Origin of the sequence: Psychrobacter sp. Pi2-51, from assembly GCF_904846665.1 — a bacterium.
GTDB classification, from domain to species: domain Bacteria; phylum Pseudomonadota; class Gammaproteobacteria; order Pseudomonadales; family Moraxellaceae; genus Psychrobacter; species Psychrobacter glaciei.
In genome coordinates this window covers 1-57,671 of the sequence record NZ_CAJHBP010000012.1, presented here as the reverse complement: position 1 = coordinate 57,671, position 57,671 = coordinate 1, and the positions used below count along the sequence as shown (strand labels likewise).

Below are 57,671 nucleotides of genomic sequence, written 5' to 3'. Positions count from 1 at the left end.
CTCTAGACGTAAAGCATATGAAGTTTTCGTGGAAAAAAGGAGGCTATATCCAGAGCATCAAATTTTTCACGTAAGATAGCGTTATCTCTATCTGATCAGATCTTACTATGTGGTTCTTTATCATTTTCACTCAGTTGCTAGCTGTTATGACCAGCGTTCTTCTCTGCTGGTCTGTAAAGCCAAAAACTACGTCTGCTAAAATCGCGCTGATAGCTGCTGTCTTTACTGTTAATAATGTGGCTCTCATTTATGGTTTGACTGAGTTTTGGGGTGAGCGCTTTCATGTCTATCTGGTCGTTAGTATTTTGCAGGGGTTTATGCTTTATGCTGGTGTGATAACCGCTACGGTGGCGCTACTCATTTATCGACTCTTTAAACGAAAATCTCGTCCAATACTCTTGCGCGCCTTTGCCGTCACGACTTATGTCGCCATTGTTAGCTTAGCGGTATTTAATGCTTACTCGCCCGTTGTACATCGTTTGATAGTTACGATTGATAAGCCGCTGGCTAAACCAATTGATATCGCGCTTGTCTCTGATACGCATCTGGGTAGATGGTTTGGCAATCGACAGATAAAGAAAATGGTAAACTTTATCGATGCGCAACATCCCGATGTCGTGGTTATCGCTGGTGATATTATGAATGATAATACCATTGCTTACGATAATACGAATATGCATGAGCAGCTATCAAAGCTAAAGGCACCGCTTGGCGTCTACGCGACTTTGGGCAATCACGATTATTTCGGTTATGACCAGCAGATCACACAGGCGGTGGAAGAGGCTGGCATCAAAGCGCTTGATAATGAGAGTGTACTATTAAATGACTCGGTATGGCTGGTGGGGCGCTCAGATGATATTGATCGTACCAGACTGTCAGCCGAGGAATTATTGACGCAAGTAGAGACAGACAAACCGGTGATATTTTTGGAACATCGTCCTAGCGCGATGGATGAGGTCAGCGCCCTGCCAGTCGATTTGCATCTGTCTGGGCATACCCATGGCGGGCAGATATTCCCGTTAACGATATTGATGGATTGGTTGACACCGCTAAACTATGGCAGCAAAAAAATAGCTGATACGCAGTTTTTGGTGACCTCTGGTTATGGCATCGGTCCCGTACCATTTAGACTGGGTACGCGTTCTGAGATTTGGATAATTACGTTGCAGTCTGGTGTATGAGCCATTTAAATAAATAGTGTTACCCCTATGATAAAGCCTCTACCATATCTAAATGGCAGAGGCTTTTATTTGCTGTTAGGCTGGCTAATAGCTACTTTCCTTGTCTAATTAGCTAAAAACATACTGCATTGACGCCATCATACTCAGGGATTCTTTATGCGCTACGCATTTTTCATTACCATTTTTGCGCTATTGCAGCTCTTTAGTGTCGGCGCAGCTCTAAGCGTGCAATGGTGGTTACAGCCTTGGCAGACAGCAGGTTTGCAAACTTCGGTATGGGTTATCATATTCATTATTACCAACGGTTTGCTGCTACTCAGTGTCAATAGAGCATTTGCCAATAGCTATCGCTGGATCAGTGGTTGGATGTTGGCCATGCACTTTATGCTATTGACGGCTTTAGTTACCAGCCTATTTTATGGTGGATATTGGTTAACCACATCGCTAACAGGTGATGTACTCGCTACACCGACTACCATCGATTTTGGGTTGCGCATATTGGCATTGGCAGTGTTTATCGGGTTGTTTGTTTATGCCCTATACAGTGCTTATGCGCCTGTGGTACGTGAGTTATCTATTGATATTGATAAGCCTTTGGCCAAGCCGCTACGTATTGCGGTCGCTAGCGATTTGCATATCGGGAGATTGTTTGGGATTGGCGCAATAGATAGGCTGCATCGTCTTATTGTGCAGCATAAAGCAGACATATTGCTGATGCCGGGCGATATCATGGATGACAATACACAGGCATTTACCAAATATAAAATGGCAGAAAACTTGGCTGAGTTATGCAAAAGCTTGCCTTATGGGGTCTATGCGACTTTAGGCAATCATGATTTATACGGGCACGAGCAGCCGATTGTCCAAGCGTTGCGTGCTGCTGGCGTGCAGTTGTTAAATGACGAAGTCATACGCCTCACGCACCAAGGGCAAGCGCTTTGGCTGATGGGACGCTTCGACAATCATAAGCGTCAGCGCGTCCCGACGACTGATCTATTGGCGCAGGTCAATAGCGCTGAGCCGCTGATATTGTTAGACCACAGACCAAGTGATATTGCTGAGCACAGTCAAATGCCGATTGATTTGCAGCTCTCTGGGCATACCCATAACGGTCAGATATTCCCCGCCAACTTCATTGTCAGTGCCATCAACCGCTTGGGCTATGGCTATGAGGTCATCAATGACAGTCACTTTGTGGTGTCATCTGGTTACGGCTTTTGGGGCATTCCGTTTCGACTGGGCTCGCGCTCAGAGATTTGGCTCATCACCCTCACTGGTCAGTAGGTTTTGCACAAAACAAGCAAACGACTTGATAATATAGCTTGTCTGATTGCCAAGACCCTGATGGACACTCATCAAGTTAATAAAACCATGCGGTGCGCCTAGTACTGTATAGGTTTCTACCTTAACGCCTTCTTTTTGCAAAAGCTCGGCATAAGCCAGTCCTTCATCTCGCAAGATATCTAATTCCGCAACGACGACATAGCTTGGACACAGGTGTGAGTTGTCACCCTGCATGACTGATATAAGAGGATGGGACTGCGTTAAACCACTGTGCTGAGTGTAGGCAGTATTAAAGACATTTGCATCGTTGTGATCGAGCAGCAAGCCTTCACCATAAAGCTCCCAGCTCGGATATTCAGCCTCATAATCAGTGACAGGGTATAGCGGCAATTGTGCTAAAGGTCGCGGCAAATCAGCCAGTGATTTTTTAAAGGTGTCATTGGCTTTTTTATCAGTCTCAGCAGTTTGATTATTATCTTGCCATAGTGCATCGATAGGCTTGATAACCTGCTGCGCCACCAGTGCTGCCAAGCAACCACCTGCACTATCCCCAGACAATACGATGCGCGATGGCAATGCACCAAGTGACTGAGAATGTTCAGCCAGCCAAGCATACGCTGCTAGACAATCTTTAAGAGCTGTTGGCGCTGGATATTCAGGAGCCATGCGATAGTCGACACTCACGACTGCCCAGCCAGTTTGGGCACAGACCGTATGACAAAACTCATGATGCGTGTCGATATCGCCAATACAAAACCCGCCGCCATGAAAAAACAGCATGGCGACTTCATCCGTACTTTTTCCCTCGTTATTCTGCTTCGACTGCTGGTAGCAGCGCACGGTCATATCACCACCATCCGCATTGGCAATGGTCTTATCTTGCCAGCTGACGGCATTCTCTGAATTTCCTGAGGCCTCCGCATTTTGTTGCCAAACGCTAGGTGCTTGCAACGACACCGCATCTGTACCAAATTTCTGCCGTAGGTTGGGTAGCTTATCCAGTGCTAACGGGCGCTTGAGCTTATTACTGACCGCAAGTATCAGGCGCAGATGGGCGTCAGCAAGGGGATATTGCTCCGCTGTAGACGCTTTTAATTGGTGATTAACTCGTTCGAGTAGTGGCGTTGGCAGATTATCCAACCCTTTTAGCGTATGGTGCAAAACATGATGCTGGTGCACATTTTTAGCGGCTGTCTTTTTTACGGTCTTAAGCGTTTTTGTCAATAAAGCATTGAGCGATGGCACTGGTAAAATAGGCATAAACCCTCTCTTGTAATCGATGTTTAAACAAAATTAGTCGGCTTTATAAGTAAACGATTAATATAGCAGCTAATCATAAGATTTATACTAGGGTCTGTTGAACATTCAAATATTAGGACTGCTGATCGCTAAAATCGCACCAAAACTTTTATCAAATCAGGAGTGAACCGACGATAATGTCGAGACCTTAGCTAGGTTTGCAACAACGTTTGGGGCGATTTTAGCATCAGCCTTTCGGGGCAGGACTATTTTTTGCCAATACATGGCGAAATTGTCTAACCTAGAGTGACTAGGCGTCAAAAATTTCACTGCGTATTGTCTAAAAAATAGCCACTGCCAGTACCACATTTGAATGTTCAACAGACCCTACATTCAAATCTATCTTAAAAGCTCGTCACCATAAAGTTAAGCATGGCTCGATGACAAAAATATAATCATGTCTCCCCGTTATTTATCGCAGCATTTATTGCGTTATTGACAATAATCCTTATGCTCTGCAATGATTTATCTGGCTAAAGCGAAAAATTCCTCATACTAGGCTTGAAATTTATGGTCATCACCTTTATCAAGCAGCTATTGAAGCGCATTTAAAAAAGAATGAACAAAAACAGTTAGGCCATTAATAAAAGCACAATGATCAGCCCTTGGTCGGTTTGTTGTGCCTTAAAACCAACCATTATATTTATATTAATAATCCTAAGGAGCTACCATGAGCGAGCAGAATACGACCCAAGAATCTCTTGAGCAAAATGTGTCACATGACAATATTGACCATGATGAGAGCATTTTAGAAGAAACCTTGAAAGAGTTTGATCCACAGAATAACTCAGGTGAAGAGATGACGATCGAAAATGACATCAATCTTGACACTTTTAAAGCCCGTATCGCTGAGCTAGAAGGCGAAGTGAAGCAAGCTAAAGAAGGCACCGCACGTGCCAATGCTGAAGCTTATAACGCGCAAAAACGTATGGAACAAGAAGCGGATAAAAGCAAAAAATTCGCCCTACAGAAATTTGCTAAAGAGCTATTGGACATCGTTGATAATTTAGAGCGTGCCATGGAAAACGCTGATGCCAATGACCCAGTCGCTGAAGGCGTTCAATTAACGCACAAAGCGCTATTAGCACTACTAACCAAAAATGGCGTAGAAGTTGTTGAACCTCAAGGTGAGAAATTCAACGCTGACTTTCATGAAGCGGTAGGCATTGATCCAGACGCCGAAGCAGATACCGTCGGTACGGTACTACAAAAAGGCTATAGCTTGAATGGTCGTCTGTTGCGCCCAGCGATGGTTCGTGTCGGTCAATAATATTTGAGCCGATATCGTCTGAAGCAGTAACGCTTTAAGTCATCGGTTTATTATATAAGTAGTGAACAATCAGTTTTTAACTGTGCTAAACCTCATTATTAGTAAGGGTTTTCACAAAAAGTCACACAAAAGACAGTTTTTGCGTGGCTTTTGACTTGAAAAAATTAATAAGCAAACCGATATATAGCAACAAGTGACCAACTATGGTCTGAACATATAAGTATTTATATTTAAAACAAATTAGGAGCATTTGATTATGGGTAAAGTAATTGGTATTGATTTAGGTACAACGAACTCATGTGTAGCAGTAATGGAAGGTGACAAAGTTAAAGTCATCGAAAATGCTGAAGGTACACGTACCACACCATCGATCGTCGCTTATAAAGACGACGAAATTTTGGTTGGTCAGTCAGCCAAGCGTCAAGCGGTAACGAACCCAAACAACACCTTGTTTGCGATTAAGCGTCTGATCGGTCGTCGTTTTGATGACAAAGTCGTGCAAAAAGACATCGGCATGGTGCCTTACAAAATCGCTAAAGCAGATAACGGCGATGCATGGGTAGAAGTCAACGGTAAAAAATTAGCACCACCACAGGTTTCTGCTGAAATCTTGAAAAAAATGAAAAAAACAGCAGAAGATTATCTTGGTGAAAGCGTGACTGAAGCAGTTGTAACCGTACCTGCTTACTTCAATGACTCACAGCGTCAAGCCACTAAAGATGCGGGTAAAATCGCTGGTCTTGATGTAAAACGTATCATCAACGAGCCAACCGCTGCTGCACTTGCCTATGGCATGGACAAAAAGCAAGGCGATAGCACTGTTGCTGTATATGACTTGGGTGGTGGTACTTTTGACGTATCAATCATCGAAATCGCTGACGTTGATGGCGAGCAGCAGTTCGAAGTACTAGCAACCAATGGCGATACATTCCTTGGTGGTGAAGACTTTGACTCAGCATTGATTGACTTCTTAGTAGACGAGTTCAAAAAAGACCAAGACGTCAACCTAAAAGGTGACTCATTGGCAATGCAGCGTCTAAAAGAAGCGGCAGAAAAAGCGAAAATTGAATTATCAAGTGCCCAAAGCACCGAAGTAAACTTGCCGTATATCACTGCCGATAGCAATGGTCCTAAGCATTTGGTTGTTACTATCAGCCGCTCAAAACTAGAGAGCTTAACGGAAGCGCTAGTACAACGTACCATGGGCCCTTGTAAGATTGCCCTTGAAGATGCTGGCATAAAAATCGGCGACATCGATGATGTTATCCTAGTTGGTGGTCAGACTCGTATGCCACTGGTACAGCAAAAAGTACAAGAATTCTTCGGTCAAGAGCCACGTAAAGATGTGAACCCTGACGAAGCAGTAGCAGCTGGTGCAGCCATTCAAGGCGCGGTATTGTCGGGTGAAAAAACGGACGTATTGCTACTGGATGTGACGCCATTGACCCTTGGTATCGAAACGATGGGCGGTGTCATGACGCCAGTTATCGAGAAAAACACCATGATTCCTACTAAGAAATCACAGGTATTCTCAACCGCTGAAGACAACCAGCCAGCTGTAACGATTCAGGTATATCAAGGTGAGCGCAAAATCGCTAACCAAAATAAACAGCTTGGTCGTTTTGATTTGACGGACATTCCACCAGCACCACGTGGTCTACCACAAATTGAAGTGTCTTTTGACATCAACGCTGACGGTATCATGAACATCTCAGCAACGGATAAAGGTACTGGTAAAGCGCAAAGTATCCAGATCAAAGCGGATTCTGGCTTGTCGGACGAAGAAGTTGAACAAATGGTTCGTGATGCAGAAGCCAATGCTGCTGAAGATGAGAAATTCGCTAACCTAGCGCAAGTACGCAACGAAGCAGATGGTCGCATCCATGCCGTACAAAAAGCGCTGAAAGAAGCCGCAGATAAAGTGACTGATGAAGAAAAATCAACAGTAGAAACGGCTATCACTGAGCTTGAAACAGCGGCTAAAGAAGATGACCATGATGACATCAAAGCCAAGCTTGAAGCATTAGACAATGCTTTCTTACCAATCAGCCAAAAAATCTACGCTGATGCAGGTGCTGGCGCTGAAGGTATGGATCCAAGCCAATTCCAAGAAGGTGCGGATGCTGCTGGTGACAACCAAGCTGATGACGACGTGGTTGATGCTGAGTTTACTGAAGTAGACGAAGATAAGAAGTAGCACCAAATCCAAAAATGCGATTAGCTGCGTCAAACTCGCTTAGTCTACTCAATGTAGTACTTACGCTTGTTTTCCTTGCTACTCAAGTTTTTGAAAATGGTAGAATCGATACAAATCGATAAGCAGTTAAATTAAAAAACGCATCCTTCGGGGTGCGTTTTTTTATGGCTATAATTTCTGTTAGTAGGGTCTGTTGAACATTCAAATATCCGCAATACCGTCGCGTTTTTAGGATATTTTGACTATAGGGCTGATTTAGGGTTTGAACGCACTCACGGTCAGTACTTCATACGTCAAATTAACGCAAGACTGGCCATCTTCGTTTTGTGCAGAAAAATGCTGCCAATAATCTGACTCAAATTGTTGTAAACGCGTTTTCGTCCATCTGAAAGGTGGCGTGTTCCTTGACGATACTTGCGTTTGACTGGTTGAGACGCCCGTCAGTTTCATATGCTTCAACACAGCATAAGGGCTGATAAATGGTAAGTCGAAACGCTCAATTGAAAGCTCGATATGCTCAAAATCAGCATCAACTAATGCTGACTGCCACTCAGTGATATCTGGGTAATCAAGGCCTTGACCAGTTAGCGCTTTAATTTGCAAAAAATTATTGGGCGTAAAGGTGCTGAAGAGTAGTTGACCTCCAGGCTGTAGACGGTGTGCTGATTGCGTGACAAAACTCAACGGATTATCAAACCACTGCACTGCATTGGCACTGACTATCAAGCTGTGTATTCCTTCCAAGTCCATGGTTTCAGCATCGCCAATCGCGATGTCAGCCGTTGGTAAAATTGATTGCAAGGTAGCCGCTTGTTCAGCGCACAATTCATTGATCAGCCAATGCTGGCTTTGTATACGCTCAGCCAGTAGTCGTGTCATTTGACCTGTGCCCGCACCGACTTCTAATACACTGCTTTGTTTGGTATGAGCAATATTTTCTAGTAAATACTGACAGACTGTCTGCTGAATACTGGCATGCTGGTCATAGTCGCTGGCACTGGCAAAATGGCGAGCGATGGTTTGTTTTCTAGCGCTAAAACTATCAGGTGTAACGAGTATTTCCATAGATCTTATTACATCCAATTGAGCCAATTATCAATCGATATAGTCATTCCACTATAAAAATATTACTGCGTTAACCTCGCTTGAAGTATTAAATATACATCTACGTTCGGTTGCCTTGTACTACTTTTAAATTGAATCGACTATAGTAGGACCATTGTCCTTGCTAGATAGTGGAATTATAACTGTTGTATTAGCCGTTCGCAGTCTTCGTTGGTTAGTTTGGCATTCATGACCAAGCGAATACGCGCGGTGTTCGCAGGAACGGTGGGTGGTCTGATGGGCAGCGCGTAAAATCCTGCGGCTTGTAACTGTTTTGCTTTAGCAAGCGCACACGCATTGTCGCCCAATATATAGGGGATAATAGGTGAATCATAGCTTATATTTTGAGCAGTTGGCGATGCGCGATGTTGTTGGTCGATGGCTCGACTAAGCTTGATAGAGATCTGCGCCAAATGTGTGCGTTGGTGGGTCAAGTTTGGCATTTTTGCTAAAATAAATCGGGTCCATGCGTGATTGATCGGTGGCAATGCAGTACTAAAAATCAGCGGACGCATGGCATTGATCAGCCATTGTTTAACGACCTCATCACACATGATATAAGCGCCAACTGACGCAAACGCTTTACCAAACGTCCCCACCAAATAATCAATATCTGCTAACGTGTGTGTTTCTTCCGCGAGCCCCAAGCCAGTGTCACCTAACACACCAATGGCATGAGCTTCGTCAACATATAGCTCAATGCGAGCATCTTTGGCTTTTAATTGTACCAATTGAAGCAAGTCAGCACGGTCACCATCCATACTAAAAACACTCTCAGTGACAATAATAATGCGCTCAACCGTTTCATCTGCTTGTTCAATAAATCTGGCTAAATGCTCGTAATCATTGTGACGGTAACGACGATAGGTGACCAGTTTGCTTTGGCTCAGCCGCATCCCATCGATAATACTGGCATGTACCAGCTTGTCAGCTAAAATAAGTGTCTTAACTGGCAAAGATGTTAATGCTGGCAATATACCAAGATTGGCATGATAGCCGCTGTTTAATACCAGCACAGATTTTGAGGTAGATAGGCCTTGTTTACCTACGGCAGTTTGATACCACTCTTGCAACTCAGACTCTAGAGCTTGCAACTGGGTATCGTTGCCAGTGAGTAACCGCGAGGAAGTAGCACTCATCTTTGGTCGTTGCGCCACTGGTAACCGATCTATTTGCTTGAGAAACTCGCCTTGTAATTCCGTATCGCTACCCAAGCCTAAATAGTCGTTACTGGCGATATTCAGCAGTGTCTTACCTTGGCTCACCACATAACGTCCTTGATGTTCTAAGCTTGGTAAACTGCGGTATTGCTGCTGAGACTTCATATGCGTCAATGATTCTTGCAGTTGCACCACGATAGAACTTGTCATATTGATGTCTTCCTTTATCTTATTTTTGACTTTTTAACATTCATTGACTGCCTGATAAGTAGGAAGTATTGCACAAATCGGCTACTTGTAACAAAAAATTTCATATCTCGACCTTTGTAACCCATAGGCTGACAAACGCTTGCAAATCTTAACTCTGATGCCATCAAACACAGACAGACTGTATGAAATACTTTGTTACTATATATTCATCGTTAGCAAGCAGGGCGATGAGGCTTAGAAAGCCATTAAGAATAACTTGCTTGCCCATATAAGTTAAAGGAGCTAATAATGAAAACTCTACAAAAAACTCTATTTGCACTAGCAGCTGGTTCTTTACTAACGGTCAGTGCACAAGCAGCCGTCTCTTATGGTAACGGTTATACCGGTCAGCCATACGTTGGTGTTAAAGTCGGTCAATTCGATCTAGACGTCGATAATGCTGATGATCCAACGGCCTATGGTGTATACGGTGGCTATAACTTCGATCCTAACTTCGGTGTTGAAGCAGAATATGTCGGTTCAGATGATGCTGATTACAGAAACGGTGATCTCGATGCCAAGACTTATGGCGCTTACGGTACTTACCGTTATGCTTTCCCAAACACGGGACTATACGCTAAAGGCAAACTTGGTGTCGCCAAAACTGAAGTAGAAGGTGACTATACTGTTGGTCCAGTTAGAGTGTCAAACTCTACTAGTGACACAGGTATCGCTGGTGGTGTCGGTCTTGGATATTCAGTAAACCCTGACTTCGGTGTTGAGGCTGAATACTCAATGATGGACAGTGATGTCGATGCTAAGTTGCTAACCGTTGGTGCACATCTTAAGTTCTAAATCTCAGATAGCTTCATGATAAAAGCAAGAAATGGTCAGTCTACTGGTCGTTTCTTACCCCAATAATTCATATAAAAGCAATTAAAAAAAGACGATATTAGGAGAACACAATGAAAATTCTACAAAAAACATTACTTGCACTAGCCGCTGGTTCTTTAGTAAGCATGGGTGCACAAGCCGCTGTTTCTTATGGCAACGGTTATACTGGACAGCCGTATATCGGTGCTAAAGTCGGTCAGTTTGACGTAGACGTAGACGGCGCTGATGATCCAACCGCTTATGGTGTATACGGTGGCTATAATTTCGATCCTAACTTCGGTGTCGAAGCAGAATATGTCGGCTCAGACGATGCGGATTATCGAGGCGGTGATATCGATGCTAAGAGCTATGGCGCATACGGTACTTACCGTTACCAGTTCCCAAATACTGGCTTATACGCTAAAGGCAAACTAGGGGTCGCTAAAACTGAGATAGAAGGTGACTTCACCCGCAATATCGGCAACACTGAAGTCAGAACTGAGACTTATTCAGAAAGTGATACGAGTCTTGCTGGTGGTGTAGGCCTTGGTTATTCAGTGAATCCTAATTTCAGCGTCGAAGCTGAATATGACAAGCTAGGTAGCGATGCTGATCTTATGACGGTTGGTGCACAGCTAAAATTCTAAATGATTGCTAGTTAATTATAGAATAAGAAACGATCGCTTCGGCGGTCGTTTTTTTTGTACGAAAAAAGCTACGGTTAAAGTCATTAAAAAAGAATGCATTAAAAATAATCTTCTGCTAGAATCTCGAATTCAACAATAGTTTAGCTAACTTATGTGCTCTGCTATGTCCATTCAGGCTACATTTTAGTTTTATTTAATAGGAAGACAGATGAATACTTTACAAAAAGCTTTGATCGCATTATCAGTTGGTTCTCTAATGAGTATTAGTGCGCAAGCAGCAGTTAACTACGCTGGGCAGCCATACGTTGGTATTAAGGCTGGTAAATTTTTAGTAGATACTGACGATTTAGACGATCCCACTGCTTATGGTATTTATGCTGGTTATAATTTTGATCCTAACTTTGGTGCTGAAGTTGAGTATGTAGGCTCTAGTGATACTGACATTGAGACAGGTACTAGTGCTATTAAAGCTGAGTATGACCTTAAAACTTATGGTGCCTATGGTACCTACCGTTATCAATTCCCTAATACGGGTCTATACGCCAAAGGCAAACTAGGTTTTGCTAAAGCTGAGATTAATGTTTCTGCTAGTACTTCAGGATATTCTGATAGCGATAGTGATAGTGACAGCGGTGTCGCTGGTGGTATTGGTTTAGGTTATAACGTCAATCCTAACATGAGTATTGAAGCTGAATATGATTATGTTGCTGAAGACACTACCTTATTAACTGTTGGTGCACATTATAAGTTCTAATATGAATTTATAACTTTAACTTTGATATTTTTAAAGTTGAATCAGTTAAATAAAAAAACGATCACGGATGTGGTCGTTTTTTTTGGTTGAGGCATTTACAAATACTCATTAGGCTTTTGCCTCCACTCGGCAAAGTCAGCAGTATATTAATGATTTTTAAGACATTATTAATCTAAAAATGTGCTACATTGAAAGCTAGAATGACAAAGACAGGGAATATATCAATGATTGAGATGCTCTGGATGATTGAACCGTGGCATTGGCTGGTATTAGGCTTTGTGCTACTGATTGTCGAGATGTTTGTTCCGACGTTTGCCAGCCTTTGGTTTGGTGCTGCTGCTATTATCGTCGCGGCACTGTCGTGGCTATTACCTATCTCGCTCGCCATCCAAATTGTTATTTGGCTGGTACTTTCTGCGGTGTTTCTATTGGCATGGTTTAAGTTTATTAAGCCTCTGTCAGTGGATCGTACCAAGGCAGGGCTAGGCGGCAGCGTCATTATCGGTGAGACTGGTATGATTATCGTACCACCGCAGCCTGAAAGAGCGGGCATGGTACGGTTTAGTGTGCCTATCGTGGGAGCGGCTGAATGGATGTGCCGCACGAAAGGGGAACAAGTGGCGGTCGGTGATCGGGTGATCGTGACCGATATCGTTGGTAATGAATTGGTCGTCAGTAGTATGAAATCGCAGGCAGCGATAAATAAAAGTGTGCAAATATAATAGGGGTGAAATATGGGAAGTTTCAATATCGTAATGGTGGTCTTGATCGCGCTGGTGGTGTTTACCGTATTTAAAGGTGTTCGGATCGTACCGCAGGGGTATAAGTGGGTCGTGCAGCGTCTTGGTAAATATAGCCAAACACTAGAACCAGGGCTAAACCTCATTATTCCTTATGTTGACGATGTGTCTTATAAAGTGACGACCAAAGACATCGTGCTCGATATTCCTTCTCAAGAAGTCATCACGAGAGATAACGTGGTTATTATAGCGAACGCTGTCGCTTATATTAATATCGTTCGTCCTGATAAGGCGGTATATGGTATCGAAGATTATGAATACGGTATTCGTAATCTGGTACAAACATCGCTACGTTCAATCATCGGTGAGATGGATCTGGATAGCGCATTATCTAGCCGCGACGAGATCAAGGCCAAACTCAAGCATGCCATCTCAGAAGATATTTCTGATTGGGGTATCACGCTAAAAACAGTAGAAATTCAAGATATCAACCCGTCAGCGACCATGCAGACAGCGATGGAAGAGCAGGCAGCTGCTGAACGTCAACGCCGTGCGACAGTGACGCGTGCTGATGGTCAAAAGCAAGCCGCTATCTTAGAGGCAGATGGGCGTTTGGAAGCCTCACGTCGCGATGCAGAGGCACAGGTGGTGCTTGCCAAAGGGTCAGAAGAGTCTATTCGCTTGATTACCAATGCCATGGGCACTGAAGAGATGCCGATTGTTTACTTGCTGGGTGAGCAGTATATCAAAGCGATTCGTGAGCTGGCTGAGTCTGATAACGCAAAAATGGTGGTATTACCTGCTGATATCCTCAGTACAGTGAAAGGTATGGTGGGTGATAAATTGAAGGTTTAAGCAATGATGCTTTGATTACATGTACTTTGATTACATGTTCTTTGATCACATAGCTACAACTTATAAAAATAGCCAGTGAGTATGCGAAGCACTGGCTATTTTTTTGACTTAAATTTGATCATACTATTTTTGCTGGTTTTTCAAGCGCGAAAAATGAAACATAAAACACCTTTTCTCAAATAATAAAAATACTGATACAAGGAAAAAAACAATGAACAAGCAAAATCCAAATATTGAAATAATCTCAATAGAGAATTTCCCTCAAGGCAGCCCATTACCTTATACCGTGCTTGATGCGACACATATTAATGCCGCCTATCCTGAGCAAAAATTAGAGATTCGTGGTGGTGGCTACGGCTCAGACGCAGCGGCACATCCAATTAATGCCAATCAGTTTTATGTACTTACTGATCGAGGTCCCAATGCTGATTTTGATGGGATTGGGGGTAAAGGTAAGCAGTTTTTAGTGCCGAGTTATACACCGTCAATCGGGCTATTTGAGTTACATGAGGACGGCAAAATTATCAAGGTAAAAGAGATAGTGCTAAAAGACAGCAATGGCAATCCTATCTCTGGGCTACCGAATCCAAAAGCATTGGGCGGGACCAATGAAGTGCCCTATGATATCGATGGTCAGCCGATGACCGTAAACCCTAACCTGCCTTTTGATAAAGTGACGAATCCTATCAAGACTGATATCAATGGTTTAGACCCCGAAGGACTCGCTGCACTTACAGACGGAAGTTTTTGGATTAGTGATGAGTATGGTCCACAGCTCGTCCACTATGACGCGGATGGGTTAGAGATTGAGCGTATCAACCCATTTGCTAGTGATGAGCGTAACAATGTGATGATTGATGGCACGCCAATTTTATTGCCGATGGAGTTTACCAAGCGCCGCGCCAATCGTGGCATGGAAGCATTAACGATTACGCCAAATCAAACCACGCTGGTAGGCATTATAGAATCGTCAATGGACAATCCTGATAAATCAGGGCGCGGTTCTAGCGTGACACGGGTTATTACGATTAACCTAAAATCTGGCCAGATCGCTCAATACGTATATCGTCTTGATGTAGCGGAGCATGTGGTGTCAGGGTTAGTCGCGCTCAGCGATCATGAATTTTATCTCATTGAACATGATCGCAAATTTCCACTCCAAGATGAGTCGGCAAAAAAATATATTTATAAAATTAACCTCTCTCAGGCAACAGACATAGAAACCATTATTACTGCCAACCACCTAAAGGCGATTAAACAAGATGAGCATGTTGGTTTAACCATCGAAGGAAAAACACTCGAGCAGCTTATTGCAGCTGATGAATATAACTGGCAGGTACTTAAAAATATCAATATTATGCCCGTTAAGAAAACCTTGGTCGTCGATGTACTTGCTACTCTAGATTATCCACATGACAAACTTGAAGGTCTGTGGCTACGCCAAGATGGCTCACTTGGGTTGCTAAACGATGATGACTTTTCTATCACAGATTCAGCGATGACAGATACGGACATAGTAGGGTGGGATAATAAAAAACCAAAAAGCACCGTTGAACACAAATATCTTGATAGAGAAAAAACCATCATAGATGCGAATAGGCTATACATCGTCATGCCTATTGAGTAGTGATAGGTGGCGGATGGTAAGTCGCCGCATTTATCATAAAAAAGACCTCAAGCGAGGTCTTTTTTATTGCTAATAATTAACTCAAAAGCCAGTCTATAGTCAGTAAAAAGTAATATCTATACATGATGCACTGCTGATATCAATTTTCCTTGCTTGCTGTGCCTGCGCAGACAGAGGCTACAAAAAACCGATATCAGCAATACCGTCGCGTCTTTAGGATATTTTGACTATAGTTAGATGACTTTAGAAAAGCGATTTTGATGCTTCTTTGCCAAGTACTCGTCAAATACCATGGCGACGTTGCGACCGAGTAGGCGACCTTTTGGTAAGACCCGAATCCCAGCGGCATCCATATCGATGAGCTTGTCATCTTGCATCTCGCCCAATTGCTGAATCTCATCAATGAAGTAAGTAATGGCGTCGACACCGAATTTCTGATTCACATCTTTAAAGTCGATATAGTCGTGACAGAGTAGCTTCATAATCACATATTCACGTAAGCGATCTTTAATCGACGTTTTAATCACTTTTACCGCTGGCATGATAGTAGGGTTGTTTTTCGACGCAGCGATATTGGCCTGATACGCTTGTAAATCAGTATCATTCTGCAAAATATAACGGGTATTGGCATTGGCAATTTGACTGATAGAGGAGACACCAAAGCCTAGCAAGTCGCAGTCACCCATAATGGTGTAACCTTGGAAATTACGATGCAGTTTGCCCTCGCGCTGCGCCACCGCTAGCTCGTCATCAGGCTTGGCAAAGTGATCAATGCCAATGTATTGATAGCCAGCTTCGGTCAGTGTGTTGATGGTATTGCCGAGCATGGCAAGCTTAGCCGCTGGGTCTGGCAGGTCTGCTTCTTTTATTTGACGCTGGGCTTTAAAGCGTTCTGGCAAATGAGCGTAGTTAAATACCGACAGACGATCTGGTGACATCTCAATGATGCGGCGTACGGTTTTATCCAAGGTTGCAGGTGTTTGATGCGGCAGACCATAAATTAGGTCAATATTGATAGAGCGGAAACCAAGCTCGCGTGCCTCAGTGAGCACATTCTCGATCATTTCTGCTGAATGCACACGATTGACAGCGATTTGCACTGTTTCGTCCAAGTCTTGCACACCTAAGCTGACGCGGTTAAAACCAAGATTGCGTAGCGTTTTTAATGTCTCGTCACCCAGCTCACGGGGATCAATCTCAATAGAGTAGTCGCCTTCACCTTCGGGTAAAAATTCAAACTGGGTCTGCAAAAAATCCCACAGTTGACCCATCTCTTCATCACTCAAAAACGTCGGCGTGCCTCCACCTAAATGGAGCTGCTTAACGAGTGGCTTGCTGCTGCCATCGGGTGCGGCCAACAAGCGCCGCTTGTGGCTAATTTCAGTGATTAAGTACTGCAAATAATCGCCTGAGTCGCTATTTTTTTTGGTGATGATTTTATTGCAGGCACAGTAATAGCAGAGATGGCGACAGAATGGAATGTGGAAATAGAGCGATAATGGCGCACGGGCTTCGCGATTTTGGAGAATTTTTGTTTCAATGCCATCAGCGATTGGTGAGAACTCTAATGCCGTTGGATAAGAGGTATAGCGTGGCCCTGAACGATTGTATTTATTGATAATCGATTCATCAAATGTAGGTAGCTGCTTGGTCATAATACTGCCGCGCGTACTGGCGTAAGGGTTGTCCGGCTGCATGACAGGGCGTACCGTGGTAGGTTGCTCTCCTGCACGATTATAAGGCTGCTGGGTGTTTGTTTCAGAGTGTTCTGTCATGTGGCATTCCTTTTTGATGCTGTTTGCGCCTATTAAAGCAACCTCATACACTAGTGATAATCGATAACGTATCAGCGTCTTTTAGCGATAGTAGTGACTTGGTTTGTAAAGGATAGTATAGCAAGTCCTTGCTTATAATAGGGTGATTGGTAAGTTCTCTTAGCCTATGGATTTACTTTGTTTTAAAAATAGAAAAACCCCCAGAGTCTATCTGAGGGCTTTTGCTTATATTAAAATAACGAAGAATTTTATTCTCTTAACTCAATTTTAGCACCAACTGCTTGTTTAGATACTTCACCAGCACTAAAAGGCAGACGTATCCAGTCTTTGTCTGCATAACGACGGGTTTGATCACGATGGAAAGGACGTGTGGTATCACCAGCTTGCGAGAAAGCTAACAGCGCTTCCACTACCGGACCTTTGCTATCAAACGTTACCGATTGCATATAAGTTGGACCATTGGTAATTGGACCATAAGTGCCATCGCTGTTTTGACTTGAGCTGGCAACGTTGAAGATGCCTTCACCACCGAAGCCACCATGCATAGGAATTTTCTCACCGTTTCTGTCCGCATCAATAACGAATTGTAAGCTACCTAACGGTGCGTCAAGCGCAATATTTTTACTATTGTAATAGCTAATAGAGTCGCCCAAAGCTTTACGTGTTTTATCATTGATGATTAAATCACGAGGTGTATTAACAGGGTCAGCCTTATCGAATGGAACACTAAATCCTGCATAACTACTAAACCCAAAATTGGTCCAGAATTTTCTAAAGACATGAGCACCTTTACTATCAAGATTATTACGACGATCCCAGTTACTCAAGACAGTACAAGCTTGAGTGGCATCGATAGTCCCACCGTCAGTCAAAGGTAATGTCGGATTAGCTTGGCAATCTGCCAAAACATCATCAAGCACTAATTCAGCACCATAACTGCGATTTCCGTAGACGACTTGTTGCATATTATCAAGATTAAAGGTATTTCCGCCTAAACCATCTTTATTGCTTAATCGATCAAATATTTGAGTAAAGGCCATACGAGTACGTGGAGATAATGGCGCGGCATCTTCAGAAAGCGGTAACAACCCACGTCTCAATAACGGTGAAAAACCTGTCAACGGCTGTTCTGCATTACTAAACCAATAAGAGTCATTCGAGTTTAGAGCGTAGTCATCACGAATTAAGAATGGTAAGTTTGAACCGCCAAAAATACCTGCTTGTGGTGAATCAGCATCATTGCCCCATTCACAGGCAGCTTTACTGCCATCTAGTGCGGGCAAGTCAGATGCAATCAGAGCATTCAGGAAAATCCCCGCATTAGTACCACAACTTTCCAGCTTTTCTCTAGTGACATTAGGCACGGTCGAGATATCAGCATAGAGCGCCTTGCCATTACGATCGGTGGCGATGGTATTAACAAAGCCTAGGCCTAAAGTAGTCTGCATTCTATCGACGAGATCCTCAACGCTAGTGGCCATGTTCATACTGCGCCACTGATTAAGTGCTCTTGGATTTTCAGAGGCAGCATCACGAATCGTATAAGCCAGATTGTTCGCACCCCACGTTGGCAAACGACCATCGAGCAAGTTAGCTGCGAGCATAGGCCCATATTGAGACAAATAGATAGGTTGAACCAACGTTTGATTGTCTGGCAATTGAACCGTCACATCGACTTTTTCGATATCACGTTCCTCAACCACACCCGCGCTATTTGTGTATTTGTATTTCAAAGGGTTGCCATCTACTAGATTAAGCTGGTAAAGCGTAAAGCGTTTGGCAGTTGATACGGTATGACTCCAAGCCACGTCTTTATTAAAGCCAATATTGATAAAAGGTTGACCTTGTTGGGCGGCGCCCATCACGTCAAGCTCACCTGGTATCGTTGTATGAAACTCATAAAAACGCTGGACACCGTTCCATGGCTCATGTGGGTTACCATATAGGACACCACTATCTGTCCCTGTCACCTCACTACCAAAGGCATAAGCGTTACTACCGCCATTCAGTACATTGATAGTCGTCATGTCAAACTCTTCATCTGACTCTACTGTAGGTTCGACGCTACTCATTCTAGAGCTACCTTGAATGCCAGTAGTTGTAGGAGGAGCTGCCGCTACGATACGGCTGACAAAGTTAGAGAGCCCACCGCGTAGATTGGCTTTACCATAAACTGTCAGTAGGTCATCAATAGTAATCTCTCGAACCCACTCAGCGTTAGCACAAGCAGGATCAATATTCGCCACACCTTTATCTCGCAGATAACGGCTAAAGCCTGCTGCATAGCCTGTGACTGCATCGATAGTTTCAGGATCTTGAGCCGCTAAGAATTCAGCTTTTCTCTCTGGAGAGTTGTACCAAGTATAAAATACATCGCTATCAACATTACCTTCATCGCCTAGATACAGCATGCTCTGACCGCTAGCGACCACAACTTCTTTGGCCAGCGAGCAGAAGTTATCTTCAGCAAAAGCATAGCCGACACCATAGCCCAGCCCTTTATAATCCTTTGCGGTAATATGAGGTATACCAAACTCGGTACGTTGAATGTCAGCTTCATACGTCGATGCAGGGGTAGGGGTATCAGTATCGTCATCGTTAAAGCTATTATCACTATCAGAACAGCCGAATAATGCTAAAGAAACAGCCATTGTGAGTAGGGTGAGCGTGGGCACTCGCCGATTTTTAATCAATATATTCATTGTATTTACCATCCATGGTTAATTTTTACGATTTAAAGCACTGATAATCCTTTTATCTGTCGTGCTCTAAATAGTCAATAAATTGCTATTGTTGCTTTCAGTGTACAAACACTCACCAATCATATACCTAAAAGAAATAACTTTACCAGTAATTTAATAAAATTATTTTTCTTATAAAAATAAAAGTTAGGAGCGCTTTTTATTCTTTGAAATCATAGCTCGGCATTCAAAAAATCAATAGATAATGGTTCGTTAAAACGTTAAGAAAGGGCGGTTTGACAGTAGCCAAACCATTTTTATTATAAAATACACGACATTTGCGCACTGATACATAATACTTTATGATCAAAAGCTCCCTTTATTAGGAAACGCTGATGTCGTTTGCTCAAGTCTATACCCGTTCAGTCGTCGGTTTGCACGCACCCAAGGTCATTATTGAGGTGCATTTATCGCAAGGCTTGCCAGCATTAACCATCGTTGGTCTACCAGAAGCTGCTGTGCGCGAGAGTAAAGATCGTGTGCGCTCAGCCATTCTGAATTCCGGCTTTCAGTTTCCCAATCGTCGCCTGACGATTAATTTAGCGCCAGCAGATTTGCCAAAAGATGGCGCGAGGCTGGATTTGCCCATTGCCATTGGCATCTTGGCAGCCAGCGATCAGTTGGATCCAGAAGTACTATCAGGGTTTGAGTTTATCGGTGAGTTAGCGCTCAATGGGAATTTACGGCAAGTAACGGGCAGCTTGGCAGTAGCACGAGCGATAAAGGCGGAAGTGTTGGCGTCCAAAGTCTTACAGACGGCAGATAATGATGAACTAGAATTGACGGAGCAGGATCAAGAGCCACAAACGCCGCAGTTAATTGTCCCGATCGATAATGGTGCGGAAGCTAGCCGTGTCGAGGGTGTAGAGATATTAGCGGCAGATAGTCTAAAAGCCGTTTGCGATCATTTGCAATCATTGACCAATCCAAATGCCACTTATGAGTGCTTAAAGATTGTACCGCCCGCTGCAATAGAAAAGCATACCGGTTATAAAGTGGACTTAGCTGATGTCAAAGGCCAACATCATGCTAGGCGTGCGCTAGAGATTGCCGCCGCTGGTGGTCATTCTCTGCTGTTTACAGGCCCTCCCGGTTCGGGTAAGACATTGATGGCCTCGAGGCTACCGACTATCTTGCCAGATTTGAGTGCTGAGGATGCGTTAGAAGTGGCCAGTACTTATTCAGTGGCAGACAGTGATTATGATTATGGGACAAGGCCATTTCGGCAAGTTCATCACACCATATCAGCGGTGGCTTTGGTCGGTGGTGGCTCACGTCCCAAACCGGGCGAGATTACCCTTGCCAATAAAGGCGTGTTATTCCTTGATGAATTGCCGGAGTTTGATCGTACCGTGTTAGAGGTACTGCGCCAACCATTAGAGGCGAAGCAAATTACCATTAGCCGTGCCAATTCACAGATGACCTTTCCAGCCAACTTTCAACTGGTGGCAGCCATGAATCCTTGTCCGTGTGGCTATGATGGTGACGGCTCGGCAAGGTGTCGTTGTCGTCCCGAGCAGATTAAGCGCTATCAAGATAAGCTGTCGGGCCCATTACTCGATCGCATTGATTTGCATATTACCGTGCCAGCACTGCCAATAGCCGACTTGCAAAATGCCCAAGCTGGTGAAACCTCCGAGCAAGTGCGGATTCGGGTCGCTGCCGCGCACAAGCATCAACTCAAGCGGCAAAAAAAGGTCAATAATGAGCTGAGCCCTAGCGAGATTGATAAATATATTCAGCTAGGAGAGGGCGAGCAGCAGTTATTGCAGCTGGCTCAGCAACGCCTGAATCTATCGGCACGCGGTTACCATCGAGTCTTGCGCGTTGCTCGTACCATTGCTGATTTGGCTGACAGTGTCGATATCACGAGTGCCCATGTGTCTGAGGCACTGAGCTATCGAAGTAAGTAGCTGGCGTGATGTTCAGTTATTTATCATTTACCCTTGTAAAAGATGATCAACCAAGGCAGCAAAGTCATCAAATGCTTTGGTAGGATTCAGTTCACGAATGTCTTGCCCGTAGTTGTAGCCATAAGACAGACCAAGGGTATCCATATTGGCGTTTTGTCCAGCTAAGATATCGTTTCTAGAATCACCAATCATGACAGCATGGGTAGGATTAATGTCTAACGCATTGCAGACATGCAGTAGCGGCGCAGGGTTTGGTTTCTTAACAGCTAGACTATCACCGCCCAGCACTTCGGCAAACAAGTCTTGCCAGCCAAATGACTGTAATATCTTCGGTACAAAGCGAATGGGCTTGTTAGTCACTAATGCCAGTATATAACCTGCATCTTTCAGCTTCTTTAGTCCGCTATCGACATCTGGGTAAGCGACGGTTTTGCTACCGCTGATATTGTTGTAAGCCTCAAAAAACACCTGCTCGGCATGATCAGCTTCCTCGGCCGTCAGCTCACCTTCTAAGACCTCTACCTGACCCACCAACGCGCGCTCGACCAGCATTCTGGAGCCATTGCCGACCCAATTACGTATGCTGTCAATAGGGTAGGTCTCTTTGCCAAGCGTGGTCAGCATCGCATTGGTCGCATCAGCCAAATCTGGCACGCTATCAATCAGTGTGCCATCAAAATCAAAAATCAAAAGTTGCTTATCCATTGTTCCTCACTATTGGAAGTCGTTATATTTATTATGTTTGGTATATCGTGCCATACCTTAGCACAGTAGTGTTTTGAGACCAGTCAATTTAGTGTTCTACTGTTCTTAATATCATAAACATCAGCAGTCACTCGATATCTTTGTAACGTTTACGATGCTCTTTCTTCATTTTTAGATAATCTTTATTCTCGCGGCAATCATCCCATTTTTGTTTAAAGATACGCGCTGACTCTGCTTTGATTGGGTCTTCCTCTTGCCGTGGTAACTCTGCGCGACCATGTGCGCCGCTTTGGCCTTTTTTATCATCGGGCACTGGCCCTTTGTACTTCTTGCCGCCTTTGTGATTGGCATAGCGACGCGCACGCGTATAGCCCATTTGAATAAATTTACGCGCCATATCGGCACCGACAAAGTCATCAGCTGCCAGATAATCTAAAAACATTTGATAAATAGCCTCGCTACTTTCAGTCGCAATATCAGGCGTGGCAAAGCGCCAGTGCGGCAGTATCTCAGACTTATAAGGCTCTACCAATAATACGCCTTGCTCACCGCGACCGACGCGATACAGCTCAGGCTGCGCCCGCAAGTCTAGGTTTTTATAATCCAAATCATAATCAAACTCTCTCATCGCTTATCCCTATTAGCATTTATCTGTCTTATTTATCATTAACATTGCTATCGAGTATACTGAGCACTGCCGTCTAAAAAACAGCACAGAAATGTTATGCAACCGTGACAGTAAGCGTTTAGCATAAGAAGCGTAGCGAACAGAATCAATCATTGGGCAGGTCTGAGTAGGTTAAGGTCATGACAGTTAATAAAAATATCCTAAATAAAATCAGCTTAGCTGGCGCGACTTTTGCGACGCCGTCAAAAAGTGCCTTTATGATATCAGCGCTGCTGCTGATAAGTGTGCTAAGCACTAATGCTGCTCATAGCGCATGGTTTGAGCGTTTGATTCCGCAAGGTGAAACCTATACGGTACGCGAGATAGATCGTGATTTGGCATTTGTCATTGATGGTTTTATCTATGATGCGCGTACGTCTTGTTTCTTAGCAGTGGGTGATCGGGTGGTGTTTTTTGAAGGCCGTCACGGTATTGATTACCGTGCGACCATTTATGACTTGGATTCACGCGAGCGTTGTAATTTATTATTACGTGGTCGGCTATACGAATAAGAGAAACGCATGAATAAAATCAATGCTAAAGAATACGATAAAAATTACAAATAAAAAAAAGCCCCAAACATTAAATGTCTGGGGCTTTTTAGAATTCTTAAACGAATGGTGGCTCGAGGCAGGTTCGAACTGCCGACACACGGATTTTCAATCCGTTGCTCTACCGACTGAGCTATCGAGCCGTCTTCGTTGAGGCGCTATTAAACTAAATATAGGCGTTACTGTCAAGTAGTTTTTGCATCATAAGCGATAAAAGATTAAAAAAATGACTTATTTATCAAAATATCGCTTTTTAACGCTAAAACTAATCTTTGACACGCAGAAGCTCATACTCGCTCATGATACGGTGAATATCCGCATCAGCAGGGACAAACTCACGCACGCCTTTTTTCACTTCGGCATCATAAACCAGTTTAATAAACTTGGCATCGATAGCACGACCACGATTTTGGGTATGAACAGTAAGATACTGTAAGCGCTTGGCATTGGTCTGCCCATCATCAAAACAGGCAACGGCAGCGATAGGCTTGTCATTGAACATACCGACATATAGGTATTGCCCACGCTTAAAGCCCTGCTCAACGATATTTAATACCTCGAGACCATCAGGCTGCGCGTCATCGCTATCGTACAATGCCTGCAAGCGCTCTGCTAGCTCATTGTCGCGAGCAGGTTTTTTGATAAGTGGGGCATCCAAGCTATTAATGGCGATCGCTTCTAAAGGCATGGCAGTTCCTATAAACAAAGGGTTTTTATAGTATAAAGTAGCAGTATGACACAGCACTATGCCATAGAGAGTAGGCTATAGAATATGATGTCTCACAGTCAGTGCGAGTCATGATTGATAATACTGAATACACTATTTTAGCAGAATGAGGTAATTTTGTGCGTGGTTTACCGCTTGACCGTGGCGGTAAATGTTAGGGTTTGCTATGATGAGGCTATATAATATTTAGTACGTATAAACCCTAATGCCTTGATATCTTTTGTATATATCATTTTCTAATACATTTTTTGCTAGTGCTGATTCAGGTACTAGCAACAATGTAATAGGCGCTTTTTCGCCCTATTTATTGACCGCTTTTCACTGATAAAAAACTGATAGAGAGTAGCCATGACCGCCAATACAACGACGACCGCTGATACACCTGAGCAAACTGCACCAAAAAACCTAAATCTACATGGTCGCCCTGAACGTATCGCGACCGTTGAACGCATCACTGCCGAAACGCAAATCACTTGTACCGTGAATCTTGATGGCACAGGTAAAGGCACTGTGGATACTGGTGTGCCATTTTTGGATCATATGATTGATCAAATCAAGCGTCATGGTTTGTTTGACTTAGATATCAAATGCAACGGTGATACCTTTATCGATGACCATCATAGCGTCGAAGACACAGGTATCACGCTTGGGCAAGCTTTTAATAAAGCGCTAGGCGACAAAAAAGGTATTCGTCGTTATGGGCACTTTTATGCGCCGCTAGACGAAGCGTTGACGCGTGCGGTTGTCGATCTATCAGGTCGTCCAGGTCTGCATATGGACATTCCGTTTACCCGCTCGCATGTGGGTCGTTTCGATGTTGATTTGTTCAGTGAGTTCTTTTACGGTTTCGTCAATCACTCATGGATGACGGTGCATTTAGACAATCTAAAAGGCAAAAACAGCCATCACCAAATCGAATCAACCTTCAAAGCCTTTGCTCGTGCGCTACGTATGGCTTGTGAATATGATGATCGTGCGTTAAATACGCTACCATCGACCAAAGAGGCATTTTAATGGCTAAAGTGACCAAAATTGCACTACTAGATTATGGTATGGGTAATTTACATTCCGCCAGTAAAGCATTGTCAGTGGTAGGAGCGGAAGTCTCTATCACCAACGATCCCAAAGTGGTGGCGGCAGCAGATAAGATTGTCTTCCCAGGTGTCGGTGCTATGCGTGACTGTATCGCTGGCATGCACGAGGCAGGGATTGATGACGTCATACGCCATGCAGTGTTTAACAAGCCCGTTATGGCCATCTGTGTGGGCATGCAGGCGTTGTTTGAGCAGTCATCTGAAAATGGCGGTACAGACTGTCTTAGTATCTTGAACGGCACGGTAGAAGCCTTTAACCCTACGTGGAAAGACAAACAAGGTGCTACGATTAAAGTACCACACATGGGCTGGAATACCATTAGTGGTATGGATTTTGAGCATCCATTGTGGACGGGTATCGAGGACAATGCGCACTTTTACTTTGTGCATAGCTACTACTGCGAGCCTGCCGATAGCTCACAAGTCGCTGCTGTCTGTGATTATGGTCAGCCGTTTTGTGCTAGCGTCATCCAAGACAATCTATTTGCCACCCAATTCCACCCAGAAAAAAGCCATACCGCTGGCTTGCAGCTGTTAAAAAACTTCGTCGAATGGGATATTTAGCAAAATATGCGTCAAATATTTGATTTAGCAGTCAGGTAGGTTCGCAATGGCGTAACCTGAGCGAGGAAGGAGTAAAGCATTGCTTTGCCCTCACGCAAGAGAGTTTGCATTATCGCAAACTCTTTTTTATTTTAAATTTATACTTAATCGGTTTTTATTTATACTCAGCTATTCTCTATCTCTTATACACGGAATAAAATCGTGGATTTTTATATCTTCAAAAATAGTGTCGTGAATGCCACAGGATTGGAAAAAGATGCTTTACATATTTATGTAGGCATCAGCGTTTATCTATTAAGCTTAATCCTGATGCGTCCAATTTTTAAGAAGTACAGCGTTAGGGCATTTATTGCTTTAATAATGGTGACAGCTATCGCCTTATTGGGTGAGTATTTGGATAATCGCCAGACGATTACCGAGCTTGGCCTCTCAGCGATAGGCAGCGCAGAGCTTAAAGCCAGCATTCATGATTTGATCAATACGTGTCTGCTCTCTTACGTACTATATGGTTTTACCGTATGGACCAAGAATTTTCAGTCAGTCAGTAAAGTTAAACCTATGATTAAACGACATCAAAAAACGGACTATTAGAGTCCGTTTTTTATTTTGCTCTTTGCGCTCATGATTGCTCATTTTCTGGCTTCATCATACAACTCGCGTACCACTTCACCAAATCACTTTGATACCATGCTTTTGCGTTTGTTCGTCAAGAACAATACTCCTATAAGAATATCCACACAAATGACTTCGAAAATAGCTTCTGCCTAAGTAGGTAGCTATTGCAGCGGTTGTAATTTGACAGATTAAACACGCTCTCTTTACAAAGCTTACGAAATATAAAAAGTCTTATCTATTTAACCCTTTCTCAGTTTGTTATCTTAAGATCAAAAGGTATCGGTATCGGCGTATATCCTAAGCATATTGTCTTTAAATATCGCCTGATTAGGTATAGTCATTCCACTATAAAAGTATTACAGCGTTAACCTCGCTTGAAGTATCACATATACATCTACACTCGGTTGCCTTGTACTACTTTTAAATTGAATCGACTATATCCATCCTCCATAATTAATAATAACTAGGAAAAACTATGAATATCCAAGATTTATTAGACAAGGCGAAAGATACTTTAGGTTTAGAGGCGCAAGAAACCGAAGCGGGGATTTTTATTCCTTCTAAATCATCACTGAAACTTGCCGCACCAAGTAAAACTAACTATGACCATACGGAGTATGACGCGCCATACACTGGTGATAAAAAAATTCTAATGGTCTGCACCGAAGAGCAGTACATGACCATGGAAAATGGTAAAAAATTCGATACCGGCAATCATCCCGTTGAAATGATGGTACCTTTACTGCATTTTAAGCAAGCAGGTTTTAAGGTAGACGTTTTCACCCCTACAGGTGAGTCTGTGAAAGTTGAACAGTGGGCAATGCCAGACAAAGATGACGACGTCAAAAAAATCTATGCTGAATATGAATCAACGCTGAATAACCCAAAAAGTATCGCTAACTTTGTTAAAAACGATATGGCTGATAGTGAAGATTATGCAGCAATCTTTATTCCGGGTGGTCATGGCGCGATGTTAGGTCTGCCCGAAGACCAAAACTTTGGTGAATTGCTACGTTGGGGTCATAATAGAGATTTATTTACTTTAGCTATTTGCCATGGCCCGGCGGCTTTATTAGCCGCTAATCTCGACAGTCCTAATGGGTCGGATAAGGCGGATGATAAGTCCGAGCGCGAGTTTATTTTTAAAGGCTATAAGATGGTAGCGTTCCCCACTGGTATGGATAAGCAAATGCCAAAAATTGGTTATCTGCCTGGTACGATGCCATGGTACTTTGGGGATAAGCTTGAAGACCTAGGCGTCACTATTAGCAATAAATTGGCAACAGGTAACACTCATCAAGACAGAAAGCTGATTTCAGGTGATGGGCCATTAGCCGCTAATGAATTTGGTAAGGTCAGTGCTAAGGCTTTGTTAAAAGAGCTTAGCTAAACTGTTCTCATACGGTCATAGCATAAAAAAACGGACTATTAATAAGTCCGTTTTTTTTCGTTTTACTATTTGAATTTATGATTTTAGCATCTAATCTTATTTTTTAGCTTCATCATACAACTCACGCACCACTTTACCAATGACTCTAATACCATCAGTGAGTGTCTGCTCATCCGCTGCGATACTCATACGAATACATTCATGCGCATGCTGATAATCGCTAACATCGACACCGGGGAAGAAATACTGACTTGGCACGATGAGCGTACCTTTTTCTTTTAAAATCTCGTACAGCTCAACCGTGCTAATCGGCAAGTCTTTAAACCACAACCACAAGAATATCGCGCCTTCAGGCTTATGAATCATTAGCGGGTAATCGCCCAATGCTTCTTTTAATAGCTTAACAGCGAGTTTCGCCTGCTTTTGATAAAACGGTTTAATCTCATTGTCTGATAACTGTTTGATACGATCATTTTCTACCAATGGCGTGGCAATCGCTGCACCAAAGCGTGTCGGCGCTAGATTCACTACTGCATTCATTGCGCTGACTGCTTCAATGACTTTCGCATCTGCAACGATAATACCCGTACGCATACCGGGTAGGCCAATTTTCGACAGGCTAAAGCAAAGAATCGTATTATTATCCCAGTTCAGATGCGCGTCAGAGTAGATGATATTTGGGAAGGGCATACCGTAGGCATTATCGATGATAAGCGGTATGTCATAACGTTTGGCAATCTCGGCCAAATGCGCCATTTCTTCATCGGTCAGCACGTTGCCAGTCGGGTTGGTCGGGCGTGAGCAGCAAATCGCGCCGATACGACCTTCTTTTAGTGCTGGCAAGTTCTCTAATGCGTCAAAATCGACACGATATTTAAAGAAGCCTTCCGCGCCGTCATGAGTCACCTCATCGATATGTGGCAATACCGCTGCGAAATGCTGACCTTCGACATGCACGTCGCTATAGCCGATATACTCAGGAGTCAATGGCAGTAGAATAGATTTGTCTACAGACTGGCTTTCTGTATCTTGGCTCTTTTCATCAGCGAAAGCGCCGCCAAACAGATTAAACAGATAGAAAAACGCATTCTGTGAGCCATTGGTCAGGGCAATGTTTTCTGAGGTGAGGTTCCAATCATAATGACGGTTAAAGAAGCCAACCAAGGCATCGATAAAGGCCGAATCGCCTTGCGGATTAGAGTAGTTCGCCATGCTAATAATCGCGCTACTATTGGGTACGCCATCATCATTGTCATTACCAAGTGCTTTATACGTCTCCAAAAACAACTCATTGACGGCATCAATTTTGGCAGGGTTACCACCGCCCAGCATGTTGACTGGCTGATCGCTTTTTAGCGCATCGCCTAGATCGTCCATTAATTGTGAGATGCCAGTGGGTTTGGTAAATTTTTGACCGAACTTTGAGAATTTCATAAGACTACCATGCTGTTTTGGAGGGTTTGATAAGAAGGAATTTGATTGATAAAAGTTAGGCTAGTATAGCAAATGAGGGCTAGGTAATCCCGCCAATAAATAAGCAAACTGCACGGCTGATATTGGTTTATATGCTGATGCATCGAATTAATCAAAAAACGCCTTTTATATGAATAGAAGGCATTTTTTTGTGCCTTAGACTCTTTATAGCTAATATTGCTATCTCCACCTCCACCTCCTCCTCAAGTGATTATTGTTAGATTGAAAGAAATCTTATGTCATACTTGGTGAAGTGGTGTCTAGGCTTGTTAAGATTCTATTGATAATTGCTTTTATAAAACTAGATTAGTTTCAAGCATTATTGTAATAAGCTGGACTTAGAAGAAAAAAATTTGTGATATTAGTAGATTACTGTACAGTAATATATCATATATTAATTACGGGCATTCCAAGAGGAAAATCAAGCGGTATGAATAATAAATTTAAGAGCTTTTATCAACTAACTAATGATGACTTATCTAAAATATGGTCTTCGGAAGAAACGATATTCGTATTCGATACGAATGTCTTGTTAAATTTATACCAGTATTCGAGTGAAACACAAAAGGGTTTTTTCAAAACTTTAGTGGCTATTCAAAATAGAGTTTGGATTCCTTTCCATGTTGCCCTTGAGTATCAAAGAAGAAGGTTAGATGTTATTAGAAACGAAAAATCTATACCTAGAGACATGCTAAAGAAAATTACTGAAATAGAAGAGATGATAGAAAAACACTTCTCATTTTCAGATTTTAAACTTAAAACTAGGAATCCTTTATTATTTGATAAAGAACAGAAATTACAAAAAAATATTAGTTCTTTAGTTAATAATTTTAAGAAAGAAGTTGAAAAAGTAGATAGAAAACAACCATGTGTCAGAAGTCTAGATGTTATCAGAAATAAATTGGATGAGATTTTAGAGACAAGAATCGGTGATGAGCCAGAGCAGTTATGGCTAGATAATCTATATATCGAAGGTCAAGAAAGGTACGATAAAAATATACCTCCTGGATATGCAGATGAAAGCAAAGGAAAAGATATAGATTATGCTAGTTTTACTTTTGATGGAGTTTTTTACGAAAGAAAATTTGGAGATTTAATTATATGGAAGCAAACTATAGATTATGTTAAAGATAAAGAGAATATAAAAAATGTTATTTTTATAACTGATGATTCAAAAGAAGACTGGTGGGAAATAGTCAATTCTAGCGGTAAAAAGAATATTGGAGCACGTCAGGAGCTAAAAGCTGAAGTATATAAAGAAGGAAAAATAGAAGACTTTAAAATGTATAGAACAAATGATTTTTTAAGTGATGCCAGAAGTTACTTAAGTGTAGAAATAGATGATAAAGCTATTGAAGAAGCAAAAGGTTTAATGGAGTATTCAAATGATGGAATTTGGCCTTCTCAAAACAGATTTCAAATCAGAGATGAAGAGTCTGAGCAGACTACAATTGGAGAGTTGTTAGCTCAGATCAAGGAGTCTGACTCGAGAAAGAAAAACTGGCCTTCTCAAAGTAGGTTTCAAACGAGAGATGAAGAGTCTGAGCAGACTACAATTGGAGAGTTGCTAGCTCAGATCAAGGAATCTGACTCGAGAAAGAAAAACTGGCCTTCTCAAAGTAGATTTCAAACGAGAGATAAAGAGTCTGAGCAGACTACAATTGGAGAGTTGTTAGCTCAGATCAAGGAGTCTGACTCGAGAAAGAAAAACTGGCCTTCTCAAAGCAAATTTCAAACGAGAGATGAAGAGTCTGAGCAGACTACAATTGAAGAGAAGTTGGCTCAGCTCAAAGCATTCAAGAAAAAATAGTAACTCATTATTTCAAAATTAAAAAGATGCTAGAAAAATATTAGTTTCTGAAATTTTAGCAAGATTTAAAAAAATAACTATGTCTTGATAACATGTTATTTTAAGTTATTTTTCAAGCCATCGCCAACGCCTCCCTTAAATAATCAGATAATACAGAATTAGAAAAACCCCTATGAAGGGGTTTTTCTATATAAAACTAAAACCGAATACGCTTAAACCATAGCTCTTACCCGCGCCATAATCCCGCGTCCAATCACCAGTTTCACATAAATAATGGCAATAGCAAACAGCAAGACGACTAACGCTGCACCGCCAATAGCCAAGCTTGTCCACGGCACACTAAACTGTAGATTAAACCATTGCGTGATGGCTGCCCATGCGCCAACGCTAGCGATAACGACAGCAAAGGTCGCCGCGCTAATACCAAGCACACCCAGCTCTAAGATATTGAGCATATACAAGTCACGCTTTTGCATGCCGAGTAGCCTAAATGAGGCGCTGTCCTTCATACGATCTTGCGAAGTAGACAGTAGCGAGCTGATCAGCACCATGACCCCAGTGAGTAGGGCAAGCAAGGTGAACACATAGACCAAGCGGCTCATTTGTACCACCAGCTCTTGGATTTGCTTGGCAATGGCAGTACCATCGATCGTGGTGACAGCAGGGAACTCGCGTACCAGTTTGCCTTGTAGCTCTGGAATGGCACTTTCTGACACGTGTGCAGTAGCAAACTGAATCTGCGGGGCAGCGGACAGCACAGACGGCTCAAACAAGAAATAGAAATACGGGCTTGGGCCACGCTCATAGCGCGTGCGAATACTGGTAATCTGCCCGACGATTTCGATACCTTGAATGTTAAAGCGAACCTGATCGCCCATACCGACATTGAGCATACTGGCGGCAGTGTCCAAAATAGACAAGGGTTTGACTTGTTCATTTGTCGCATCGATAGGGGTGTATAACGTGTCATCTGTGAGTGACTCAGTGATATATTCGGTCTCCATGACCGTATCTGCGTAGCTCAAGTTAAAGACACGCGTGGGATCATCAAACCCATCTGCAGGCACGATATCTTTTGCCACCACCTCATTGGCCGTCTCCACACGCGCACGAATGACGGGATAATAAGTGACGGGCGCCTCAATGATCGCATCAATATCGTCATGTTGTTCGCTTTGCACATCGAGCAAAAACAGATTAGGCGCGTCTTCAGGATAGGCATTGATAAACTGCGCATTGATACTGTGATTGAGCGTGGTGATAAGCGTCAGTACCGCCACCGATAGCGATAAGGTGACAAAGAACAACGCAGATTGGTTGCCTTTACGCGCAAGGTTATGAATGGCAATACGCTGCATCCAACTGATCTTGGTTTTCGTCGCCAACTTGTTAAGCAGCCAGAGCCACCCACGAGCCAGTAGCCAAAATATCGCCACCAGAGCAATCAAGCCGCCCAATAGCTGTGCGCCTAATGACAGTGAGCCAACCTCATAAGCAAAGAAGGCATACAGCCCTGCCAGCATCAGCCCATACCATAGTAATGGCACGCGTCGATACCAAGGCAAGTTTTGTGTTTGCGTACTCGCACCTTGACTAAGTAGGGTCGCGGGCTTGGTGGTGCTCAGCGTACTCAAACCACGCTGAGCGATCAGTAGTGTCAGGACTAAGGCAATCACAATGGTCTTGATGGCGCTGATTGGATTGATGGCTAGGCCAACATCAGCAGGCAAGATAGCCACCATATAGGGCTGACCGATTTTGAGTAAGCCCAGACTAAGCGCAATCGCTGTGATACAAGCGATGGCGGTCGTGATGATGAGCAATTGATAGTAGCTACGTTTGAGTGAGCCAAGTGGTTCGCCGAGCGCTAAGCGAATGGCGTTATTGGACTGCTGCTTACTGACAAAGGCGCTAATGACACCGTACATGGCGACCGCAGATAGTAGCAATACCGCGATGACTAGCAGTTTTAAGAACATCAGCACATTATCAGAGATACGCGAGACCGAAGTGTCTGCGGACTCTGCGTCAGAGAGCTCGATATCAGGATAATTGGTCAGGATATCTGTAAGCTGCTCACGCTGCGTGGTTATTAGCTCTGGGTCGCCTGCCATCTCGATACGATAGTTTATTCGGCTACGTTGACCCAATAGGTTGGTCGCCGGGAGTGCATCTTGTTTCATCAACACACGCCCACCGAACCCAAATGTGGTCAGCGGTCTATCAGGTTCTTTTGTCAGTACATCACCGATCGTGAATTGCGCATCGCCAATGGTGATACGGTCACCGACATTGGCCTGTAGACTACTGAGTACTTCTGGTGCGACGATGACACTGTCAGACGTCAGCTGCTCCCAAAGCGGCTTTCCTGAGGCAAGCTCCGCTGTACCGTATAAGGGATACGACGGCGAGACCGCTTTGACGCTGGCAAGCAAGGTTTGCTCATCATTGACCAGCATGGCGCTAAACTGATAGTCATACACCGTCTGTGTATCAGCGATAGTTTCTACCTGCGTCAATACTTCGCTTGGCCAGTCTTGCTTACTGTTTAATATTAAATCCCCACCAACGAGCGCGCGCTGATTGTCATTGATATAGCTATCGACAGACTGCTGTACAGAGTCGAGGGTCAGGTAGGTTGCAAGCGATAGAGTTAGCGTCAGTAGAAACAACACGGGATATACCCAGCGTTGCCACCAACTGCGACTGAGTGCTTGTGAGCCCAGTGTTTGAAAACCTAAGGTACGGGCAAATAATTGATTAAGGATGCCGCTAGGATAACTGGACTCTTGACGCATACTGGTATCAGTCGATTTATTGTCTGTGGGCTTACTATTCATTAAGATACAATCCAGTTATTCATGTAGGTACAATTCGACCGTCATGCATGGTGATGACGCGATCTGCCATCTCGGCAAGCGCAGGATCATGGGTCACGACCACTAGTGCCGAACCGACTTGCTGTCTTAAGTCTAATAATAGTTGCATAACTTGGTCTGCATTTTGCTCATCTAAATTACCTGTAGGCTCATCAGCAAACACAATCTTTGGGTGCGATACCAGTGCTCGTGCCACCGCTGTACGTTGCTGCTCACCACCAGATAGTTGGTTGGGTAAGCTATTACGTCTATGACCTAAGTCGACCGCATCTATCAGATCATCTACTCTCGCTTGATTTGGACGTCTGGCAATATCGAGTGGAAAGGCGATATTTTCGGCGACGGTCAGTGTGGGCAGTAGGTGAAACGACTGAAAAACAAAGCCCATATCCTGCTGACGAATGACCGCCAGTGCATCTTCATCGAGGCTACTGAGCATTTGACCTGCCAGCGACACCGTACCGCTATCGGGATAGTCTAATGCTGCGAGTAACCCTAGCAGAGTAGATTTACCCGAGCCTGATTTGCCCATGATGACCACAAACTCGCCAGCATTGACATACATATCTACGTCTTTAATGATGGACAGCTTTTGCTCACCGACTTGCACGGTTTTATTGAGTTTATTAGCGGTGAGTAGGGCTTCTTTTTTAGAATCGGCTTGTGGCATTGACGTGGCAATCGAAGGTGATGATGTCATTACAGTGTCTCGTTAAGTAGTCTCATTTGTCGTATTTTTTGTCATAAGTCAGGTCAATATGAAAAGAGTCAGCGTGACTGATATAATTTTTTTGTCGCCTCTGTCTGCACAGCAAGCAAGAAAAATTTTTACCAGTCACGCCTCATGATGTCGTATATCTATTTTATTTCGTATCGACTATATCGTTTTGAACCGTCTCAGTTGTACTGTCCGCATTGGCTGTTTTTAGTGCTTCCAGTTTGGGCGCTAAGATAGGCAAAATATTGTCATTGACGATAATTTTGTAGCCATCTTTAGTCGGATGAATCGCATCCGCTTGATTGAGCTCAGGATCACCGCCGACACCCTCTAAAAAGAACGGAATAAGCGTCAGGTTCATATCTTTAGCAATACGAGGATAAATGGCTGAAAACGAGGCGACGTAGTCACTGCCTAGATTGTCATAGATCGACATGCCGCCCAAGATGACGACACTGCCATTGTCTTGCAGATGCTTAACCGCAGTACGAATGTTGGCTTCAATTGTCGCCACATCGATACCACGTATGGCATCGTTAGCACCGATGGTCAATATCGTAATATCGGGTTTGGTTTGCGATACCCAGTCCAATCGATTGACCAACCCTGTACTGGTTTCACCGCTCAAGCCTGAATTGATAACTTTGGCGTTATCGTAACCCATCGCTTGCAGACGATCTTCCAACTGAGCAGGGTAATTGTCATTTTTATCCACCCCAAGACCTTCCGTTAAGGAGTCGCCAAGGGCTAGAATAGTCAGTGAGGACGAATTGACTTGTTGTGCGGCAGCACTAGCACTTGTGGTTTCTTCAACCGCTACAGGCGCATTTATAGTTGCCGTTTCAGTGGTTTGTGGCTCGTTAGTCGTTTCTGTGTCAGGAGATTTTTGACAGCCACTTAGCATCAAGCCTACTGTCAATATGCCGATACTCATCTTGTAAATAGTTGTGCTATAAACAGGTCGTTTAAGTAGGCTGAAGTTGTTATTTTTCATCATAGATATCTCTCTCAATCAATCGAACCAGTGTAGCAAAATAAGAGGATAATCAATATTAGCTTAAAGTTACGGCAAGTATAGTCAAGGAATTTTAGAATCGCTACAAGGCGACCGACCGCAGATAGTACACTGAGTACATCTAGGCCGGGTAACACCGTATCGGTTTAAAAGTACTCTGACTATAGATTCATTCTATCTTAAAGTTTCTTGCCATCAACCATCGCTGGGCGACTCACCAGCCAAGCAATCACAACGTTGATAATCATCAAAATGAGCATGATAAATAGCGGCAAATCCCAGCTGCCAGTCGCCTCATGTAGCCAGCCTGTCCCTAGTGGACCAAAAAACGCAATCAAATAACCGACGAATTGCGCCATACCAGACAGCTCACTAGATTGGTTGGTCGTATAAGTACGTAACGAGAACAGCATCATACTCAACGTAAAAATAGCGGAGCAGCCAATGCCCATCAGGCCTGACCACAGCCAAGCGAGTTCAGTAGATAAATAACTAATGCCTAAAATACCAATGACATTTAACACCGCTGCAAACACCGCCAGAGCCTGAATAGGGCGGCCACGGTTTACCAGCCATGTTAGGCTTAAGATAGCGATCGGTGCCATAAACTGGAACACCGAAGCCATTTGTCCTGCTTGGACTGCGGATAGCCCTTTACTCACCCAAATAGACGGCAAGAAACTGGCAACGGTGTAAAATAATAATGATTGCAGCCCCATAAAGACCGCAATCTGCCAAGCAAAAGGGGTGCGCCACATGGATATTTCTGAATACTCGGACGTAGGTAGCACAACCGTTTGATGACTAGACGAGCCTAGACGCAAGCGTAAAAATATCCAAATAACGATGGCAAAAATACTCAGTAGCGACCATCCACCCAGTGCCCATTGCCAGCCCACTTGCTCAGATAATGGCAGTACGACTCCAGCGACAATACCTGCCGTTACTGTCATCGTTAGACTAAATAGTCCTGTTATCAATGGAATATGTTTGGGCGTGCGCTGTTTGATAACAGGTGCAGCTAAAGTATTTGCAAAACCGATAGCCAAGGTCAACAATAATGTACCAATTAAAAACCCAGACCAAGTCGGGATAACGGTACGGACAATCATCCCTACCGTTAATAATCCAATCATCGCAATGAGCGTATTCTCAAGACCGAACCGCTTACCAATGGATGGCGCGATCAGTGCACCAACGGCAAAGCTCAGCATGGGCACTGCCCCTAGCCAACCAATCTGCGTCTCAGAAATATTGAGTGCCTCTTGCACCACTGGCGCAATAGAGCCAAGAGCAACGATCGGTGCACGCATATTGGTGGCCAGCAAAATCATGGCGCATAAGACGAGCCAAAAAGTGAAGCGTGAGGAGGGTAGGTTGGATGAAGAGGATAGATTGGACGAGGTAGACATAGCAGCACAACGATGACAATGAAAAAGAACACGTTATAAAATAGCGCCGAAACATCGTCGCTTGTAAAATAACACCAAAGAGCATTTATCCAGACACGTACCTAGACGGCAATCGACAGCATAAATCAGAATGAGAGATCGTTGTATAGTCAGGTCAGTATAAAAAAGAGACAGCGTGACAGGTATAAATTTTTCGTAGCCTCTGTCTGCGTAGGCACAGCAAGCAAGAAAAGTTTGTGCCAGTCACACATCATCATGTCGTGTACCCATTTTATTTAGTAGCGACTATAGAGCGTAAACCATACGAGTTTTCTAGACTGACTTTGCTAAATCGGCAGGCAGGTTAGTAAATGGTATGTACGGTTGCTTCGAAACTTTATTTGAGACATTACTTTATTTGAGACATTACTTTATTTGAGACATTGTTTTGAAGCGTTACTTCGAGTTGCTGCTTTAGAACAGTGATAATAAGGGATGGCGATAATAAAAGATGGCATCGCACAATAAAAATAGCGCCAAGTCGATTTTAAAGGACTTGACGCTATTATAAGAATAGAGGCGACACAAATACTACCAGCGTATGGTAACAAACATGGCTGTTAGACTGATTTGCCTAATTGAGCCGCTCTGAGCGCGTTTTCTTGGTGCTCTGCGATGATTGAATCGCATTTGTTGGGATCATTGCCACAAAACGAGCAATTTTCATCACCCATCAGTTTAGCAACACCGCCGCAAGATCCTCTAAGCGGCTTTTTTTTGACCATATAACCGATGCCCATAAACAGAAAGAACAGGACAAATACGGTAAAGGTAATAGCAAGCATGGGAAGCAATTGGCTAAGCATAGAGGAGACCTCGTTTTAAAAATGGGGCAGTTATCCATAAGGATAACCTATTAATAGTATAGCAAATTTTTACGCCGCTCGTTGATGCTTATGGTGTGCTTTACAGCATCACACTAGGGCGTGTCCTCATTTTAAAAATGAGGACACGCCCTAGAAATTTACGGTTGTTTATCTGCTCGCAAGTTTTTCATTGCCGATGTCTGTACTATTTGCCAATCATCAATACTGTCCAAAGAATCACTGGGTTTGATACCATCAGCTAATACAACAAACAGTGCGGCTAGATTTTGTTCGTTAGCGACTTTCAGTGCCTTTTTATAAGGCATGGCAGTCAGTGCTGTTGCCCATGCATCTGCCAATGCGACCGAGTCTGCAGCAACCGTGACCGAAGGGGCGCCACCCACAATAGGCTCGCCAGTGGTGGGGTCGATCGTGTGACTATAGTGCTTACCATCAAAGACGATTGAGTTTCGATAGTTTCCTGAAGTCGCTAGATGCATTTGAGTGGTAGTGTTTATAGGTTGACGAATGGCGGATATCGTTTGGCGTTCGCTGACGGTGCTGCCTTCAATAGGAGCATCAATCGCAATTTGCCACGGTTGCTGCTGGTTATTCACGCCAGAGGTCGCAATTTCGCCGCCGATCTCAACCATATAATTACGAATCTGATAATTGTCTCTAAGCACATCAGCGATGACATCGACCCCATAACCCTTGGCAACGGCAGAAAAATCTAGACCAACACCACCTTTGCTTTTATAGATCGATTTATCTTTTTTTATGATGCTTTCAAAGTCTACCAATGCTTTTGCTTGGGCAATCTCAAGTGCTGTTGGCGGGCTTTGTAGACGCTCGACAGTCATAGTGCTGCCGAATCCCCACGTATCGACCAATGGCATGACAGTAGGATCAAAAGCACCGCCAGATTGTTCATAAACGACACGTGAGACATTGAGCACGCGACTAAAATCAGCGTCGATAATAATAGGGATATCTCTACCCAATTGATTAAACTTGGATATCGTTGAATCACTCTGGTAAGTCGACATGCTGTCATTAATCTGCTGCAAACGTTTATCAATCGCTGCTTGTATGTCAGCTTCATCTGCATCATCGGGCAGTTGATAGCTAATATGATAGCTTGTGCCCATCGTCTCACCACTCAGATAATTATAGTCTGGTGTTTGCTGGCAGGCACTAATACTTAAAGTGCCGACAAGACCAATGATGCCAAATAGGGCAAGATTCATAGTTTTTTTGGAAGATGAGCTGTATTCGGTATTATTCATAATATTTTCGGTATGGCGCAAAAATGAGTAGGGTGTAAAACAAGCCATGCTTATTTTACACCCCTTAAGCCCAAAAATACCAATGAAGGCACTATTCAATGACAATTCGTTCGGTTGAGCAGCTTATTTTACTTGTGACTCACGGATAAGTTTATAAAGTTTTGGCGGTGATACCCGATTGACTCTTGTTGCCAGTTTTTCTTGTTTGCCACCAACGATGATGTATTCTTTATTATTACCAAGCGCCTTCACGACCTGTTTAGCAAACTCAGTCGCGCTCAGTCCTTTACTGGTCGCCTCATCCATCGTGCCTTGCGCGCTACCATCTCCTGTCAGCGCGTTAATAGAAACGTTGGTTTGGATAAATCCTGGAAATATCGTCGCAACTTCTATGCCTTGGTCATGCAATTCCGCACGCAAACTGTTCGCCCACATATGCAAGGCTGCTTTGGCTGCCCCATAAGCGCCGCGATATTGCGTACCGAGTAAGCCTGCAACACTTGATATCATCACTACCTTGCCGCCGCCTTGTGCGGTCATGTCAGGCAACACAAATCTGGTCAGACGGGTTTGCGCAAAATAGTCTATCTCCATAATTTGCCGTTCAACATCTTCACTGGTCTCCATAATGAGTGAGCGTTGACTGACACCAGCATTATTAATCAGCCAGTCGATTTTTCCTGTCTGTGCGATAGCAGCGTCATAGGCTTCTTTCGCTTGCTCGGCATCACTAATATCAAAAGGCACGATGATATGTTTTTTGCTGTGCTTGCAGCTTTTTTTGACCGCTGCTAATTTTGCCTCATCACGACCACTCAAAATAATCCGAGCACCGCGTTTGGCAAAAGCGATGGCTAAGGCTTCGCCAATACCGCTAGAAGCACCAGTTATCCAAATGGTTAATTCTTTCACTTTGGTTTTCATAAGAATCCTTTCTTAAAGCAATAAATAATCAATCATATAGGAGAGCGTAGGTAATCTGCTATTTAGATTTGTAGTCTTATTATTTGAACTTGGCACTTAATCGAAGCCAAAAAAAGAGCCTCAATTGAGACTCTCTTTTATAGTATTAATTTAATCGTATTTGTCTAACCAGTCGGCTTAACCACCAAAGTCATCAAGCATGATGTTTTCGTCTTCAACACCAAGGCTATGCAACATGTCGATTACCGCCGCGTTCATCATCGGTGGCCCGCACATGTAGTATTCACAGTCTTCTGGATTTGGATGATCTTTTAGATACTCTTCAAGTAAGACGTTATGGATAAAGCCAGTATAGCCATCCCAATTGTCTTCAGGAAGTGGATCAGATAGGGCAACATGCCATTCAAAGTTCGCAAACTCTGCTTCTAGTTGATCATAGTCTTCAACATAGAACATCTCACGAATTGAGCGCGCACCGTACCAAAAGCTAATCTTACGATCAGAGTTCAAACGTTTTAGCTGATCAAAGATATGCGAGCGCATTGGTGCCATGCCTGCACCACCACCGACGAAAATCATCTCAGTTTCGGTATCTTTGGCAAAGAACTCGCCATAAGGACCTGAAACCGTCACTTTATCGCCAGGCTTTAAGCTAAATGTCCAAGAAGACATCTTACCTGGTGGGATACCGTCAGGACCACGTGGCGGCGGACTGGCGATACGAATATTAAACTTAATCAGGCCTTTTTCTTCAGGATAGTTGGCCATTGAATAAGCACGAATAACTGGCTCATCAACTTTTGATACATAGTTGAAGATACCGAATTTTTCCCAATCTTCTCTATATTCTTCAGCCACATCGAAGTCTTTATAATGTACTTCATGCGGTGGCGCTTCTAGCTGTACATAACCACCAGCGCGGAAGTTAACTTCTTCGCCTTCTGGAATTTTTAGTACCAGCTCTTTAATAAAGGTAGCAACGTTATCGTTAGAGACAACCTCGCATTCCCATTTTTGTACATCAAAGAATTCAGGGTCAATCTCGATTTTCATGTCTTGCTTAACAGCTACCTGACAAGCTAAGCGCATGTGATTGCGGATTTCGCCTTGAGTAAAATAGCCTTCTTCAGTCGGCAAGATAGAACCGCCGCCTTCGATAACGCGGCAACGACACTGCGCACAAGTACCACCGCCACCACAGGCTGAAGATAAGAAAATACCTTCGCTCGCCAGTGTTTGCAGCAGTTTACCACCTGCGGGTGTCACGACGTCATTATCGGGATTATCATTGATATGGATGGTAACATCGCCTGAACTGACCAGTCTTGAGCGTGCCGCCAAAATAATGGCGACAAGGCCCATGATGATCAAGGTAAACATAGCAACGCCACCAATCGCCGTAGCGTAATCCATGGTAGGTATCCTTAATCTATGGAGTAGGGGTGCGAAAAGACGTCATTGCGTTTTTCCTGAACCCCTACCGAATAAATGAATTAAATAGGTCAAATCGCTAAATAGGCTTTTAAGCTTAGCGGTCTAGATTGACATACCGCCGAAAGACATAAAGCCAAGTGACATCAGACCAACTGTGATAAAGGTAATACCAAGACCACGTAGCGGTGCTGGAATGTCTGAGTATTTTAGCTTTTCACGGATACCGGCCAATGCGGTAATCGCCAATGCCCAACCGAAACCTGCGCCTACGCCATATACCATCGATTCGCCAAAGTTATAGTCACGCTCAACCATAAATAGTACACCACCTAAGATGGCACAGTTGACAGTGATGAGCGGTAAAAATACCCCAAGGGCGTTATACAGACTTGGAACAAACTTATCCAAGAACATCTCTAGAATCTGTACGGTCGCAGCAATCAGACCAATATAACTGAGCAAGCCCAAAAAGCTTAAGTCAATATCAGGGAAGCCTGCCCATGCCAGCGCACCGTCTTTTAGGATGAACTGAAATAGTAAGTTGTTTAATGGCACAGTGATGGCCATTACGACGACAACTGCAACACCTAAGCCGATAGCAGTTGAAACCTTCTTTGATACTGCCAAGAAAGTACACATACCTAAGAAGTAGGCAAGCGCCATATTTTCAATAAAGACTGAGGTTATAAATAAGCTAACATAATGTCCCATTAGTGACCGCCTCCATGTGCCATGCCTTTAGACTGCGGCTTCATTACAAACTCGGCTTCTTCAACCTGCTCTGGTTTCCAAATACGAACAATGGCAATGAATAATCCAATGATAAAGAATGCTGACGGTGGCAACAGTAATAGACCGTTTGGAATATACCAACCGCCATCAGTGACAGGCTGTAGGATAGTGATACCAAACCATGTACCTGAGCCAAGTAGCTCACGGATGGTCGCTACAAACAACAGTACCGCAGAGTAACCAAGACCATTACCAATACCGTCTAAAAAGCTGGGTACGGGTGGGTTGCTCATCGCAAATGCTTCGGCACGGCCCATCACGATACAGTTGGTGATAATCAAACCAACGAAGACCGATAGACCCTTACTGACATCATAAGCGACGGCTTTTAGCACCTGATCGACCAAGATAACCAGTGAGGCAATGATGGTCATCTGTACAATAATACGAATACTTGATGGGATTTGCTTACGAATAATAGAGATAAAGAAGCTCGAAAACGCCGTTACCAGTGTCAACGCCACACACATCACCAACGCATTGGCCATGCTGGTCGTCACCGCCAATGCCGAACAGATACCTAAGATCTGTAGGGCAATGGGGTTATTATCAAAGATAGGCGAGGTTAAAATACTTTTAGTGTCAGCCATGTTATGCCTCCTTGCCGTTTGCTACTGGTAGGGTCGCTGCCAGTTCGGTTGTCGGTTGAGCGCTCTTATTGTCTGGTTGTGTCGACTGGCTCGCTTGGGCATCAACGCTATCAAGCGTTTTACCGTTCTGTTCACGTAGCAAATCTAGGTAAGGCTTATAACCTTGCTCACCCAACCAAAACTGAATCATGTTGCTCACACCGCGACTGGTTAGCGTCGCACCGCTGATACCATCAACCCAGTTATCTTTTGGATTGCCCGCTTTGGTCACACCTGTTGCCACGTCACCGTTTTCGTCATATGAGTGGATACCAGTCCACATCGCGCGCCATTTTGGCTCTTCGATGCGAGCACCAAGACCTGGGGTTTCTTTATGCTCATAAAAGCTGATACCTTTGATGGTATTCATGTCACTTTCGAGCGTTAAGAAACCATAAATCGTACCCCATAGGCCATAGCCTTGAATCGGCAGTACAACCATCTCAGGCTTACCCGCGTCATCGTTTTTGACATAGACTTTGGCGTATTTAGGTTTACGACCAATACTGGCTGGATCGTTATCACCTAGGTCATCGCTTAATGCTTTGTTTTTGGTGGCTTGGCTGGCGTCATAAGCGTTACGATCAGGGATGCCTGCCGCTTTTAGTGCGGCGTCATCTACATAATTGCCTTTATTCAAATCAATGATTTTTACTTCAAAATCTTTGAATCGCTCAGCAACGTCGTCAGCAGTATCAGATTCAGCATCATACATATCGGCTGCGACTAAAATGTTTTTGTTGCGGTCTAAGCGCGCATTTTCGACTTGCGCTGGTTTTAGACCCACCGCGACTGCTGAGACCAATACGGAACACACCAAACATAGCGTCAACGCTACGCTGATGGTTTTCGCGTTGTTACTTTTGGGCTTGGACATAGCGAACCCTCCGAGCGGTTTGGCGTTTGATGTTTGCTTGAGTCACAAAATAATCAAACAATGGAGCAAATAAGTTGGCAAATAGAATGGCCAGCATGATGCCTTCTGGGAAAGCTGGGTTGATGACACGAATCAAGACCGTCATAAAACCAATCAAAATACCATAAGCCCAGCGGCCTTTATTGGTATGCGCAGCTGAGACAGGATCGGTCGCCATAAAGACTGCACCGAATGCAAAGCCACCAATGACTAGATGCCAGTAAAAAGGCAAGCTCATCATCATATTGTCTTTAGAGCCAATCATATTGAATATAAGAGACGTAGCAATCAAACCGACCACACAACCTGCCATGATGCGCCATGAGGCAATACGCGTCCATAGTAGAACTGCGGCACCCATTAGGATAGCCAGCGTCGATACTTCACCGATACTGCCTTGCATGTTGCCTAAGAACGCATCACTCCAAGTGATTGCATTACCATAGACATCGACGAAATCCTGAGGTACTACACCAAGTGCCGCTAGGCCAAGTGGTGTCGCTCCTGAGAAGCCATCAACCGCCGTCCATACTGAGTCGCCTGACATGTAAGCAGGATACGCAAAGTATAGGAACGCACGACCCGATAGGGCAGGGTTCAAGAAGTTTTTACCCGTACCACCAAAGACTTCTTTTGCCACGACCACACCAAAGATAATACCTAGGGCTACTTGCCATAAAGGAATATCTGGTGGTAGACATAGTGCAAATAGTACCGAGGTCACAAAGAAGCCTTCATTGACTTCATGCCCGCGCACGACGGCAAAGATAATCTCACAGAGAATACCAACACCAAAGGTCACAAGGTAGATTGGCAAAAACTGCATCGCGCCATAGACAAAACTTGCCCAGATACTGTCTGGGTTATAGCCTGCCATGCTGGTAATGATGGTACGCCAGCCTTCAGGTTGTAAGCCAAGCTGAGTGATAGCCGTTAGTGCTTGATGACCGATGTTGTACATACCCCAAAACATTGCTGGGAACGTACATAGCCATACGGTAATCATAATGCGTTTTAGATCAATACCGTCACGCACGTGTGAGGACGCGTATGCCGTTGAGCTTGGTTGACGCAAAAAAGTATCAAACATCTCAAAGATGGCATAGTATTTTTCGTGTTTGCCACCTTTGGTGAAAGACGGCTCCATACGATCGAACATATTGTGTAAAAATTTCATCGTGGTTAGCCCTCCAGTTCAATGCGCGTCAAGTTATCACGCAAAATATCACCGAATTCATATTTGCCAGGAGAAACGAAGGTGCATAATGCTAAATCTTCTTCGTCCAATTCAAGTACGCCCAAGTCTACTGCCGTGATAATGTCTTCAACGATTAACGCGCGCAATAGTTGCGTTGGCAGATAGTCTTGTGGCATGACCTCTTCGTAAACCCCGATAGGCACCATCGCTCGCGGTGATCCGTTACTCGTGGTGGTAAAGTTATACTTTTTGCCACCAAAAAACTGCGAAATATAGATAGGCAGTTTTGAAAAACGGTTTGCACCTGGACTAAAGAAGTGAAATGCTGGACGCTCATGACCTTCAGGTAAAACGCTGATCTGGTCATGGAAACGACCAACATAGGCACTATTCGAGAATGATTGGCGACCTGATAGCACTGAACCTGAAATAATACGGTTCTCGCCATCGATCAGCTGACCTTTCGTCAAGGCTGTGATATCAGCACCACGTTCGGTTGCGATTAGGTGCGGATTTTTGACCGCAGGACCTGCTAAGCTAAGCATACGACGTGTATATAAGCGACCAGTGGTAAATAATTTACCAATCGCAATCACGTCTTGATAGCCAATCGTCCAGACGCTCACGCCGCGCATGATTGGATGCAAGAAGTGAATGTGCGTGCCAGCCAGACCTGCTGGATGTTTGCCAGCAAAACTATGATATTCAGTGACATTATTAGCCGCGGTTTTCGCAACTGGCGTCAACTGGGCATCACCATGATGGCAGACAAAGGTCTTTGGGCTGAGCGTCGACAGTACCGCAAGTCCGTCATTGAACGCTTGCAGTTGCTCATTAATCAGCAGCATCGGGTCAAACGCTAATGGATTGGTATCCATAGCGGTGACAAAGATGGCATGCGGACGAGCACCGATTTCGGGAGCGCGGCTATAGGGACGCGTACGAAACGCCGTCCATTCGCCAGAGGCGAGCAGTTGGGTTTCAACGGTTTCTGAGTCTAGGTCAGCCAGTTGCTGGGAGTCATAGCGCTGAAAGTCTATTTCCTCACCATTGGGATCGACCGCAATGACAAGACTCTCGAACACACGACGCTCACCGCGTTTGATCGCGATAACTTTACCCGCAGCAGGTGCCGTATAGATAACGCCAACCCGTTTTTTATCTTCAAAAACGGGCTGACCTTTTGCTACGGTGTCACCTTCTTTGACATTCATTGTGGGCTTCATACCCACATAATCATAGCCAACGAGTGCCACATGGGCAGGTCTGTGCTCAGATATCTCGCGGGAGGGTTCACCAGTGATGGGCAAATCCAAACCTTTTTTGATGGTAATCATAAGCGAAAACTTAGTCCATAGTCTAAAACGATACCAGACGTCCTGTTTGGTATATCGGTAGCATGAACATCTGCGTCATTTAATAAAGCCCTCATGTATCTCTTCCCATAGCAAGGCGAAGAAAAAGTGCTCAAATATAACGCTTGATCATAACTACTAGTAAGAGTATTAACGCTGACCTTAGACTCCTTAACAACACGTTAATGTCTTATTCGAATTACCAAAGTGGCGACTGGCTACCAAGGTGTATGGCAAAATCATCCAATCAAAGTCTATTGTCAAAGCTGGTTGCTAAAAGCAATTGCTTTAAAAAAGACAGTTTTGCCATACGATTTATTAAAATCTTAAAATTTGTACATCCAGAGTGATGGGCTTAGAAACAAGAGTGAATCAAATAAATAACCGATGAATGCAAAGTATCATTCAAGCGATATAGTCATTTAGAGCGTAATGGCGCAGATCAACCTATCGCAGATTGTCTGTTTAGAGTTCTAATATCATCCGTTCAACAATATATCAGCCAATTATCTACAAACACATTTGGCTGTTGTTCGATTCATCCTGACCGCCATGCAGCATTGGCTCACTTATGAGTGAATAAAAATGCACAGTACATGGTTGCTATCACTTAGAAACAAATACAAATTTACCTAGGATTATACGCTAAATTGACCTAAAATTGCCAGTTAGTAATTGAATTTACCTAATGTTGCTAGTACCTTCTAGTGCTCAAACTTATGGTTATGGTTGTCGATATTTTTATTTATTCATACTATACGATCATAAAGTTTTTAAGATAATTATGAGTCGATTTCGAGAGCCAATTTCTATCAGATTATTTGTTGAATGAGGCTTGCTTATCACTGTTTAGCTGATTTATTGTTTTACTTTGCCGTTTATTCTTATTTTTTAATATTACGTTTTATAAGGAATGCTATATGTGTGCTGTCCCTGTCATTATCCCCGCTATTGATTTAAAAGATGGTAAATGTGTGCGCTTAAAACAAGGCCGTATGGAAGATGATACGGTGTTTTCAGATGACCCTGTCGCTGTAGCAGCACGTTGGGTAAATGAGGGCGCGCGCCGGTTACATCTGGTCGATTTGAACGGCGCATTTGATGGGGTGCCAGTACATAAGCAAGTCGTCAACGACATCGCCAAAGCTTTTCCGCAGCTGCCTATTCAATTGGGCGGCGGTGTGCGTAATATGAACACCATCGAGCAGTACATCACTGCCGGACTGACCTATATTATTATTGGCACTAAGGCTGTTGAAGATCCTGATTTTGTGACCGAGGCTTGCCGCGAGTTTGCTGGACATATTATCGTAGGTATCGATGCCAAAGACGGCATGGTTGCGACTCATGGCTGGGCGAATGTGACAGACACCAAGGCCACCGAGCTTGCCAAACGCTTTGCCGATGTGGGCGTGTCTTCAATCGTTTATACTGATATTGCCCGTGACGGCATGATGCAAGGTGTCAATGTCGAGCAGACAGTCAATTTGGCGCGCGAAGGTGGCTTGCCAGTGATTGCTTCGGGCGGTGTGACCAATATGCAAGATATCGAATTGCTTAAACCTTATGGTGATTGTATTGAAGGCATTATTACTGGCCGCGCTATCTATGAAGGCACGTTGGACTTAGCGGAAGCACAACGTTATTTAGATAGCTAATTGATTTAGACAATTAATGGGTTTAAATGGTTAATAATGGGCTATATTAATTTTTAGCCCATTTAGTTGCTCCCATTAAGTTCTTCACGTTTAGACTGAGGACACTCGCTAGTTTTTAATCGTAATATTACCCAGCAAAAAGACTGAGCAAAGGATGCTTATGGCCGCTTATCTTGACCGCCTAATGACACGCAAGTTTTTAACGGTATGGGGGCAGCTGCTGTTACTACTAAGCCTCGTTTTTACTTTACCCGCTTATGCTGCTGGTGAAGATATAGCCAGTGTCACGGCGGCCTTGGGTATAGAGAGTACGCTAGAAGAAATGCCTAATCCTGTTGCCACAGAAGGCGAGACCTCTGTAGAAGCCGACTCACAAAGTTTGCCACCTGCTGCCGATCCACCTGTGATTAGTGGCGAGAGTACCAACAATGCTCAAATCGAAACCACACCTACCCCTCTAAAAGACAATGACATTCGTCAACGTATCAACGGTATTTTTTCTGAAATAGAAGGGCTGCAAGCGGTCAGTGTCAGCGTTACTCAAGGCGTTGTGACGTTAGCAGGAGAAACTCCCAACGAAAAAAAGGCGCAACAAGCCATTAATTTGACCAACCGTTTGACGGATGTGGTCACCGTCGAGGACAATATCAATCGAACGCTGGATGTTCAGGATAATGTCACGACGGTTTATCAAGGTCTTAAAGCACAAGTTAAGAACTTAGTCAAAGCCGTGCCCTTACTGTTGGTTGGTATTGTTATCTTTGGCTTGGTCACATGGTTTGGTAGTTGGTTTTCGAATCGAAAAAAAATGTGGCAACGGCTCACGCCCAATCCTTTCGTCGCTGAACTGTTGGCACAAACCGTCAAAGTAATCTTTATTATTTTTGGTTTGATTTTAGCGCTGAGCTTGATAGGGGCAGAGACGATCTTAGGTACGCTACTTGGCGGTGCTGGAGTCATCGGTATCGCAGTTGGTTTTGCAGTCAAAGATACCATTGAAAACTATATTGCCTCTTTGATGCTGAGTATTCGTCAGCCGTTTCGCGCTCGTGATCAGATTGTCATCAACAGGCAAGAAGGCATTGTGGTGCGTTTGACGTCACGTGCGACGATTTTGATGACTTTAGATGGCAATCAGCTACGTATCCCAAATGCCGAAGTCTTTAAAGGCACTATTCTAAATTACACCAAAAACCCTGAACGGCGCTTTACCTTTGAGTTGGGTGTCGATGCCAATGACGACCCGCTTGCGGCCATTAAAGTTGGTATCGATGCGATATGTCAGCTGGATTTTGTCTTAGATGAACCCAAAGCCATTGCGGTCATTACCAATGTTGGCGATTCCAATATTATTCTAGAGTTTCAGATCTGGGTGGATCAATCAGAAACCGATTTTGCCAAGGCACGTAGTATTGCTATACGCGAAACCAAGCACGCCTTAGAAAACGAAGGATTTAGTCTCCCTGAACCCATCTATCGTCTACGCTTCAATGATGAGTTAGAAAAAGCTTTGGAACACCTGCAAGGCAATAACCGCTCTAACCAAGCTAATGGGACTAATGCTGATATGACGATTACACCGACGACACCAGAATCTATAGGTATCAATAAAGTCGATAATAGCAGTGCTGATGACAAAGACAAAAAACAAGCCAAAGCCCGCGCTAAATATATCCTACAAGGACGTAATGCTGAAGAGGTGTTGAGTGCCCGTCCTGACGAAAAGTTAATGGAAAAAGTCGAACAAGAAATTGCTGAAAGTTCAGATGAGACTGATTTATTGAGTAATAATAGTCCGCAAGAGTAAATATCTAAGCAACCTCAAAACTAGGCATAAAAAATGCAGTGAAACGTATAAGACAGTTATCATATAAAATATACGAGACATTTTTATGCAAATGAAGCATCTGATTATATTCGCCCTAGCTGGTATTGTCCTCTTAATTGGTTTCAATATGTTTAACAGCAATCGCCACGAGAGTCGGATAGCGGCGGCGACCAGTAGTACCACCATATCGCCGGATACTACTACCAGCTCTGAAGATACCGTGAACACCGACACCGATATCGCAAGCCAGCCTCTTGGTAAGCAGCCTAAAGCCATTCTCGATAATGCCACTGCCCAAATAGAGCAAGCAGAGCAGGTCAATCAAGAGCGCGTAGAGCAGATGAGTGCTGCGCAGTAGTTGACCAGTTATCACTTATTCATCGCGCACAAAAAAAGGCTAAAGATAAACTTTAGCCTTTTTTATTACGTTCAGTTTTTATTAAGAGTTAGCTTTTTTTGCTTGCGCCTTTATTGTTTCGGCTACTGCTTTTTCTAGCGGGGCTCTTCTTTGGCTGATCTTTTTTCGTTTGATTCATCTCGCTAGATTGCAATTTCGCTTTAAGATCAAAGTCGATTTGTAGCAGATCCATATTGACTCCAGCTACTTTTACTTTGACCAAATCGCCCAAGCCAAATAACGTACCTTTATCTTTACCAATGAGTTGCTGTTGCTGCTCATCATAGACAAAGAAGTCATCGCCGACATTAGAGATATGAACCAAGCCATCGATATATAGGTCAGTTAAGGTCACAAATAGACCGAAGCTAGTAACCGTCGTCACCACACCGTCGAACTCTTCACCGACGTGATCTTTCATATAATGACACTTGAGCCAAGATTCTACGTAGCGCGATGCTTTTTCAGCACGGCGTTCAGTATCTGAAGTCTGTGTGCCAGCACCTTCTAAAGAGAAGTCCATCACTGGCTGCTGACTTTTAGTCACTTTTGCTTTAATCGCGCGATGCAGCATGAGGTCAGGATAACGGCGAATCGGCGAGGTAAAGTGGCTATACTCGTCATAAGCCAAACCAAAGTGACCAATATTGTCAGGCGAATAATTCGCTTGCATCATTGAGCGCAATAGCATGCTATGGATACTAATCGCATCGGGTCTTTCTTTGGTGGCTTCGATAATCCGCTGGTAATCCGCTTGCGTTGGGTTTTCTTCTGGGAAGCTTAAGCCAAAGTTTTTCGCGTATTCATGGACACGTAACGATTTTTCGCCATCAGGTTTATCATGGTTACGATATAAGACCGGTAGCTCATTTTTTAGCGCAAAATTGGCAGCACAGGTATTGGCGAGCAGCATACACTCTTCAATAAGCTTATGTGCATCACCACGAGTACGCGGTAAGATGGCTGCGATACCACCTTTTTCATTGAACTTGATATAAGTTTCAACCGTCTCAAACTCCATTGCATGACGCTCTTCACGCTTTTGCAGTAGTAGCTCATACAATTGATGCAGGGTATCGACAGATTTTTTGACTGCTTTATTGCCTGTTAATGAATCAGGGATACTAGGATCTTTTGGATTCTCAAGATAGGCATTCACTTGGTTATAAGTCAAGCGTGCTTGTGAATGTATCACCCCAGGATAAAAATCATAACCGGTGACCTTGCCTGCGCGAGATATCTTGATATCAGCAACCATACACAGACGATCAAGGTCTGGGTTCAATGAGCATAAACCGTTAGACAGTACTTCAGGAAGCATCGGGATCACGCGATGTGGGAAATATACTGACGTCCCACGCTCGTAAGCATCTTGATCAAGCGGCGAGTTTGGGGTGACGTAATGACTCACATCAGCAATCGCTACCAAGACGCGGTAGTTACCACCAGAGCGTTTTTCAGCGAATACCGCATCATCAAAGTCACGCGCATCTTCACCATCGATGGTAATGAGAGGTAAATCACGCAGGTCTGTACGACCTTTTATATCTTTTTCAGTCGGCTCTTTATAGTCATTGGCCTGTTTAAGTGTTGCTTCGCTGAAATCAGACGGAATATCGTAGTTGAGCAGGGTAGTCTCGATGATTAATTCACGATCGTTATCATCAGATAAGACTTCAGTGATTTTACCAGTAGCAAACTCATGCTGATTTGGCCAGTCGATGATATCTACTTTGACTGGTGCGCCTTGCTTAACTTCGAGAGCTTGCACATTCTCTTCAGTCACTGTAATCGGCTGATGGTTATTGGGACTGCCAAGCTCGACACAGTAGCCATCTTCATCACGCGCAAGCGTACCGATGAAATTATTTTGACGACGTTCGATGACATCGACGATACGCCCTTCGGTACGACCACGGTTATCCGTTGAGGTGCCAACCGCTTCAACGGTATCGCCATTAAAAACCCAGCGCATTTGTTTTTCATGCAAGAATAGGTCAGGCATGTCGCTTAGTAACACGAAACCAAAGCCTTTTGGATGCGCGGATACTGTACCCGTTACGATATCTTGCTTGGTCACTGTGCGGTAGCGATAAGGACGACCTTCGCGGTTTACTTGTCCATCGCGTGCCATTGCTTTGAGGCGATTGCCTAAAGCGTCAAACTGATCAGGATCATCAATATTAAAGGCTTTTGCCAATTGTTGATGTGTGACTTCGCCATGCTCATTAATCGTGCCGAGTATCAGCTCGCGACTAGGAATGGGATTGTCATATTTTTTTGCCTCACTTGAGGCGTTTGGATCGTTCCAACTCATAAATTACCGTATCTATTTTTAAAATTATTAATAATGGCTATCTTAACACGAACGACATGGCAATATCTTGCGTCAATTGTCTTAAGTGTATTCGGTAGCAGGAAGTTGTCATCTTTAATCGGCAACAACTATCAAAAAATCAAATGTCGATATCGACTGTACCTGATTTATTGGTTATCTTTTTACTGTCTATCTCTTTCGATACTTCTAATACTGTCGTTTGATTAGACTTATCCAAATATTTTTGGGCTTTATCGACTTCAGTGGTCAAGGTATTGACCGTCTGCTTCATATTTTCTAGCGCTTCAATTTTGTAATTACTGATCATATCCATCGTATCATAGACATTATTAAAGGCATTTTGTAGTTTATCAAGCTCAATAGTGCTACTGGTTGCTTGCTCATGAATTTCACCAGACTGACGTTTGAGCATGGCTGAGGTTGACTCAATTAAGCTGCTTGTCGTTTTGTTTAAAGCAGTAATTTGATCAAGTACTAGCTTCTGATTGGTCATCGCTTGTGCAACGACGACAGCCGTACGTAGCGCAGATACGGTGGTTGTGGTTGCTCGATCCACCCCTTTAATCAACTCTAGATTGTTTCTACGAATGGTATCAAGCGCCAGATAACCTTGGACATTAACCGCCAACTGGGTTAAAAAGTCCGTATTTTTTTGACGTACATAAAACAGCATCTCTTCTTTAATAATACGAGCTTTTTCAGGATCAGTTGCTTCGATTGCGTATACTTTTTGCTCTAGTTGCTCATCGATTTTTTTGCCGACGTAGACATATTGACGGATAGATTGCATCAATTCCCACATATTGACTTTTTCTTGCTCAATCATTGCATTGTCTTTGAGCAGCTCGTCTTTACCATTATATAGACTGGTCACCACGGCATTGATATGTGATTGTGCTGATTCATATTGGCGGAAGTAATCTTGTACTTTATTGCCAAATGGAATGAGACCGAATAATTTACGTGAGCTGGTCAGCTCTTTTTTGCTCGGATCCAAATCTTCGACGATACCGCGTAACTCAGTCAATGATTTTGCAATAGGGGAGTTATCGAACAAGCTGTCATTGAGGCTTTTCGCAGGTAACGCTAACATACGATTGGATATTTGTGCTGATTCGCGGATTTCTTTATTGCCCAAATTATGAATAGATTGCACGTTTTGTTGAAACTCAGCGCTACGTACAGAGTTATTCAGTACATGATCAACGAACGCATCGACCTTGGCATCAAGTTCTGGGATTTGGTTTTCATCCAACTTGACCATCTGATCAGCTTCACTTTTTTGTATTTCTTTGACCGGTTCAGGTGGTGTTAGAGAGATACTTGGCGTAGAGGCGTTTTCGGGTGGGGTCAATTCTTGCATGAAGTTTCCTATAATATCTGAGAGAGGCAGTGTTTTTGGCCAACAACGTTAATAGTCGTGGTACACGGTATCTTTATACATTTGATAATTTTTATTTGCACAGGGTTTTTTGCATAGGAAGAAATGGATATACAACAGACCTTTAGACTACCTTGTAATTAAAAGACTGAGAAGACAGATTTTGTAAATCACGGTCAGTTTAATATATCTATGGAACCGTTCATGACACTATTATTTGTAAGGTTAAATAGTAAAAAACCACCAATATCCCGCAGCATATTGATGGTTAAGATTATAAATATCTACGTCGACTTACAACTATGTCAACTCACAGCCACCACTAACAGTCATCTAACGAATAGATTACTTTTTCTTAGTTGGTCCAAGCAGCATACCCATTTGACGACCTTCCATCTTAGGGTACTGCTCGACGTTTGAGATATCAGCAGTATCTTCAATGATACGATCAAGTTGTTTGCGACCAATATCTTGGTGCGCCATTTCACGTCCGCGGAAACGGATGCTAATTTTAACTTTGTCTTGATCTTCCAAGAAGCTAACGATTTTTCTCAGTTTTACCTGATAATCGGCTTCTTCGGTACTTGGACGTAGCTTCATCTCTTTGAGCTGAGTCTGCTTCTGGTTTTTCTTGGCTTCTTTTGCCTTTTGCTTTTGATCATAGAGGAAATGCTTATAATCCATGATTTTACATACTGGCGGCTTAGCTTCAGGAACCAATTCAACCAAATCTAGACTGTCTTCACGTGCCGCTTTCATCGCGGTGTCGATATCGACCACGCCCATTTGTTCACCGTCTTCTTTGACCAGACGGACTTCTTTGGCACTGATATCTTCGTTGATGTTCAAACGGTTGGACTGTTTAATAGGTATTACTCCTCATCTGTTTTTGGGTTCTGTCGGCCTTTCTCAGCGACAGCTGTCTGTACTAATGCAATAAATTCAGGAACGCTCATCACGCCAAGGTTTTCACCTTCGCGAGTACGGACATTAACACTGCCCGATTCGACTTCTTTATCCCCTAATACTAGCATATAGGGAATACGTTCTAATGTTTTCTCTCGTATCTTAAATCCAATCTTTTCGTTACGCAAGTCACTAATGGCGCGCAAACCTGCATTTTTTAGTTCACTGACGACGTTTTCACAAGCTTCGCCTTGTTTATCGGTTATATTCATGACGACTACTTGCTGTGGTGCCAACCATACTGGCATCCAACCAGCATAATTCTCAATCAAGATACCGATAAAACGCTCGAACGAACCCAAGATTGCACGGTGTAGCATAATAGGTACTTCGCGCTCATTTTGCTCGTTAACGAATTCCGCATCGAGGCGCTCTGGCATATTCGGATCAACCTGAATGGTACCGCACTGCCACACGCGACCTAAGGAATCCTTGAGACTGAATTCAATCTTCGGACCATAAAACGCGCCTTCACCTGGCAGATAATCCCAATCAAGCCCTGAATTATCAAGTGCATCGGCCAAAGCTTTTTCTGCAAAGTCCCAAGACTCATCGCTACCGACGCGTTTTTCAGGACGTGTCGAGAGTTTCATAATAATGTTATCGAAGCCGAAATCTTCATAGACAGCAAGCGTTAGCTTAATGAAATCAGCGACTTCTTGCTGAATCTGCGCTTGAGTACAGAAAATATGCGCATCATCTTGAGTGAAACCACGTACTCGCATCAGACCATGCAGTGAGCCAGATGGTTCGTTACGGTGACATGAGCCAAACTCTGCCATACGTAAAGGCAAATCACGGTAAGACTTGAGACCTTGATTAAAGACTTGTACGTGGCAAGGGCAGTTCATCGGTTTTACCGCATAATCACGGTTTTCACTCGAGGTTGTAAACATGTTGGTGGCATAGTTGCCCCAATGTCCAGAACGCTCCCACAAGCTACGATCAACAATTTGTGGCGTTTTGATTTCTTCATAGCCATTATCGTATTGTACTTTGCGCATATATTGCTCAAGTACTTGATAGATCGTCCAGCCATTGGCATGCCAGAACACCATGCCGGGTGCTTGCTCTTGCATATGAAACAAATTAAGCGCTTTACCAATCTTACGATGGTCACGTTTTTCAGCTTCTTCAATACGCTGGATATACGCTTTTAGATCTTTCTTATCCGCCCATGCTGTACCATAGATACGTTGCAGCTGCTCATTCTTAGCATCACCGCGCCAATAAGCACCAGACATTTTCGTCAATTTAAATACTTTCAAGAATCGCGTGTTTGGCACATGCGGGCCACGGCACATATCGACGTATTCTTGATGATGATATAGACCGAAAGCTTCTTCACCGGGCATATCATTAATCAGCTTGAGCTTATAGTCTTCGCCGCGCTCTTCAAAAATCTTAATCACTTCAGCACGTGGAGTTATCTTCTTTATGACGTCATAGTCCTGCTTTATCAACTGCACCATACGTTTTTCTATGGCTTCCATATTCTCAGGTGTGAATGGCGTCTCACTATAGATGTCATAATAAAAGCCGTCTTCGATTACTGGACCGATGACCATTTTTACATCAGGATAGAGCTGCTTGACTGCGTGCCCTAATAGATGGGCCGCCGAGTGACGAATGATATCGACACCATCAGCATCTTTTGGGGTAACGATTTCCACCTTGGCATCACGGGTGATTGGATCAGAGGCATCAACCAACTGACCATCTACACGTCCCGCAACCGTCGCTTTGGCAAGTCCTGCACCAATACTTTGTGCCACTTCCATGACAGTCGTGTTGCCTTCAAACTGTTTTACGCTACCATCGGGTAAAGTAATCGCTACCATAATCTATTCACCTTTTTGCGTCCGTTGGCAGTGATGATTGCAACAATCAATCATGTAACCGTAAGACTGCGTCAATTATATCCAACCACTGTGATATGTTGTAAGAGATAGGCATTACTTAAAAGCGCAGACATATAATCGCGTCACGATAATAGAAAACAAGCTGCCTTCTATATTAAGGTTAAGCAGAGCTGCTCTTAAGCAATGTTATAAAAGCGGCTATTATAGCAAAAACCGTCTATAAACACTAGATAGCAAGGGATTAGGTCATCTTCTATATATAGGTATGCTTTGATCAATATCAAGAGTGATGAATATAGGCGTGATCCGTAGCTACAGATGAACTGTATATTTCATAGCGTAATAAAATGATTCACAGTTTTTGAGGGGCAGACTGAGCTTATTTATAAGTAGGCTGAGCTTATATATAATAGATAGGAGATAAACGCCAAAGACTATGTTTAGAATCTAACTTCAACTTTTAATAATTTGTAGCTAAACAATTGAAATATATAAAGTATTATAGGTATCGCAAAATTAATTTAAAAACCTTCAGTAAAATGGTTGACACAGAATTTAAAGCGTCTATAATACGCCCTCATCAAGACGAGCTGGAAGTAACTAGTGTGTAGATTACACATTAATAACCCA

At 43.6% G+C, this 57,671-nt stretch carries 46 protein-coding genes and 1 tRNA gene; 20 read left to right on the top strand and 27 right to left on the bottom strand.

The window, feature by feature from the left end:
- The first annotated feature begins 146 nt into the window (after window positions 1–146).
- Window positions 147–1,181 (top strand): metallophosphoesterase, encoded by a 1,035-nt coding sequence (locus JMY08_RS08270; RefSeq protein WP_227679638.1) that lies wholly within the window; start codon window positions 147–149, stop codon window positions 1,179–1,181.
- 156 nt (window positions 1,182–1,337) lie between these two features.
- Window positions 1,338–2,465, top strand: a complete 1,128-nt coding sequence (locus JMY08_RS08265; RefSeq protein ID WP_201592810.1) for a metallophosphoesterase — start codon at window positions 1,338–1,340, stop codon at window positions 2,463–2,465.
- Here JMY08_RS08265 and JMY08_RS08260 read toward each other — a convergent pair.
- Window positions 2,430–3,725 carry an alpha/beta hydrolase gene (locus tag JMY08_RS08260; protein WP_201592807.1) on the bottom strand — a complete coding sequence of 432 codons (1,296 nt, stop codon included), beginning with the start codon at window positions 3,723–3,725 and terminating at the stop codon, window positions 2,430–2,432. The two genes, JMY08_RS08265 and JMY08_RS08260, sit on opposite strands and share 36 nt — an antisense overlap.
- Before the next feature lie 709 nt (window positions 3,726–4,434).
- Between JMY08_RS08260 and grpE the strand changes: the two genes are divergently transcribed.
- Both grpE and dnaK read left to right on the top strand, forming a co-directional pair.
- On the top strand, window positions 4,435–5,034 hold the full coding sequence (gene grpE, locus JMY08_RS08255; protein WP_194620493.1) for a nucleotide exchange factor GrpE: 600 nt from the start codon (window positions 4,435–4,437) through the stop codon (window positions 5,032–5,034).
- A 256-nt stretch (window positions 5,035–5,290) separates the two neighbouring features.
- On the top strand, window positions 5,291–7,231 hold the full coding sequence (gene dnaK, locus JMY08_RS08250; RefSeq protein WP_201592806.1) for a molecular chaperone DnaK: 1,941 nt from the start codon (window positions 5,291–5,293) through the stop codon (window positions 7,229–7,231).
- A 255-nt stretch (window positions 7,232–7,486) separates the two neighbouring features.
- Here the strand turns inward: dnaK and JMY08_RS08245 are convergent, their stop codons facing one another.
- Entirely contained in the window at window positions 7,487–8,296 is an 810-nt protein-coding gene (locus JMY08_RS08245) for a methyltransferase domain-containing protein (RefSeq protein WP_201592805.1), read from the bottom strand.
- 176 nt (window positions 8,297–8,472) lie between these two features.
- Window positions 8,473–9,705 (bottom strand): 8-amino-7-oxononanoate synthase, encoded by a 1,233-nt coding sequence (locus JMY08_RS08240; protein WP_201592804.1) that lies wholly within the window; start codon window positions 9,703–9,705, stop codon window positions 8,473–8,475.
- Between the two features lie 288 nt (window positions 9,706–9,993).
- Here JMY08_RS08240 and JMY08_RS08235 point away from each other — a divergent pair, with 288 nt between their 5' ends.
- The 6 genes from JMY08_RS08235 to JMY08_RS08210 all read left to right on the top strand — a co-directional run bounded on the left by JMY08_RS08235 (window position 9,994) and on the right by JMY08_RS08210 (window position 15,180).
- A complete protein-coding gene (locus JMY08_RS08235) occupies window positions 9,994–10,539 on the top strand; it encodes a porin family protein (RefSeq protein WP_010197225.1) in 546 nt (181 codons plus the stop codon).
- A gap of 110 nt (window positions 10,540–10,649) precedes the next feature.
- Window positions 10,650–11,204 (top strand): porin family protein, encoded by a 555-nt coding sequence (locus JMY08_RS08230; protein WP_201592803.1) that lies wholly within the window; start codon window positions 10,650–10,652, stop codon window positions 11,202–11,204.
- A gap of 208 nt (window positions 11,205–11,412) precedes the next feature.
- Window positions 11,413–11,958 (top strand): porin family protein, encoded by a 546-nt coding sequence (locus JMY08_RS08225; protein ID WP_201592802.1) that lies wholly within the window; start codon window positions 11,413–11,415, stop codon window positions 11,956–11,958.
- Between the two features lie 224 nt (window positions 11,959–12,182).
- A complete protein-coding gene (locus tag JMY08_RS08220) occupies window positions 12,183–12,680 on the top strand; it encodes an NfeD family protein (protein WP_201592801.1) in 498 nt (165 codons plus the stop codon).
- A 12-nt stretch (window positions 12,681–12,692) separates the two neighbouring features.
- Window positions 12,693–13,553, top strand: a complete 861-nt coding sequence (locus JMY08_RS08215; RefSeq protein WP_189583983.1) for an SPFH domain-containing protein — start codon at window positions 12,693–12,695, stop codon at window positions 13,551–13,553.
- Between the two features lie 211 nt (window positions 13,554–13,764).
- The gene (locus JMY08_RS08210) at window positions 13,765–15,180 is read left to right on the top strand and encodes an esterase-like activity of phytase family protein (protein ID WP_201592800.1); all 1,416 of its coding nucleotides are present in this window, start codon (window positions 13,765–13,767) and stop codon (window positions 15,178–15,180) included.
- Between the two features lie 233 nt (window positions 15,181–15,413).
- On the opposite strand, the gene hemN is transcribed toward JMY08_RS08210, so the two are convergent.
- Together hemN and JMY08_RS08200 are read right to left on the bottom strand one after the other, a co-directional pair.
- The gene (gene hemN / locus JMY08_RS08205; protein WP_201592799.1) at window positions 15,414–16,955 is read right to left on the bottom strand and encodes an oxygen-independent coproporphyrinogen III oxidase; all 1,542 of its coding nucleotides are present in this window, start codon (window positions 16,953–16,955) and stop codon (window positions 15,414–15,416) included.
- Window positions 16,956–17,203: 248 nt separating this feature from the next.
- Window positions 17,204–19,657, bottom strand: a complete 2,454-nt coding sequence (locus tag JMY08_RS08200) for a penicillin acylase family protein (protein ID WP_201592797.1) — start codon at window positions 19,655–19,657, stop codon at window positions 17,204–17,206.
- A gap of 374 nt (window positions 19,658–20,031) precedes the next feature.
- Between JMY08_RS08200 and JMY08_RS08195 the strand changes: the two genes are divergently transcribed.
- Window positions 20,032–21,609 carry a YifB family Mg chelatase-like AAA ATPase gene (locus JMY08_RS08195; RefSeq protein ID WP_201592795.1) on the top strand — a complete coding sequence of 526 codons (1,578 nt, stop codon included), beginning with the start codon at window positions 20,032–20,034 and terminating at the stop codon, window positions 21,607–21,609.
- Window positions 21,610–21,636: 27 nt separating this feature from the next.
- Here the strand turns inward: JMY08_RS08195 and JMY08_RS08190 are convergent, their stop codons facing one another.
- Window positions 21,637–22,314 carry a phosphoglycolate phosphatase gene (locus JMY08_RS08190; RefSeq protein WP_201592793.1) on the bottom strand — a complete coding sequence of 226 codons (678 nt, stop codon included), beginning with the start codon at window positions 22,312–22,314 and terminating at the stop codon, window positions 21,637–21,639.
- A 127-nt stretch (window positions 22,315–22,441) separates the two neighbouring features.
- The gene (locus JMY08_RS08185) at window positions 22,442–22,942 is read right to left on the bottom strand and encodes a DUF4385 domain-containing protein (RefSeq protein WP_201592792.1); all 501 of its coding nucleotides are present in this window, start codon (window positions 22,940–22,942) and stop codon (window positions 22,442–22,444) included.
- 179 nt (window positions 22,943–23,121) lie between these two features.
- Between JMY08_RS08185 and JMY08_RS08180 the strand changes: the two genes are divergently transcribed.
- Complete coding sequence (locus JMY08_RS08180; RefSeq protein ID WP_201592791.1) at window positions 23,122–23,493, top strand: hypothetical protein; 372 nt, start codon at window positions 23,122–23,124, stop codon at window positions 23,491–23,493.
- A 106-nt stretch (window positions 23,494–23,599) separates the two neighbouring features.
- Here JMY08_RS08180 and JMY08_RS08175 read toward each other — a convergent pair.
- Together JMY08_RS08175 and JMY08_RS08170 are read right to left on the bottom strand one after the other, a co-directional pair.
- Window positions 23,600–23,675 (bottom strand) — tRNA-Phe (locus tag JMY08_RS08175).
- Between the two features lie 122 nt (window positions 23,676–23,797).
- On the bottom strand, window positions 23,798–24,220 hold the full coding sequence (locus JMY08_RS08170; protein WP_194620473.1) for a hypothetical protein: 423 nt from the start codon (window positions 24,218–24,220) through the stop codon (window positions 23,798–23,800).
- 387 nt (window positions 24,221–24,607) lie between these two features.
- Here JMY08_RS08170 and hisB point away from each other — a divergent pair, with 387 nt between their 5' ends.
- The 4 genes from hisB to JMY08_RS08150 all read left to right on the top strand — a co-directional run bounded on the left by hisB (window position 24,608) and on the right by JMY08_RS08150 (window position 27,922).
- A complete protein-coding gene (hisB, locus tag JMY08_RS08165; protein WP_227679637.1) occupies window positions 24,608–25,273 on the top strand; it encodes an imidazoleglycerol-phosphate dehydratase HisB in 666 nt (221 codons plus the stop codon).
- A complete protein-coding gene (gene hisH / locus JMY08_RS08160; protein ID WP_201592790.1) occupies window positions 25,273–25,917 on the top strand; it encodes an imidazole glycerol phosphate synthase subunit HisH in 645 nt (214 codons plus the stop codon). Before hisB ends, hisH begins: the two co-directional genes overlap by 1 nt.
- Window positions 25,918–26,118: 201 nt before the next feature.
- Window positions 26,119–26,508 (top strand): hypothetical protein, encoded by a 390-nt coding sequence (locus JMY08_RS08155; RefSeq protein ID WP_201592789.1) that lies wholly within the window; start codon window positions 26,119–26,121, stop codon window positions 26,506–26,508.
- A gap of 499 nt (window positions 26,509–27,007) precedes the next feature.
- The gene (locus JMY08_RS08150; protein ID WP_201592788.1) at window positions 27,008–27,922 is read left to right on the top strand and encodes a DJ-1/PfpI family protein; all 915 of its coding nucleotides are present in this window, start codon (window positions 27,008–27,010) and stop codon (window positions 27,920–27,922) included.
- Between the two features lie 96 nt (window positions 27,923–28,018).
- Here JMY08_RS08150 and JMY08_RS08145 read toward each other — a convergent pair whose 3' ends face one another.
- Window positions 28,019–29,356, bottom strand: a complete 1,338-nt coding sequence (locus JMY08_RS08145; RefSeq protein WP_201592787.1) for a valine--pyruvate transaminase — start codon at window positions 29,354–29,356, stop codon at window positions 28,019–28,021.
- 469 nt (window positions 29,357–29,825) lie between these two features.
- On the opposite strand from JMY08_RS08145, the gene JMY08_RS08140 reads away from it, so the two are divergent.
- A complete protein-coding gene (locus JMY08_RS08140; protein ID WP_201592785.1) occupies window positions 29,826–31,205 on the top strand; it encodes a PIN-like domain-containing protein in 1,380 nt (459 codons plus the stop codon).
- Between the two features lie 212 nt (window positions 31,206–31,417).
- Here JMY08_RS08140 and JMY08_RS08135 read toward each other — a convergent pair whose 3' ends face one another.
- The 13 genes from JMY08_RS08135 to JMY08_RS08075 form a co-directional block, all read right to left on the bottom strand.
- On the bottom strand, window positions 31,418–34,045 hold the full coding sequence (locus JMY08_RS08135) for an ABC transporter permease (RefSeq protein WP_201592783.1): 2,628 nt from the start codon (window positions 34,043–34,045) through the stop codon (window positions 31,418–31,420).
- A gap of 19 nt (window positions 34,046–34,064) precedes the next feature.
- Window positions 34,065–34,784 (bottom strand): ABC transporter ATP-binding protein, encoded by a 720-nt coding sequence (locus tag JMY08_RS08130; protein ID WP_201592781.1) that lies wholly within the window; start codon window positions 34,782–34,784, stop codon window positions 34,065–34,067.
- A 163-nt stretch (window positions 34,785–34,947) separates the two neighbouring features.
- Window positions 34,948–35,799, bottom strand: coding sequence for an arylesterase (locus JMY08_RS08125; protein WP_413786694.1), 852 nt, complete (start codon window positions 35,797–35,799; stop codon window positions 34,948–34,950).
- 197 nt (window positions 35,800–35,996) lie between these two features.
- Window positions 35,997–37,229 (bottom strand): CynX/NimT family MFS transporter, encoded by a 1,233-nt coding sequence (locus JMY08_RS08120; RefSeq protein WP_201592779.1) that lies wholly within the window; start codon window positions 37,227–37,229, stop codon window positions 35,997–35,999.
- Between the two features lie 599 nt (window positions 37,230–37,828).
- The gene (gene nqrM / locus JMY08_RS08115) at window positions 37,829–38,074 is read right to left on the bottom strand and encodes a (Na+)-NQR maturation NqrM (RefSeq protein WP_010197291.1); all 246 of its coding nucleotides are present in this window, start codon (window positions 38,072–38,074) and stop codon (window positions 37,829–37,831) included.
- 158 nt (window positions 38,075–38,232) lie between these two features.
- Entirely contained in the window at window positions 38,233–39,363 is a 1,131-nt protein-coding gene (locus JMY08_RS08110) for an FAD:protein FMN transferase (RefSeq protein WP_201592778.1), read from the bottom strand.
- A gap of 123 nt (window positions 39,364–39,486) precedes the next feature.
- Window positions 39,487–40,287 carry an SDR family oxidoreductase gene (locus JMY08_RS08105; RefSeq protein ID WP_201592777.1) on the bottom strand — a complete coding sequence of 267 codons (801 nt, stop codon included), beginning with the start codon at window positions 40,285–40,287 and terminating at the stop codon, window positions 39,487–39,489.
- Between the two features lie 177 nt (window positions 40,288–40,464).
- Window positions 40,465–41,700: an NADH:ubiquinone reductase (Na(+)-transporting) subunit F gene (gene nqrF, locus JMY08_RS08100; protein WP_010197298.1), complete on the bottom strand. Its 1,236-nt coding sequence runs from the start codon at window positions 41,698–41,700 to the stop codon at window positions 40,465–40,467.
- A 123-nt stretch (window positions 41,701–41,823) separates the two neighbouring features.
- Entirely contained in the window at window positions 41,824–42,432 is a 609-nt protein-coding gene (gene nqrE / locus JMY08_RS08095) for an NADH:ubiquinone reductase (Na(+)-transporting) subunit E (RefSeq protein ID WP_010197300.1), read from the bottom strand.
- A complete protein-coding gene (locus JMY08_RS08090) occupies window positions 42,432–43,103 on the bottom strand; it encodes an NADH:ubiquinone reductase (Na(+)-transporting) subunit D (RefSeq protein ID WP_010197301.1) in 672 nt (223 codons plus the stop codon). The genes nqrE and JMY08_RS08090 overlap by 1 nt, the downstream gene beginning before the upstream one ends.
- 1 nt (window position 43,104) lies before the next feature.
- Window positions 43,105–44,019, bottom strand: a complete 915-nt coding sequence (locus JMY08_RS08085) for a Na(+)-translocating NADH-quinone reductase subunit C (protein WP_010197302.1) — start codon at window positions 44,017–44,019, stop codon at window positions 43,105–43,107.
- Window positions 44,000–45,235 carry an NADH:ubiquinone reductase (Na(+)-transporting) subunit B gene (locus tag JMY08_RS08080; protein ID WP_201592776.1) on the bottom strand — a complete coding sequence of 412 codons (1,236 nt, stop codon included), beginning with the start codon at window positions 45,233–45,235 and terminating at the stop codon, window positions 44,000–44,002. Before JMY08_RS08080 ends, JMY08_RS08085 begins: the two co-directional genes overlap by 20 nt.
- A 5-nt stretch (window positions 45,236–45,240) precedes the next feature.
- Window positions 45,241–46,593: a Na(+)-translocating NADH-quinone reductase subunit A gene (locus tag JMY08_RS08075; RefSeq protein WP_010197304.1), complete on the bottom strand. Its 1,353-nt coding sequence runs from the start codon at window positions 46,591–46,593 to the stop codon at window positions 45,241–45,243.
- Window positions 46,594–47,531: 938 nt separating this feature from the next.
- Between JMY08_RS08075 and hisA the strand changes: the two genes are divergently transcribed.
- From hisA to JMY08_RS08060, 3 genes are all read left to right on the top strand, one after another.
- On the top strand, window positions 47,532–48,269 hold the full coding sequence (gene hisA / locus JMY08_RS08070) for a 1-(5-phosphoribosyl)-5-[(5-phosphoribosylamino)methylideneamino]imidazole-4-carboxamide isomerase (protein ID WP_010197307.1): 738 nt from the start codon (window positions 47,532–47,534) through the stop codon (window positions 48,267–48,269).
- Between the two features lie 160 nt (window positions 48,270–48,429).
- Complete coding sequence (locus JMY08_RS08065) at window positions 48,430–50,076, top strand: mechanosensitive ion channel family protein (protein WP_201592775.1); 1,647 nt, start codon at window positions 48,430–48,432, stop codon at window positions 50,074–50,076.
- Between the two features lie 85 nt (window positions 50,077–50,161).
- Window positions 50,162–50,455, top strand: a complete 294-nt coding sequence (locus JMY08_RS08060; protein ID WP_201592774.1) for a hypothetical protein — start codon at window positions 50,162–50,164, stop codon at window positions 50,453–50,455.
- A gap of 88 nt (window positions 50,456–50,543) precedes the next feature.
- Here JMY08_RS08060 and rnr read toward each other — a convergent pair whose 3' ends face one another.
- The 4 genes from rnr to thrS form a co-directional block, all read right to left on the bottom strand.
- On the bottom strand, window positions 50,544–52,811 hold the full coding sequence (gene rnr, locus JMY08_RS08055; protein WP_201592773.1) for a ribonuclease R: 2,268 nt from the start codon (window positions 52,809–52,811) through the stop codon (window positions 50,544–50,546).
- A 139-nt stretch (window positions 52,812–52,950) separates the two neighbouring features.
- Window positions 52,951–54,195, bottom strand: coding sequence for a toxic anion resistance protein (locus JMY08_RS08050; protein ID WP_010197321.1), 1,245 nt, complete (start codon window positions 54,193–54,195; stop codon window positions 52,951–52,953).
- A gap of 363 nt (window positions 54,196–54,558) precedes the next feature.
- Entirely contained in the window at window positions 54,559–55,062 is a 504-nt protein-coding gene (gene infC / locus JMY08_RS08045; RefSeq protein WP_010197324.1) for a translation initiation factor IF-3, read from the bottom strand.
- A gap of 23 nt (window positions 55,063–55,085) precedes the next feature.
- On the bottom strand, window positions 55,086–57,020 hold the full coding sequence (gene thrS, locus JMY08_RS08040) for a threonine--tRNA ligase (RefSeq protein WP_201592771.1): 1,935 nt from the start codon (window positions 57,018–57,020) through the stop codon (window positions 55,086–55,088).
- Window positions 57,021–57,671 lie beyond the last annotated feature (651 nt).

Bases quoted from the DNA above. Each gene is read 5' to 3' on its own strand.
- JMY08_RS08075 (WP_010197304.1), bottom strand. From the start codon at position 46,593: ATGATTACCATCAAAAAAGGTTTGGATTTGCCCATCACTGGTGAACCC.
- JMY08_RS08240 (WP_201592804.1), bottom strand. From the start codon at position 9,705: ATGACAAGTTCTATCGTGGTGCAACTGCAAGAATCATTGACGCATATG.
- JMY08_RS08150 (WP_201592788.1), top strand. From the start codon at position 27,008: ATGAATATCCAAGATTTATTAGACAAGGCGAAAGATACTTTAGGTTTA.
- thrS (WP_201592771.1), bottom strand. From the start codon at position 57,020: ATGGTAGCGATTACTTTACCCGATGGTAGCGTAAAACAGTTTGAAGGC.
- rnr (WP_201592773.1), bottom strand. From the start codon at position 52,811: ATGAGTTGGAACGATCCAAACGCCTCAAGTGAGGCAAAAAAATATGAC.
- JMY08_RS08050 (WP_010197321.1), bottom strand. From the start codon at position 54,195: ATGCAAGAATTGACCCCACCCGAAAACGCCTCTACGCCAAGTATCTCT.
- JMY08_RS08185 (WP_201592792.1), bottom strand. From the start codon at position 22,942: ATGAGAGAGTTTGATTATGATTTGGATTATAAAAACCTAGACTTGCGG.
- JMY08_RS08215 (WP_189583983.1), top strand. From the start codon at position 12,693: ATGGGAAGTTTCAATATCGTAATGGTGGTCTTGATCGCGCTGGTGGTG.
- JMY08_RS08060 (WP_201592774.1), top strand. From the start codon at position 50,162: ATGCAAATGAAGCATCTGATTATATTCGCCCTAGCTGGTATTGTCCTC.
- hisB (WP_227679637.1), top strand. From the start codon at position 24,608: ATGACCGCCAATACAACGACGACCGCTGATACACCTGAGCAAACTGCA.
- JMY08_RS08180 (WP_201592791.1), top strand. From the start codon at position 23,122: ATGACAGTTAATAAAAATATCCTAAATAAAATCAGCTTAGCTGGCGCG.
- hemN (WP_201592799.1), bottom strand. From the start codon at position 16,955: ATGACAGAACACTCTGAAACAAACACCCAGCAGCCTTATAATCGTGCA.
- JMY08_RS08225 (WP_201592802.1), top strand. From the start codon at position 11,413: ATGAATACTTTACAAAAAGCTTTGATCGCATTATCAGTTGGTTCTCTA.
- grpE (WP_194620493.1), top strand. From the start codon at position 4,435: ATGAGCGAGCAGAATACGACCCAAGAATCTCTTGAGCAAAATGTGTCA.
- hisH (WP_201592790.1), top strand. From the start codon at position 25,273: ATGGCTAAAGTGACCAAAATTGCACTACTAGATTATGGTATGGGTAAT.
- JMY08_RS08125 (WP_413786694.1), bottom strand. From the start codon at position 35,799: ATGATGAAAAATAACAACTTCAGCCTACTTAAACGACCTGTTTATAGC.
- nqrE (WP_010197300.1), bottom strand. From the start codon at position 42,432: ATGGGACATTATGTTAGCTTATTTATAACCTCAGTCTTTATTGAAAAT.
- nqrM (WP_010197291.1), bottom strand. From the start codon at position 38,074: ATGCTTAGCCAATTGCTTCCCATGCTTGCTATTACCTTTACCGTATTT.
- JMY08_RS08260 (WP_201592807.1), bottom strand. From the start codon at position 3,725: ATGCCTATTTTACCAGTGCCATCGCTCAATGCTTTATTGACAAAAACG.
- JMY08_RS08170 (WP_194620473.1), bottom strand. From the start codon at position 24,220: ATGCCTTTAGAAGCGATCGCCATTAATAGCTTGGATGCCCCACTTATC.
- JMY08_RS08090 (WP_010197301.1), bottom strand. From the start codon at position 43,103: ATGGCTGACACTAAAAGTATTTTAACCTCGCCTATCTTTGATAATAAC.
- JMY08_RS08265 (WP_201592810.1), top strand. From the start codon at position 1,338: ATGCGCTACGCATTTTTCATTACCATTTTTGCGCTATTGCAGCTCTTT.
- JMY08_RS08230 (WP_201592803.1), top strand. From the start codon at position 10,650: ATGAAAATTCTACAAAAAACATTACTTGCACTAGCCGCTGGTTCTTTA.
- JMY08_RS08190 (WP_201592793.1), bottom strand. From the start codon at position 22,314: ATGGATAAGCAACTTTTGATTTTTGATTTTGATGGCACACTGATTGAT.
- JMY08_RS08105 (WP_201592777.1), bottom strand. From the start codon at position 40,287: ATGAAAACCAAAGTGAAAGAATTAACCATTTGGATAACTGGTGCTTCT.
- dnaK (WP_201592806.1), top strand. From the start codon at position 5,291: ATGGGTAAAGTAATTGGTATTGATTTAGGTACAACGAACTCATGTGTA.
- JMY08_RS08145 (WP_201592787.1), bottom strand. From the start codon at position 29,356: ATGAAATTCTCAAAGTTCGGTCAAAAATTTACCAAACCCACTGGCATC.
- hisA (WP_010197307.1), top strand. From the start codon at position 47,532: ATGTGTGCTGTCCCTGTCATTATCCCCGCTATTGATTTAAAAGATGGT.
- JMY08_RS08135 (WP_201592783.1), bottom strand. From the start codon at position 34,045: ATGAATAGTAAGCCCACAGACAATAAATCGACTGATACCAGTATGCGT.
- JMY08_RS08270 (WP_227679638.1), top strand. From the start codon at position 147: ATGACCAGCGTTCTTCTCTGCTGGTCTGTAAAGCCAAAAACTACGTCT.
- JMY08_RS08235 (WP_010197225.1), top strand. From the start codon at position 9,994: ATGAAAACTCTACAAAAAACTCTATTTGCACTAGCAGCTGGTTCTTTA.
- JMY08_RS08110 (WP_201592778.1), bottom strand. From the start codon at position 39,363: ATGAATAATACCGAATACAGCTCATCTTCCAAAAAAACTATGAATCTT.
- JMY08_RS08245 (WP_201592805.1), bottom strand. From the start codon at position 8,296: ATGGAAATACTCGTTACACCTGATAGTTTTAGCGCTAGAAAACAAACC.
- JMY08_RS08065 (WP_201592775.1), top strand. From the start codon at position 48,430: ATGGCCGCTTATCTTGACCGCCTAATGACACGCAAGTTTTTAACGGTA.
- JMY08_RS08195 (WP_201592795.1), top strand. From the start codon at position 20,032: ATGTCGTTTGCTCAAGTCTATACCCGTTCAGTCGTCGGTTTGCACGCA.
- JMY08_RS08080 (WP_201592776.1), bottom strand. From the start codon at position 45,235: ATGAAATTTTTACACAATATGTTCGATCGTATGGAGCCGTCTTTCACC.
- JMY08_RS08220 (WP_201592801.1), top strand. From the start codon at position 12,183: ATGATTGAGATGCTCTGGATGATTGAACCGTGGCATTGGCTGGTATTA.
- JMY08_RS08210 (WP_201592800.1), top strand. From the start codon at position 13,765: ATGAACAAGCAAAATCCAAATATTGAAATAATCTCAATAGAGAATTTC.
- JMY08_RS08200 (WP_201592797.1), bottom strand. From the start codon at position 19,657: ATGAATATATTGATTAAAAATCGGCGAGTGCCCACGCTCACCCTACTC.
- JMY08_RS08085 (WP_010197302.1), bottom strand. From the start codon at position 44,019: ATGTCCAAGCCCAAAAGTAACAACGCGAAAACCATCAGCGTAGCGTTG.
- JMY08_RS08130 (WP_201592781.1), bottom strand. From the start codon at position 34,784: ATGACATCATCACCTTCGATTGCCACGTCAATGCCACAAGCCGATTCT.
- nqrF (WP_010197298.1), bottom strand. From the start codon at position 41,700: ATGGATTACGCTACGGCGATTGGTGGCGTTGCTATGTTTACCTTGATC.
- JMY08_RS08120 (WP_201592779.1), bottom strand. From the start codon at position 37,229: ATGTCTACCTCGTCCAATCTATCCTCTTCATCCAACCTACCCTCCTCA.
- JMY08_RS08140 (WP_201592785.1), top strand. From the start codon at position 29,826: ATGAATAATAAATTTAAGAGCTTTTATCAACTAACTAATGATGACTTA.